Origin of the sequence: Paucibacter sp. B51 (assembly GCF_027863535.1) — a bacterium.
Classification (GTDB): Bacteria; Pseudomonadota; Gammaproteobacteria; order Burkholderiales; family Burkholderiaceae_C; genus Paucibacter_A; species Paucibacter_A aquatilis.
This window is the reverse complement of sequence record NZ_JAPIVN010000002.1, coordinates 286,376-343,416: the sequence shown is the minus strand read 5'-3', so window position 1 is coordinate 343,416 and position 57,041 is coordinate 286,376. Positions and strand designations below refer to the sequence as shown.

Here is a 57,041-nt window from a genome sequence, read left to right as displayed (position 1 = left end):
CAGCAGGGTGCGCCAGTCGCAACGCTCGGCCTGGCCGGGCTTGCGCTCGCCAAACATCATGGCGATGTTGCGGCCCTGGGCGTCGAAGAGTTCGAGCGAGCAGACCAGGCCGTCCACCGTCGGCTTGCGCACCAGCCAGGCCTGGGCGATGTGGTCTTCGCGCAGGTGCAGATTGAAGCCGGGATCCAGCACATTGAGCCAGGGCCCCATCACCGCCACGCGCTGGATGGCGCCGCTGTGGATCTGGATGGCGCCGGCATTGCCGGTGAACACCATGAGGGGCACGGCCTCCTGCGCCGCCCGGCTCAGCAGCTCCTGGGCCGCGGCCAGGGGCAGGGCTTGGGCAAACTGCGGCTCGGCCAGGCGCAGGGCTTGGGTGCGGCTGAGGCCGAAGCGGCGCAACAGGGCAAAGAAATCATGGGTGTCGCGCAGCGAGGCCCAGGCGGCATGGAAACCGGCCAGGTCGATCTCGGCATCGGGCTTCTCCGTGGGTTCGGCAGATGCGGCTTCGACCTGGATGCCGGGCGCCTGGTCTTCGTGCGCGAAGCGCTGCACCAAAGCCTGATAGGCCGCTTGATTGCTCTCCGGGCGCAAGAAGATCTTGTGGATGGCCAGGCCGCTGGCATCGAAGAACTGCAGGCTGCGCTGCTCGGCGCCATCGGCCAGGCGCTCGCTGAGCGCAAAACCATGGGCCCAGGCGCGGTAGAACAGGCGCAGATCGATGGCCCCGCCCAGCACCAGGCCAACGCCGCCTTGCGCGCTGGCGCCACGGTAGGGCCCGGTCTTCTCGTGCACGCAGGATTCGTTGCGGGTCAGCGCCATCAGCTCGCCCAGGGCCTCGCAGGCTTCGATCAGCTCGGGCCAGAGCGGCTGCAGGCGCTGGGCGCGCAGCGGGGACTCCTCGGCGGTGAAGGCACCGAGATGGGCGGCGACCAGCTCGCCTTCGCTGATCTGCAGCTTGTGGGCGATGTCGCGGTGGCGGGCAGGCTGGCCGGCGGCTGGGCTGAGGCGGGCGTGGCCAAAGGCCTGGCGCAGGCGGCTGAAGCTGGCTTGCATGGTGAAACTCTCCGGGTGTTGGGTGTGGAAAAGGGCGCGGGCTCAGAACTCTGCGGTCAGCGAGACTTGCAGCTGGCGGCCGGGCGCGGTGTAGGCGTCCAGCTCGGTGGTGGTGGCGGCCAGGCCGCGCACATCGGCCCAGCGCCAGTAGCGGCTGTTGCCCACGTTGTTCAGCTGGGCCTGCAGGCGCCAGCCGGGCTGGACACGCCAGCCCAGGCCCAGGTCCAGGACCTGGTAGCGGGGCGTGAGGAACTGGCTGGCGACGCTGCTGTCCTGGGCGCGCTTGGCGGCGGCCAGCTGCCAGTTGGCACTCCAGCTCCAGTCGCCGCGCTCCCAGCGCGCGCCCAGCTGGGCGCGGTCGGGCTGCACGGTGTCGAGCGGGCTGCGCTCCCCGTTTTGCTCGCTGTGGCCGCGGCTGCGGGCCAGGGCGGCGCTCAGCTCCAGGCCGGGCTGGGCCTGCCAGAACACACGGGCCTCGACGCCCTGGATGCGCGCCTGGTTCAGATTGATCGACTGAAAGATCAGCGGGTCTTTGGGTTTGCCGCTGCCGCGCACCACTTGCTGGCTGATGAAGTCGCGGTAGCGGTTGCGGTAGGCGCTGAGCTGCCAGCGCAGCTGCTCGGCCACGCGGCCGCGCAGGCCCAGTTCCAGGCTTTGGGCGCGTTCGGCTTTCAGGTCCGGGTTGCCGATGCTTTCATAGCCATGCACGGGGTTGGCAAAGCCGTTGTTGACCTGATCGGCCGTGGGTGCGCGAAAGCCCAGCGCCCACTGCGCATAAGGCTGGACCGTTTCGCTGGCGCGCCAGACCAGGCCCAGACGTGGTGTCAGTGCCTGGTCGCTGAGGCTGACCACGGCGCCGCTGTAGCCCGTGCTTTTGGGGCTGAGGCGGTAGCGCTCGTAGCGCAGACCCGGAATCAGGCTCAGGCTGCCGGTCTCGATCTCGCTTTGCACAAAGGCGCCGACCTGGCTGGCATCGGTGTCGGGGAAGGGCTTGCTCGGGAAGGTCTCGCCGGCCGGCGGCACGGTGCCATCGCGCAGGCCGCTGATGCGGTTGCGGCTGAGGTCGATGCCGTAGCTCAGACGCTGGCCGCTGAGCTGGGTCTGCGCCTGGCTGCTGAAGCCGATCAGTTCCTCGCGGTAGAAACCTTTGCGGATGCGGTCGGGCGACTGGTGGCGGTCTTCCACGCTGCGCTGGCGAGTCTCGCTGTGCTGCACATAGATCTGGCTGTGCAAGGATTGCAGCCATTCGCCGTTCAGGTCGTCGTAGCGGTGCTCCAGCGAGACGCGGCGGCGGTTCAGGCGGTCTTGGGCGTCGAGGTCGATCACGGCCGCGGGTGTCTTGTCGTTGACCACGGGGGCGCGGCCCGACAGCACTTCGGTCTCTTGCTTGCGTTGGCGCAGCTCCAGCGTCGCTTGCAGGCGCTGGCTGGGGCTCAGGCGCAGGGCGGTTTTGGCCAGCAGGCTTTCGCTGCGGATGTCGGCCGGGTTGGGCGCGGTGCGCAGGCTGTTGAGATCCTTGCGCTCGCCGCGGTTCTGGGTTTCGTGGCCGCGCGCCAGGCTCAGCTGCAGCAGGTGCCGCCATTCGCCTTGTTGGAATGCATAGGCGCCGCTGAGCCGCTGCGAGCGGTCCACCGTGGCCAGGCTGCTGCGCAGCAGGCCGGCCTGGGTCTTGCCGTCCTTGAGCAGGTCTTCGGGCGAGAGGCTGCTCAAGCTCAGGGCGCCGGCCAGGCCGTCGCTGCCAAACTGGGCCGAGGCCGGGCCGCGCAGCACCTCGGCCCGGCTCAGCGCATCGAGGTCCACCTGGTCGGCGCGGCCGCTGGCAAAGGCGCCGAAGCTGAAGGCCTGGGGCAGGCGGATGCCGTCCACCATCATCAGCACCTGGTTGCCCTCCAAGCCGCGGATGTTCAGGCCCTCGTTGCCGGCGCGGCCGAGCGAGCTGCCGGCGGCGCTGAAGCGGGTGGCGGCGCTGCGCACGGCCAGGTCGACCTCGTCGTCGAGCAGATCCTTGAGGTTGCGCGCCTCACGCTTGAGCAGGGCGGCGCGGTCGATCACGGTGACGGTGTTGGGCACCTTGTCGCTGGCCCGCTCGGTGCGGGTGGCGCTGATGGTGATCTCGGGCAGGGCCGTCACGGCGGCGGGCTGCGCCGCCTGGTCGGGCTTTGGCGAGCCGCTCTGGGCCAGGCCGAGCCCTGGCGTTGCCATCAGGGCCACCGCCAGGGCGATGGGTCGCATCGTGCTTGGGTAATGGTTTACTTCAGCGCCAGAAAAAAATGGGCGCGAGGAAATCGAGGCGGCAGCGTGCGTGCGCAGCATGGTCGTGAGTCCTTGTCTGGAAAAGGGACTGGCACGGGCGGGCTGGCGCGGGGCGAGGCTGGCTGGTGCGAAACAGAAATGAAAAAAGCGAACGGGTCTGAAAAAGAAGCGGCAAAAAGGAAGTCGTTCGGGTGGTCAGGCGGGCCGGTGGAGGGCGGCGTCGGCGCTACTTGGTCAGGATCAGCTTGCCCAGCGAGGTGACGCGCAGCCGGTAGATCTGGCCGGCATGTTCGATCTCGACCTCGCGGCGGTCGGCCAGCAAGGTTTCGCTGCTGAGGCGGCGCGGCGCAGCGCTCGGGCGTGCCGACGACAGGGCTGCCAGCGATGCGGACGATGCAGGCGAAACGGGCGAGGCCGCGGGCGTGGGCCGCGTGGCCGACAGCGCGCCCGGGGCTTCGGTTTCCAGCGCCAGGCTGGCAGCCAGCAGGCTGGCGGGACGGGTGGAAGAGGATGACATGGCTCTCATCTTAAATGAGAACGATTCGTAATTGCAATCTCTTTCGAGGGCCGTCCCGCTGCTCCTTTGCGTGGCATGGTCTTTTGCGGAGATGAGAATGCAAGCTGTTTCGACCGGGCAAGCACGGTCTTGCTTCAGCGCGGAGCGGCTGCACGCACAATGCTCCGTCCGCGTGCGCCTTCGGCCTGCGCGCCACTTGCATGCTTTGTTGAAAGGAAGCCACCATGAAGGGTGATGCCAAGGTCATCGAATACCTGAATGCCCAGCTCAAGAACGAGCTGACCGCCATCAACCAGTATTTCCTGCACTACCGCATGCTCAAGAACTGGGGCCTGGAGCGCCTGGCCAAGCATGAGCACGACGAGTCCATCGAGGAGATGAAGCACGCCGACAAGCTGATCGACCGCATCCTGATGCTGGAAGGCCTGCCCAATCTGCAAGACCTGGGCAAGCTCTACATCGGCGAGAACGCGGTCGAGGTGCTGCACTGCGACCTGAAGATCGAGGTCGGCTCGCACCCGCTGCTGAAGGAGGCGATCGCCTACTGCGAAAGCATCCGCGACTACGTCTCGCGCGAGGTGCTGGTCAGCATCCTCGAAGACACCGAAGAGCACATCGACCATCTGGAAACCCAGATCGGTCTGGTCGCCCAACTGGGCGAGCAGAACTGGCTGCAATCGCAGCTGTCCTGATCGCTTCAGAAGCACAGGCCGCCGTCCCGGGAGGGGCGGCGGCCTTTGTACTTTGCGCGGCAAGGCCCTCAGTTTCAGGGGGATGCTTGCGAACATGATTGAGAAGTGTTCGCATTTGCGATAGAGTGGCGACGCCATCTGGCACTTTTCTGCCCACTTCTTCATGCCTTGCCGGCTCCGTGCCGGCAGCCGCCCCGCGCCATGATCGTCTGCCTCTGCCACCGTGTTTCCGATCGCGACATCCGCCGCCAGGTGGCCGATGGCGTGCGCAATTTCGAGGTGCTGCAGGACGAAACCCGGGTGGCCGCCGCTTGCGGCAGCTGCCTGGACTGCGCCCGTGAGGTGTTTGACGAGGCCCTGGCCCAACCCGCTTGCGCCGCCCGCTGCGGCGGCGCGCCCTTGCAGATGAGCGCCGGCAGCCAGCCGCTGCGCCGCATGACGGTGCGCCCGGAGCTGCTCCTGCCCTGATGGGTTGAGTTGATGGCCGCCTGCGCGTGGCCGCTGCAGCGCTGATCCTGTTTTCCCCTGAGCCGGCTGGCGGGCGAGCGCCTGTCGCCGGCTTGTCTTGATTCCGTCGAATCACTGACAAGTGCTCGTCATACGGGCTGCCTAGCATGGCCAGCTCATGAGCCCCGCCATTCCCAACGCCTGCGAGCGCCGCCTGCCTGACGCGCCCCTCTCGCGAGCGAGGCAGGGCGCCGTCCTGTGTCTGGCCAGCTTGCTGGCGCTGTTGGCCCTGGCCCTGCGTGGCTCCGGCCGCGAGCCGCTCTGGCTGGCCCAGCTGCAGCCCACGCTGGCGCAGTTCTCGCCCACGCTCTGGTCCTTGCTGAGCGTCGCCGGCCTGGGCTGGGCGGCGCTGGGCTTCGTGTCGGTGCAAAAGCCAGCCCTGGCGGAGCGCCTGTGGCCGACTGGTTTGTTTGCCTTGCTGGTCGGCGGCGTGCTGGCCCAGGTGCTGAAGAAATCGATCAACGCGACGCGCCCACCCTCGGTGCTGGGTGCGGGCGAGCTCTGGGTCACCGGCGACCCGCTCTATTTCAACGCCATGCCCTCGGGTCACTCGGCCACGGCAGCGTCCTTGATGCTGCTGCTGTGGTTCCTGGCGCGCCCTCCGCGCTGGGGTCAGGTCTTGCTGGTCTGGGCGGCGGTGGCCGTGGGCCTGGCCCGCATCGGTGTGGGCGCGCATTGGCCCAGCGATGTGCTGGCCGGCTGGGCCCTGGGTCTGGTGATGGGCCTGCTGGCCCTGCGTGTTGTGCCCCAACCGCCGGCCTGGATGCAGGGGCCAGCCGGCGTGCGTGCCCGTGCGGCCGCGGGCCTGCTCAGCGGCTGCGTGCTGGCCCTCACGCCCTGGGGCTACCCTTTGGCCGAAAGCGGCCAATGGCTGATGGGCCTGGGTCTGATCGCGGCCGCCGCTTGGCAGCTCTGGCGCCATGGCGCGCTGGCGCGACCGGCCGCCTTGCTGCGCATGGTGCTCGGCCTCTTGCTGCTGCTGGCGCTTCTGGCTTGGGCTGCGCCGCAAGTCGATCTGCAGCAATGGCAGGCCAGCCTGGCCCGCGTGGCACCGAGCGACTGGCTGTTGGCGAGCCTGGCCCTTTTGCTGAGCTTGGGGCTGCGTGGCTGGCGGGTGCAGCTGGAGTGGCGCGCGCGGCGCACACGCAGCGAACTGCCCGCGGCATCGCTCAGTTATGGCGCCAGCCTGCGCTTGCTCTTGCTCCACACCCTGGCGCTGAACTGGGCGCCTTTGCGCAGCGGTGAGCTGGGCTACCTCTGGCTGGCTCAGCGCCAGTACGGCGCCACGGCCGCGGAAGCCCTGGCCAGCCTGGTCTGGCTGCGCTTGCAGGATCTGCTGGTCTTGGGCAGCTTGAGCCTGGCGGCGGTGCTGGCCTGGTGGTTGGGGCAGGGGGCGGGCCTGGCCTTGCTGATGAGCGCCGCGTGCTTTCTGGCTGGCTCGGCCCTGCTGCGTGGCGTGTTGGCCCGGCTGCAGCCCTCGACCGAGCTACAAGCCCTGTCCCAGGGGCGGTGGGCGCGCTTGCGCGCGGCCCTGGCCCAGGCGCCGTCCCTGGGGGCTCAGCGTCCCATTGCCTTGCTCAGCCTCGCCAACTGGTGGCTCAAGTTGGCGGCGCTGAGCGGCTTGCTGATGGCCTTGCTGGGCGGCTCGCCCTTGCAGGGCTTGTTGGCGGCGATCGGTGGCGAACTGGGCGGCATGTGGCCGATTCAAGCCACCGCGGGCCTGGGCAGTTATGAAGCCGGCGTGGCCGGCGTGGCCGCCTGGTTGGGCGTCGAGATGACGCTGCCGCTGGTCCTGGCAGCCGCGCTGGCCGTGCACGGCCTGGCCTTGCTGCTTAGCACCGTGGCCGGCCTGCTGGTGCTCTTGTTCTACGGTTTCCCGGCCCGCGCGCGGGTGGCCACTTTGCGAGTCGCATGACGATGAATCCTTCCTCCTCCCTGGTCCTCGACCCGCCCCTGGGTGCGCTGCCGTCTGCCGATGCTGACACTGCTGTCGCGGCTGCAGGCAGTCATCCGGCCCACGCGCTCGAGCCGCTGCCAGCGCACCGCCTCAGTGTGGTCGTGCCCATGTACAACGAGCGCGAGAATGCCGCGCCCTTGATCGACGCGGTGCAGGCCGCGCTGGCGGGCTATGGCTACCCTTGGGAGCTGCTGGTGGTGGACGACGGCAGCCGCGACGGCACGGCAGCCCTGCTGAGCCAGCATGCCCGCCGCGTCGGCCCGCACATCCGCGTCATCCGCCTGGCACGCAATTTCCGCCAGACCGCGGCCATGCAGGCCGGCATCGATGCGGCCCGTGGTGATGTCATCGTCACCATGGACGGTGACTTGCAGAACGACCCGCGCGACATCCCGCGTCTGGTCGAGCGCCTGCTGCGCGAAGACCTGGACCTGGTGGCCGGTTGGCGCCAGCAGCGGCAGGATGGCCTGTGGCTGCGCAAGATTCCCTCCCTGCTGGCCAACCGCCTGATCCGCAAGATCACCGGCCTGCAGTTCCAGGATCTGGGCTGTAGCCTCAAGGCCTTCCGTGCGCCGGTGCTCAAGCAGGTGCGGCTGTACGGCGAGATGCACCGTTTCATCCCCGCCTGGCTGGCCACGGTGACCGCGCCCGAGCGCATGGCCGAGGAGCCGGTGCAGCACCATGCGCGCCTGCGCGGCCAGTCCAAGTACGGCATCTCGCGCTCGCTGCGGGTGGTGGTCGATCTGCTGGCCGTCTTTTTCTTTCTGCGCTTCGGCACCCGGCCCGGGCATTTTTTCGGTGTGCTCGGCCTGGGCGTGATGATGGTGGGCATGGCCCTGCTCAGTTATCTGGGCGTGCTCAAGCTGCTGGGTGAATCGATCGGCGGCCGGCCCTTGCTGCTGCTGGGCTTCTTCTCGCTGCTGGGCGGCTTGCAGTTCCTGACCACAGGTGTGCTGGCCGAGTTGCTCATGCGGGTGTATTTCGAGGGCCGCCAGGTGCGCCCCTACCAGCGTGCCCTGCACAGCGCCGACGCCGACCCCACGCCCGAGCGCGGCTGGAGCCAGGCCGCACCATGACCGCACTCGCTCCTCAGCGCTTCAGCCTGTGGGCCTGGGGCGGATGGGCGCTGGCCATGGCGGCGCTGTTCCTGCTGCGCCTGGGCGCGGCGCCGCTCTTCGATGTGGACGAGGGCGCCTTTGCCGAGGCCTCGCGCGAGATGCTGGCCAGCGGCGACTGGTTGCACACCACGCTCAACGGCCGCGATCGTTTCGACAAACCGATCGGCGTCTACTGGCTGCAGGCCAGCAGTCTGGCCTTGTTCGGTGTCAACGAGTTCGCGGCGCGCCTGCCCTCGGCCCTGTGCGGCCTGGGCTGGGTGCTGGCCTTGGCGGGCTTTGCTCGGCCGCGCTTTGGCGACGCTACCGCCATGTTTGCCGCCACGGCCCTGGGCAGCAGCCTGGGTGTGCTCTTGATCGGCCGCGCGGCCACGGCCGATGCGTTGCTCAACCTTCTCTTGGTGCTGACTCTGCTGGATCTGTGGCGGCATCTGGAGTCCTCGGTCGGCCGGCCCTGGGCGCTGCGCCGCGCGGCCTTGTGGGCGGGCCTGGGCGTGCTGACCAAGGGGCCGGTGGCGGTCTTGATTCCCTTCGCCACCTTGCTGATCTGGCTGTGGCGCCAGCAGGGCCTGCGTGCGCTGCCGCGCGCGGTTTGGCGGACCCTGGCCGAGCCCGGTGCGCTGGCTCTGTTTTTCCTGGCCTGGGCGCCCTGGTATGCCTATGCCTTGCAACGCCACGGCTGGGCTTTCGTCGATGGCTTTCTGCTCCAACACAACTTGCAGCGCTTCAGTTCACCGCTGGAGGGCCATGGCGGCGGGCCGCTGTATTACCTGCTGATGCTGCCCCTGCTGAGCCTGCCCTGGACGCCGCTGCTGGCTGCGGCCTTGCTGCAGATCCGCCGGCATTGGCAGCAGCCCTTGCCGAGCTTTCTGATCTGCTGGGCCGGCTTTGTGCTGGTGTTCTTTTCGCTCTCGGGCACCAAGCTGCCGCACTACGTGCTGTACGGCCTGACGCCCTGGCTGCTCTTGGGCGCCATGTCCTTGAAGCCGCCCTTGAGCCGCGCCTGGCGCCTGGCACTTGCGGTTTCGGCTGCTGGCCTCGTGCTCCTGCTGGGCGGCTTGATGGCGGCGGCGGCCACGGGCCGCTTGACCGCGGGCAAGAGCGGTTTGTATGCGGAACTGATCGCCGCCGCGCCGGCCCTGCCTGGCTTTGCGCCCGCATTGCTGGCCGTCTTGATGGCGCTGTTGCTGGGCCTTTGGCTCTGGCCATGGCTGAGCCTGCCCAAGGCGGCGCTGGGCACGGCGGTGCTTGCGGGTGGTTTTTTGGTGGCCGTGGTCGTGCCCTGGTGGGGTCAGGTCTTGCAAGGGCCGGTGCGGGCGGCGGCCTTGACGGCCGCGCAGCGAGACGCGAGTCAGCCTGGCCAGGTCTGGCTCTGGCGAAGCCAGACCCCGAGCTTTGGGTTTTACCGCCAGAAGCCCAGCCCGGGCATGCCGGAGCCACGGCCCGGCGACTGGGTCTTCACCCGCGCCGATGAGTTGAAGAGCGCGCCGCCGGCTGCAGCCTACGACATCATCCGCCCCGGCCCGGGCTATGTGCTGCTGCGTTGGCGGACGGAGGCGCCATGAGCGTCTGGACCAGCCCACGCGCCCGCCATCGTGAGATGCGCGCCTTCCTCATCTGTCTGGTCGCAGCCCTGGCCTTGTTCGCCGCTTGGCCGACGCTGGACCTGAGCCTCAGCCGCAGCTTGTATGCCGGTCAGTTCGTGCACGCGGACAAGGCCTGGGTTCGGGCCATGTACGAGGCCGTGCCCTGGTTGACCCGGGCGCTGGCCTTTTACCTGCTGCTGCGCTTGCTGGCGGGCCGCTGGCGTTTGTCGCGGCCGGTCTGGCGGCGGTTGTGGGTGAGCTTGCTCCTGCTGGTGCTGGTGGTTGGCGCCCTGGTCCATGGGCCGGTCAAGCAGTTCTGGTCGCGGCCTCGGCCGGTGCAGGTGCTGGAGTTTGGCGGCAGCGAGGCCTACAGCCCGCCGCTGGCGCCGGCGGGTTTGAACCCTGAACGCAAGCGCTATTCCTTTGTCAGCGGCCATGCCGCCTCCGGCTTTGCGCTGCTGGCACCGGCCCTGTTTGCGCCGCCCGCACGGCGGCGCTGGTGGGGGCGGGCAGCGCTGGGCCTGGGGCTGCTGATCGGCCTGGGGCGCATCTTGCAAGGCGGCCATTTCCTCAGCGATGTGCTGTTCGCCGGCCTGCTGGTCTGGGGTTCGGCCCTGTTGATCCGGCAGCTGTGGTTGTTGGGCGGTCTGCGCCGCGTGCGCCCGGCACAGGCACAGGCACGGGCCTGGATTCAGAGTTGGAAGAAGAGAACGGTATGACACGAGTTTCGAAAGGTCTGGCCGCCAGTGTGGCCCTGCTGCTGTGCAGTGCTCATGGCTGGGTTCAGGCCGAAGAAAGAGCCGCGCTCAAATCCATGGCCGTTGGCGGCAGCCTGATGAGCTGGGCCTGGCTGGCTTGGCAGGGTGCGCCGATCGACTCGGCCTTGTGCGCGAAGCAGGGCCCGAGCGGCCTGCGTTTCGAGGCCGCCAAGGACCGCGAGCTGCGCGCCGCCAGCCTGGGCTGGCGCCTGGGCGAATGCACGGCCTGGCGCGCTTCTTCAAGCGCACTCAGTCTGCAGCTGGCACCGCGGCTGCAGCTGGGCGCTTGGCAGGCCGAGCGTGGCGCGGCGGAGCCGCGGCGTTTGCTCGATGCCGCCTTCATCCCGGCCCTGCGCTGGGATCTCGGTTCACCGGCCGCGGGTCTGCGCCTCGACCTGGAACTGGGCATCGGCGCCGGCCTGATCAGCCACAGCCGCATCGGTGCGCGTCAGAAAAGCACGAACTTCCAGTTCTTCGACGTCATGGGCCTGGGTCTGCGCAGCGCCGATGCGCGCTGGCGCCTGAGCCTGGACTACCGACATGTGAGCAATGCCGACATCCGCAAGCCCAACCAGGCGGTGGACTTCATCGGTCTGAGTGTGGAAGTCCCCATGCCTTGAGTTGCCGGGGCGGGCCACAATCCGGCCCACACAGGAGACTTCGCGATGCAGGCATTCGATTGGCGCAACCCTTACCCGAGCACACGCAGCCCGCTGTTCGCGCGCAATATCGTGTCCACCTCGCACCCGCTGGCTGCGCAAGCGGGCTTGCGCATCTTGGCCCTGGGCGGCAATGCCGTCGATGCGGCGATTGCCACGGCCGCCTGCATGACCCTGGTGGAACCCTGCAGCAACGGCCTGGGCTCGGACGCGTTTTGCATCCTCTGGGACGGCCAGCAGCTGCACGGCCTCAATGCCTCGGGCACGGCGCCCCAGGCCTGGACACCCGAACACTTCTTCAAGACCTATGGCACGGATGCGAAAACTCCGCCCAAGCGCGGCTGGGGCGGCGTCACCGTGCCGGGCGCTGTGGCCGGCTGGGTGGCTTTGAGCGAGCGCTTTGGCAAGCTGCCCTTTGCCGACTTGATGGCCCCGGCCATCGAGATCGCCGAGCGCGGCTATGCCGTGCCGGTGGTGGTGCAAAGCAAATGGGCCATGGCGGCGGAACTGGCTGACTTGACCAGCCAGCCCGGCTTCGCCGAAGCCTTCTTGCCGCGCGGCCGCGCGCCCCAGGTGGGCGAGCTGTTCAAATTCCCGGCAGCAGCGCGCACCCTGCGCCTGATTGCCGAGAGCAAGGGCGAGGCGTTTTATCGCGGCGAGGTGGCGGCGGCCGTCGAGGCCTTTGCGCGCAGCACCGGCGGGGCTATCACCGCGGCCGACTTTGCCGCCTACCAGCCAGAGTGGGTGACGCCGATCTCGCAAAGCTATGCCGGCCACGAGCTGCACGAGATCCCGCCCAATGGCCAGGGCATTGCCGCCCTGATCGCACTGGGCATTCTCAAGCACCGCGATCTGCGCCGCCATGCGGTCGACAGTGTGGCCGGCCAGCATCTGCAGATCGAGGCCATGAAGCTGGCCTTCGCCGATGTCTACCGTTATGTCGCCGACCCGCGCAGCATGGCTGTGAGCACGGCGGAGCTGCTGGACGAGCAATACCTGGCCCGCCGCGCCGCCTTGATCGATCCGAATCGTGCCCAGGATTTCCAGTGCGGCAACCCGGTCAAGGGTGGCACCATCTACCTGACCACGGCCGATGAGAGCGGCATGATGGTCAGCTTCATCCAGAGCAATTACATGGGCTTTGGCTCGGGCCTGGTGCTGCCCGGTTACGGCGTGTCTTTGCAGAATCGGGGCCACTGCTTCACGCTGGAAGCGGGTCATCCGAACGTCGTAGCCCCGGGCAAACGCCCCTTCCACACCATCATTCCGGCGTTTCTGACAGCCCCCACGTCGCCTGCGGCTCCTGCCCCCCGAGGGGGCGCGGCGCCGCCTTGGGGCGGCCCGGCGGCAGCGCCTGATCCACAAATTCCGAGTCGGGTCCCCGTGATGAGCTTCGGCGTGATGGGCGGCAATATGCAGCCGCAAGGCCATATGCAGACCCTGGTGCGCATGCTGGACCACGGCCAGCAGCCGCAGACCGCCTGCGACGCGCCGCGCTGGCGCTTCAACGAAGGCCTGTCGCTCAATGTCGAGCCGCACATGCCGCCGGCCACGGTGGCCGGCCTGCGCGAGCTGGGCCATCAGATTGGCGACATCCACGACAGCTACCAAGACTTCGGCGCTGGCCAGTTCATCTGGCGCTTGGGCGACCCAGCGGTGGACGGCTACGTGGCCGCCAGCGACCCGCGCCGCGACGGCGCCGCGGTGGGCTTCTGAAGCGAGGGTCAGGTCTTGCCTGCGTGTCGTCCATGCCTGGCCTGATCGAGCGCCTGTCCCTGGGCTGGCAGACCGATCTGATCTTTGCCCGCTTCGACGGGCAGGTGGTCGAGCGGCCCGATTGCCTGGTGCTGCGCATGCCCGGCAACCCGCTGTTCTACTGGGGCAATGCCATGATCCTGCCCGAGCCGCCGCGCGATGCCGAGCTGGCGCATTGGCTGCAGCGCTTCGAAGAGGAGGTGGGCCAGCACACGCGCGAGTCCAGCCATGTGGCCATCGGCTTTGATGCGGCCGCGCCGCATGAGCCGCTCCTGAGCTGGGCAGCGGCCGGCTTCGAGATCTTTGGCAGCGCCACCCTGGCCGTCACGGCCGCGGCCTGGCGCCGCCCGCTGCGGGCTTTGGCGCCCGAGTTCCACATCCGCGCGCTGGACCTGACGCAGGAGGGTGAACTGGCCGCCGTGCTCGATCTGCAGTGCGAAAGCAATGACGCGGGCTACGAGCCCTTCGGCTACCGCGTGCACCGCGAGCGCCAGATGCGCCGCTATGCCGCGATGCAGGCGGCCGGTCTGGGTTCCTGGTTCGCTGTCTTCGCAGGCGAGCAGCTGGTGGCCGATTGCGGCCTGTTCCGGGCCGCGCAACTCGGCCGGCCCGAGCTGGGCCGCTTTCAGCATGTCGGCACGCACCCGGCCTGGCGGCGCCGCGGCCTGTGCACGGCCTTGATCGATGCGGTGGTGGGGCAGGGCTTGCAGACGTGGGGGCTGGAGCGCCTGGTCATGTGTGCCGACCCGGACGATGTGTCCATCGGCATCTACGAATCGCTGGGTTTTTCGCGTGCGCTGGCCGGCGATGTACGGGCCATCTGCGCGCAGAGAAGACCGACCCGGGATCAGGCGCCGAATCAGCGTTGAGGGTTCGCGCTGCGCCCCCGAGCTGCAGGGGGCGTGACCCCACGCACTTGCCCGGCCTCATGGCCCGCTGTTAGCATGGCCGCTCTTGATACAGATCAGACCATGACCAAGCTCCTCGACCGCACCCGACGACGCACACCCCGTGCGGCGCTCGCCTGCGCGCGAGTCGCAGCCTGGCCCCAGGCTGCCGCCGACTGCCCGCATTGACGCGGCGCTGCTTCGGTTGACCCCTCTCCTCGGTGAGCCGCCGTGCCTTTGATTTGCCGGCCTGCTGCTTCGCTTCCAGCTCACCCTGTTCCGCCTTTGTCTCTTGTTTGTTTCTCGCATTTCGCCGCCAAGGCGGAATGCCCTGCTTGTGCTTCGGCTCCCGCCCTGCGCGTGGGGGCCGCACACCGGGAACCGTTTCGGAGTGTGTTTCTCATGGCTACCCGTTTTTTTGCGTCCTTGTCACGCCCCGGCCTTTGGCCGGGCTTGCTGTTCGAGCGAATGCGCCGCCTGCTGACTCTGCCGCCCGGCGATCTGCTGCGTGACGCGATCTACCGCCGGCTCTGGACTTCCATCCTGATCAGCTCCCTGGGCGGGCAGATCACGATGCTGGCCCTGCCGCTGACGGCGGCCGTGCTGCTCAATGCCAGCCCCACGCAGATGGGCTTGCTGACCTCGATGGAGATTGCGCCCTTTGTGCTGTTCTCGTTGCCAGGCGGTGTCTGGCTGGACCGCGTGCGCAAGCTGCCCGTTTACATCTTCGGTGAAGCTTTTCTGGGCCTGGCCGTGGCCACCGTGCCCCTGGCTGCCTGGATGGGTTGGCTCACCATGACTTGGCTGTATGTGGTCGGCTTTGTGCTCGGCACGGTCTACACCATCGCTGGCAGTGCCTCGCAAATTGTGCTGACCCAGGTGGTCAGCCGCGACCGCCTGGTCGAGGCCCATGCCAAGAATGCGCTGGCCTCCAGCGGCGCCGAAGTGGCCGGCCCCGGCGTGGCCGGAGTGCTGATCAAGCTCTTGGGTGCGCCCATGGCCCTGGCGGTGGATGCTGTGCTGGTGCTGTTCTCGGCCCTGATCCTGCGTGGCATCAAGGTGCAGGAGCAGCTGACGCCGAGCGGGGAGTCCGATTTCTGGCGCGACCTCAAGGCCGGCGTTCAGTTCGTGCGTGAGCGTGCGCTGCTGGTCAGCCTGGCCTGCACGGTGGGCAGCTGGCAGCTTTGCTACAACGCGGCTCAGGTGGTGCAGATCCTGTTCGCCACCCGCAGCTTAGGGCTGAGCGCGCAAGAGGTGGGCCTGAGCTATGTGGCACTGGGCGCCGGCACGGTGCTGGCCAGCGTGTTCGGTCACCGCATCAGTGCCAAGGTCGGGCCGGGCCCCTGCCTGGTGCTGGGCGTGGCCAGCTCGGGTTTCGGCTGGCTGCTCCTCGGATTGATGCCGGCCAATGCCTGGGGTGTGGCGGCTTTTGCCTTCATGCTCTTCATGTTCGGCGTCGGTGCGGTGCTGATCTTCATCAACTTCCTGTCCCTGCGTCAGGCGGTGACCCCCGCGCCCATGCTGGGACGCATGACCAGCACCATGCGCTGGTTGATCCTGATTCCGGCCGGCCCGGGTGCGCTGCTGGGCGGCTGGCTCGGTGAGCATGTGGGCCTGCGCTCCTCGCTGCTCTTCGCGGGCGTGGGCGCGCTCAGCCTGGCCTTGATCGCCTGGCGCCACCCGGTTATTCGCGATGTGCGCGAGTTGCCCAAGGCCGAGGATCTGGAAGACCAGAACCCGCAAGGCGTGGCCGGCGCCAGCGGCCTGGCGCTGGACCTGGGGCCGAACAAATGAGCGAGGCAAGACCTGACCCCGCTGTTTCTGGGTCGGCGCTGCCCGACCCCATCCTGATCGAAGTGCCCGAGACCCTCACCACCGAGCGCCTGCTGCTGGCCGCGCCGCGGCCCGGCATTGGCCCGGCCCTGAGCGTGGCCGTGGCCGAATCCATCGGCCTGCTCAGCCCCTGGATGCCCTGGGCCCAGCAGGTGCCCAGCTTCGAGGAGAGTGAGGTGGTGGCACGCCGCCAGCAGGCCGATTTCATCGCCCGTCGTGATCTTTGCTACCAGATCTACGACCGCGCGCCCGAAGGCCGCCGCCTGCTCGGCGGCACCGGACTGCACCGCATGGACTGGACCGTGCGGCGCTTCGAGATCGGCTACTGGCTGCGCGCCAGCGCCCAGGGCCAAGGCTTCATGAGCGAGGCCGTGATGGCCTTGAGCCGCATGGCTTTCGAGCAGTTGCGCGCCCGCCGCGTGGAGATTCGCATGGACGAGACCAACCTTGCCAGCCGTGCCGTGGCCGAACGCTGTGGTTTCGAGCTGGAAGGCATCTTGCGCTGCGACAGTCTGTCGCCGCAGGGGGAGCCCAGGAACACCTGCGTGTACGCACGCCTGGGCCTGTGATCGATGAGCGCTTCGGAAGTGGTCCGTTTTGACATGAGCGGCCCGCCAGACGCCGCGGCTTTTCAGCGGCTGTACGACAGCACCGGCTGGGCCGGAGGCGTGGAGCGGGAACCTGGGTTTTATGCGCGTGCCCTGGCGGGTTCCTGGGTGCAGTGTGCGGCCTATGCCGGCGAAGAGCTGGTGGGCTTCGGGCGGGTGATTTCCGATGGTGTCTTGCATGCCTTCATCACCGAGATGATTGTGCTGCCTGTCTGGCAAGGGCGCGGCCTGGGCTCTCAGTTGCTCGATCGCCTGGTGCAGCATTGCCTGCAGCAGGGCCTGCGCGACATCCAGCTCTTCTGTGCGGAGGGCAAGCAGGGCTTTTACGAGAAGGGTGGCTTCACGCCGCGGCTGCCGGGCCGACCGGGCATGCAGTACACGCGATGTGCTGAGGCCTCCGAATCGCCCATATCGCCCGAATCGCCAGCATCGCCTGAATAGCCCCGGCCCAGCGCGGCCATGCCCGCGAACCTATGCTGCGCGCTGAGCGCTTCGAGGACCCGCAGGCATGGATGACGACACGATAGCCAAGAGCTGGCACCAGCCCTCGTGGGCCCATGGCCATGAACTGCGGGCGCCAGCATCAGCCACCGAGCCCAGCCTGGCCGCAGCGCAAGCGCGCATCGCGGCGGTCGACCCGGCGGCGTATGCGCGCAGCCGCAATGCCCTGGACGGCGCGGTCACCGGCCTGTCGCCCTACCTCACCCATGGCTTGGTGAGCCTGGCCGAGGTCCTGGCCGGCGTCCAGCAGCGCCATGCGCTCGAGGTGCAGCACAAGCTGGTGTTCGAGCTGGGCTGGCGTGCCTATTTCCGCCACGTCTGGCAGCACCGGGGCGAGGCGATTTTTGCCTCGCTGCACGAAGGGCCGCTGCTCGATGCAGCCTATGCCCGCGAGCTGCCCGTCGATGTGCGCGAGGCCCGCAGCGGCGTGCCGGTGATCGACAAGGCGGTGCGCACGCTCTACGAGACCGGCCTGCTGCACAACCATGCGCGCATGTGGCTGGCCAGCTATCTGGTCCATGTGCGCAAGATCCACTGGCGCAGCGGCGCCGATTGGCTCTACGGCCATTTGCTCGACGGCGATCTGGCCAGCAACCACCTGAGCTGGCAATGGGTGGCCGGCACCGGCAGCCGCAAGCCCTATCTGTTCAATGCCGAGAATGTGGCGCGTTATGCCCCCGCAAGCTGGCACAGCCCGGGCACGGTGATCGATGCCAGCTACGAAGCCCTCGATCAGCTGGCGCGTCATGCCCAGCCGGCGCTGCAGGAGGGAACGACCGAGCGGCAAGCCCCGACCGAGGCGCCGGCCTTGCTGTCCGCGCCACCTCCGGGTTTGGCGATCCAGTTGCCTGATGCGAGCCAGGTGGCTGGCCGCGAGGTGTGGCTGGTGCATCCCTGGAGCCTGGGCGCGCTGCCGGCCGATTTACCGCCCGACACTCGGGTGATCGGCCTCTGGCTGCAGGATTTTCACCGGGCCTGGCCCTGGAGCGAGCGGCGCTGGCGCTGGGTGGCCGCACGCATGGCCGAGCTGGGCACGGTGATGTGGTGGACGGATGCCGCAGCGTTGGGGCAGGCCTTGAGCGGCGCGCGCCGGGTGCGCTGCCGCGCCGAGCCGCATCTTCAGGCCTGGCTGCCCCGCTGGGCCGAGTGCCTGCCCGAGCCGGCGCTGTTTCTTGAGGTGACGCCCTGCTGTGCGTCCTTCTCGGCCTGGTGGACCCGCAGCACGCGCGGCCTCGCCACCGCCGATGACTTGTTGTCGAGGCTGCCGTCATGAAACCCCAACCCTGCGAACAGCCCAGCGATTCGCTGACCGTGCTTTTCGACGGCGCCTGCCCTTTGTGCCGGCGCGAGATCGCGCTCTACCGCGGCCAGGCTGAGGGCCAGGCGGTCTGCTTTGCCGATGTCAGCGACCCGGCTCAGGTCTTGCCGGCGGGGCCCAAGCAGGCAGAGTTGCTGGCGCGCTTCCATGTGCAGCTGCCCGACGGGCGCTTGCTCAGCGGGGCCGAGGCTTTTCTGGCCCCGTGGGCGCGGCTGCCCGGCTGGCGCTGCCTGGCCTGGCTGGGGCGGTTGCCTGGCGTGGCGCGTTTGATGGAGTGGGCTTACCTGGGTTTCTTGCGCGTGCGGCCGGCCGTGCAGCAGGGATTTCGGCGCTGGAAACCCGACTGAGCTGCGCGCGCAGGCTCAGTGGTCTGGCGCGAAGCGATCCACCGCGTCGGTGATGATGCCGTCCACCCCGTTGGCCCGCAGCCAGGCCACGACCGATTCATCGTTGGCGGTGTAGACCAGGGCCTTCATGCCGGCCGCGTGGATGGCTTGCACGCGCGCCGCGTCCATCAGGCGGTAATTGGTGATGACGGCCACGCAGCCCAGGCTTTGCGCCTCGTCAAGCCAGCTTTCGCGCGGGCTGTCGAGCAAGAGGCCGCGCGGCACCCCGGGGGCGGTCTCGCGGGCACCTTCCAGGGCGACGGGTTCGAAAGAGCTGAACAGGGGTAAGTGCGCCTCCACACCGCCCCAAAGCCGCAGCACTTCGCGGCCCACGACCTGGCCGGTCAGGCGCTCCTGGCCCGGCGTGGGCTTGAGTTCCAGATTGAGGCCGAAGCAGTTGGCCTGGACGAAGCGGGCCACGGCCTCCAGGCTGGCCAGGGGTTCGCCCGCGTGAGCGCGGCTGTGCCAGCTGCCGGCGTCCAGGCGGCTCAGCTCCGACCAGCTCTGCGCGCTGGCCAGGCCCGAGCCGGTGCTGGTGCGGCGCAGGCTGCTGTCGTGCAGCAGGAAGGGAACGCCGTCCAGGCTCAGCTTCACATCGCACTCAAAAGCCCGGTAGCCATGGGCCGCGCCGAGGCGGAAGGCGGCCAGGGTGTTCTCGGGCGCCAGCTTGCCGGCGCCGCGGTGGGCGATCCAGAAGGGCAGGGGCCAGGGTGTATTGGACGAAGTGTTCATGGCTGCGGACTTGGTCTAGGGCGGCGCCATATTAGCCCTGGAGAGGGCGCCCCAGATGCAAGGCCAATCGGCGCCAGAGGCCGGGGCAAATGCTGCGCTGCGGTACGATCACAGCCCGAGCGCGCAAGGCCCGGCCGCGCGATCCGCCGGCGGTTGCCGGTGTGGCGCAGGGCCGGCCCTGACAGGCCTGGGCCACAAGCCCGTCGATGCCCTGGGTCCGTTCGTTCCAGCCAATTTCTCAGCCTTGTGGCTGGGCTTTTCGGGCGCCAGAGCCCGGGGGCCTGGCCGCAGCCAACCAAGGGTGTGTCGCCCGCACCTGGCCGCCATGAATGCACCGCATCCGCTGATGCTTGAAGATCCCGCTGCCCCGAACGCCGCTGCCGATGCGGCCCATGCAGCGTCTCCCCGCCTGCGCGAGATTCCCTACAACTACACCTCCTTCTCCGACCGCGAGATTGTCATCCGCCTGCTCGGCGAGCCCGCCTGGGCCCTGCTGGACAAGCTGCGCGAAGAGCGCCGCACCGGCCGCTCGGCCCGCATGCTTTACGAGGTGCTCGGTGACATCTGGGTGGTGCAGCGCAACCCCTATTTGCAAGACGATCTGCTGGACAACCCCAAGCGCCGCGGCCTCTTGATCGAAGCCTTGCAGCACCGCTTGAGCGAGGTGGAACGGCGCCGCGACCCCAGCACCGACCCCCAACGCGATGCCGATGTCGGCCAGCTGCTGAAGGCCGCGCAAGAGGCGGTGCGCCAGTTCGCCAGCCAGTTCGAGCAGGTGGCCGAGCTGCGTCGCCGCACTATCCGTCTGCTGGGCAAGACCACGGCGCGCGACAACATCAAGTTCGACGGCCTGGCCCGCGTCTCCCACGTCACCGACGCGACCGACTGGCGTGTCGAGTACCCCTTCGTGGTGCTGACCCCGGACAGCGAGGCCGAGATGGCCCAGCTGGTCAAGGGCTGTGTGGAACTGGGCCTGACCATCATTCCGCGTGGCGGCGGCACCGGCTACACCGGCGGCGCCGTGCCCCTGGTCTGGAACAGCGCGGTCATCAACACCGAAAAGCTCGAAGGCCTGCGCGGCGTCGAGATGCTGCGTTTGCCCGGCCTGGACCGGGAAGTGGCCACGATCTGGAGCGAAGCCGGTGTGGTGACGCAGCGCGTGTCCGATCTGGCCGAGCAGCATGGTTTTGTGTTTGCGGTCGATCCGACCAGCGCCGAGGCCTCCTGCGTGGGCGGCAATATCGCCATGAACGCCGGCGGCAAGAAGGCCGTGCTCTGGGGTACGGCGCTCGACAACCTGGCCAGCTGGCGCATGGTCACGCCCGAGGCCAAATGGCTGGAGGTGACCCGCCTCAACCACAATATGGGCAAGATCCATGATGTGGAGGTGGCCAGCTTCGAGCTGCGCTATTTCGACGCCAGCGGCAAGAAGCTGGAGCGTACCGAGCGCCTGGACATCCCGGGCCGCACCTTCCGCAAGGAAGGCCTGGGCAAGGATGTCACCGACAAATTCCTGGCCGGCCTGCCCGGCATCCAGAAAGAAGGCTGCGACGGACTGATCACCAGCGCCCGCTGGGTGGTGCACAAGATGCCGGCCCATGTGCGCACGGTCTGCCTGGAGTTCTTCGGCAACCCCAAGGACTGCGTGCCGGCCATCGTGGACATCAAGGACTTCATGTTTGCCGAAGCGAAGCGCCCCGGCGGCGCGGTGCTGGCGGGTCTGGAGCATCTGGACGACCGCTACCTCAAGGCCGTGGGCTACTCGACCAAGAGCAAGCGCGCCCATCTGGCCGGCGCGTCCTCCAACGGCCTGCCCAAGATGGTGCTGGTCGGGGACATCGTCGGTGAGGATGCCGATGCCGTGGCCCGCGCCACCTCCGAGGTGGTGCGCCTGGCCAATGGCCGCAACGGCGAAGGCTTTGTCGCCATCAGCGCCGACGCGCGCAAGAAGTTCTGGCTGGACCGCAAGCGCACGGCCGCCATCTCCAAGCACACCAATGCCTTCAAGGTGAACGAGGATGTGGTGATCCCGCTGCCGCGCATGGGCGAGTACACCCTGGGCATCGAGCGCATCAATATCGAGCTGTCCCTGCGCAACAAGCTGGCACTGGTCGGCGCGCTGCAGCAGCTGTTCAGCACCGCCAAGCTGCCTCTGGGCAAGAGCGACGACGCTGGCGAGATTCCCAGCGCCGAGCTGCTGGGCGACCGCGTGCAGCAGGCCCTGGCCCTGCTGGCCGAGGTGGGTGCGCAGTGGCAACGCTGGAAAGATGAGCTGGACCTGCCCCGCCCCGAGGAAGGTGGAAGCTACTTCGACCAACTGCAGGACCACAGCCTGCGTGCCTCCTGGAAGACGCAGATCTTCAAGCCCCTGCAAGCCATCTTCAGCGGCGCGGCGTTTGCGCAGATCCTGGAGGAGTGCAAGCGCATCCACCAGGAGGTGCTGCGCGGCCGGGTCTGGGTGGCCTTGCACATGCATGCCGGCGACGGCAATGTGCACACCAACATCCCCGTCAACTCCGACAACTACGAGATGCTGCAGACGGCGCATGAGGCGGTGGGCCGCATCATGAAGCTGGCGCGCAGCCTGGACGGCGTGATCTCGGGCGAGCACGGCATCGGCATCACCAAGCTGGAGTTCCTCAGCGATGCCGAGCTGGCCGATTTTGCCGACTACAAGCTGCGCGTCGACCCGGAAGGCCGCTTCAACAAGGGCAAGCTGCTGCGCCCCAAGGCCTCCACCCACGGCACCTTTGCCGACCTGACCAATGCCTACACGCCCAGCTTCGGCCTGATGGGGCATGAGTCGCTGATCATGCAGCAGAGCGATATCGGCGCCATCAGCGACAGCATCAAGGATTGCCTGCGCTGCGGCAAGTGCAAGCCGGTTTGCGCCACCCATGTGCCGCGCGCCAATCTGCTTTATTCACCGCGCAACAAGATCCTGGCCACCTCGCTGCTGGTCGAGGCTTTTCTGTACGAGGAGCAGACCCGCCGCGGCATCTCGATCAAGCATTGGGAAGAGTTCGAGGATGTGGCCGACCACTGCACGGTCTGCCACAAATGCGCCAACCCCTGCCCGGTCAAGATCGACTTCGGCGATGTGACCATGAATATGCGCAACCTCTTGCGCAAGATGGGCCAGAAGAGCTTCCGCCCCGGCAATGCCGCGGCCATGTTCATGCTCAATGCCACCAACCCCGAGACCATCAAGATGGCGCGGGCCGCCATGGTGGGCGTGGGCTTCAAGGCCCAGCGCCTGGCGCACGATGTGCTGAAGACCTTTGCCAAGAAGCAGACCGAGGCCCCGCGTGCGACGCTGGGCCCGGCGCCGATCAAGGAACAGGTCATTCACTTCATCAACAAAAAGCTGCCCGGCGGCCTGCCCAAGAAGACAGCGCGGGCGCTGCTGGACATCGAGGACAAGGACTACGTGCCCATCATCCGCAACCCGGCTGCCACCACGGCCGAGACGGAGGCTGTGTTCTATTTCCCCGGCTGCGGCTCCGAGCGCCTGTTCAGCCAGGTGGGCCTGGCCACCCAGGCCATGCTCTGGCACGCCGGCGTGCAGACCGTGCTGCCACCGGGTTATCTGTGCTGCGGTTATCCGCAGCGCGGCTCGGGCCAGTTCGACAAGGCTGAGAAGATGATCACCGACAACCGGGTGCTCTTCCACCGCGTCGCCAACACCTTGAACTACCTGGACATCAAGACCGTGGTTGTTTCTTGCGGCACCTGCTATGACCAGCTGCAGGGCTACAAGTTCGAGGAGATCTTCCCCGGCTGCCGCATCATCGACATCCACGAGTACCTGCTGGAAAAAGGCATCACGCTCGGCAGCGACAAGAGCTACCTCTACCACGACCCCTGCCACAGCCCGATGAAGCTGCAGGAGCCGATGAAGACGGTCAAGGCCTTGGTCGGCGACAGCGTGGTCGAGAGCAAGCGCTGCTGCGGCGAAAGCGGCACCCTGGGCGTGACCCGGCCGGACATCTCGACCCAGATCCGTTTCCGCAAGGAAGAAGAGCTGCGCAAGACCGAGGCCCAGCTGCGTGAGAGCGGCAAGGTCGCGGCCGCCGAGAACCTGAAGATCCTGACCAGCTGCCCGAGCTGCCTGCAAGGTTTGAGCCGCTACGGCGGCGACCTGCAGAACGGCCTGCTGGAGGCCGACTACATCGTCGTCGAAATGGCCCGCCAGATCCTCGGCGAAGACTGGATGCCGCAGTATGTGGCTCAGGCCAATAACGGCGGCATTGAGCGGGTTCTTGTTTGAAGGGGAACAGGTGAACAGGTGAATTGGTGAACAGGTGAACAGGTGAACAGGTGAACAGGTGAACAGGTGAATGGTTCACCCGGCGCGCAGCGCCGCTCACCTGTTCACGCGTTCACTCCGATTCGTTCGCGCACTCATTCCGCCGACAACTTCCGCTCCCGGATCAGCCGGTGCCAGGTCTGGGTTTCCTGCTGCACGAATCGGCCCAGGCTGGCTGCATCGCTGGGCGTCACTTCAAGGCCGAACTCCTCCAGCCTTGCTTTCACCTCAGGCATCTGCAGTGTCCGATTCAGCTCGGAACTGAGGCGTGCGGTCACTGCCTCGGGCGTGCCCCGAGGCAGGAACAGGCCTTGCCAGGCTGAGACATCCACGCCTTTGAGCCCCAACTCGTCGAAGGTAGGGACATCGGGCAGCTGCGCCACGCGCTTGCCGCTGAGCACGGCCAGGGCGCGCAGCTTTCCGCTGCGGATTTGCGGCAGGCCCGCGGCGGTGTCGAGGATGGCCATGGGCACCACGCCGGCCAGCAGGTCCTGCACCGCATTGGCCGTGCCGCGGTAAGGCACATGGACGATGAAGCTGCCGCTGCGTTCCTTGAGCATCTCCATGGCCAGGTGGTGCGGACTGCCCACGCCGGGCGAAGCGTAGCTGAACTTGCCCGGGTTCTTCTTCATATCGGACAGCCATTGGCCCACGCTGCTGAAGCCGGCCTGCGGGTTGACCACCAGCAGCAGGGGGAAGCGGGCCATCAGGCCGACCGCCTGGAAATCGCTGGCTGCGTAGGGCAGCTTTTTGTACATGGCGCTGTTGAAGACCATGGCGCCGTTGTCGCCGCTGAGCCAGGTGTAGCCGTCGGCCGACGATTTGGCGGCCGCGTCCGTGCCAATGCTGCCGCCGGCGCCGGGCCGGTTGTCGATGACGATTTGCTGGCCCAGCTGCTTGCTCAGCTGCGGCGCCAGCTGGCGGGCCAGAAAATCCGAGCCGCCGCCGGCTGGGTAGGCCACGATCCATTTGATCGGGTGGGCTGGCCAGTTGCTGGCGTTGCCGCTTTGCGCCCAAGCGCTGCTGCCATTTGTGCCCAGCAGGGTCAGGCCGGTCAAGGCGACCAGGGCGTGGGTCCAGCGGCGCCGTTGTTCTTGTGGGCCGCCATGGTTCTTCTTCCTCATCGGGCTCTCCTCAGGTGCATTGCTACAGTCGGCGCATCTTAGTCAGCCCAGGCTTGTCGATATGTCTGCCTCTCTCAGTGATTGCCCTTTGTGCCGTGATGCGCTGCTCACTGCGCCCGAGCCGGGTGTGGAGCTGCTGCTGCAGCGGCCGCGCTACCGCGTGGTGCGGGTGCAGGATGCGGATTTCCCGGCCTTCTACCGCGTGATCTGGCAAGCCCATGTGGCCGAGTTCAGCGATCTGGCCGCGGCGGATCGTCTGGTCTGCATGGAGGCGGTCACGGCGGTCGAACAGGCTTTGCGCCGCCAGCTGCAGCCCACCAAGGTCAATCTGGCCACCCTGGGCAATGTGGTGCCGCATCTGCATTGGCATGTGATCGCGCGCTTCGATTGGGACACGTATTTCCCCGCGCCCATCTGGGCGACCGCTCAGCGCGGCGCCGATGCCGAGCGCCTGGCGGCCTTGCGCCAGGCGCTGCCGGCTCTGGATGCCGCGGTGCTGCAGGCCTTGGAGTCAGTGCCCGGTTGATGATGCGAACGCCCCGCCGTGCCTCGTTCCATCGCGCCACCCCTGCAAATGTCGCCTGAAATCAGCCGTTCTGCCTAGCCCCTGAATGCCCCCATGGGTTAGGTTCATGCCCGGCCTAAACTCGGTAAAAACTCACAAAAACAACGGGTGGGCGGGCGAGACAAGAACGGTTGGGTCTGCCATGGCAGTGAATGTGGATGTGCCCGGCGCGCCGGATGGGCGTGGCGCGCTGGACGAGGGGTCTTTGACGCAGGCCGAGGCCTTGGTGGCCGCCGAGGCTTTTGATGCCGCGCTGCAGCACACACGGGCGATGCTGGAGCGCTTGCGTGGCCGCGAAGCCGAGCCAGCGGTGGCCGAGTTGGCCCGCCGCATCTACCAGCTGCGCGGCGATTGCCTGACACGGCTGGACCGCTTCCCCGAGTTGCTGGCCGATTGCGCGGCCCGCATGGACCTGCTCTCGGTCGACCAGGCCTCGGCGCAGCGCGCCGAGCTGATGATCAAGATGTCGTTTGCGCATGCCAATCTGGCCATGCCCGAGCAGGCCTTGCGCTCGGCCCATGTGGCCTTGCAGGACGCCCTGAACCTGGGCCAGCGCCTGCTGTCGGCCCAGGCTCTGGAGCGTCTGGCCATGGCTTACCTGTCCATGGGTGACGGAGTGGCCGCCGAGCGGTTCATGTTCGAGGCGCTGGAGCACAGCGATGCCAGCAGCCCGCCGCAAGAGCGCCTGCGCCGGGTCTCCAACACCGTGCATCTGCTGTGCACGCTGCACGATGCTTACCTCGATATGGGCCTGGCCTATCTGGGGGAATCGGTGCTGGCCCGGGCTCAGGGCTTGCCGGCCAAGGCCGAGGCGCTGCTTCCCACCGTGCCGGGGCGCTACCTGGCCTGCATGTGGCAGGCCAACCAGGCGCGCTGGCTGCGGCGCAGCGGCCAGCTGGAGCCCGCAAGGCGCTGTTTCGAGGCCTGTCTGAGCCAGGCGCAGACCGAGGGCTGGCATGCGGTCAGCCGCCCGGTGCAGCTGGAGCTGGCGCTGATGGCCGAGCAGGAGGGTGATCTGAACACCGCGCTGGGTCTGCTGCGCGCGCTGTTCGAGCCTGAGAGCCTGCGTGTGCGCGATGTGGTGGCGTTGCCCGCCCATCGCGTGCTTGAGCGGATCTGCAGGATCTTGGGCCATGGGGCCGAAGCCGAGCAAGCGGCCGAGCGCCGGCGTGCTCGACAGGCGGCGCGTCATCAGGCGGTGTTGGAGGCGGCCGCGCACAACCACCACCACGGTCAACTCATCCTGTCCACCCTGGCGGCGGCCGAGCGCCAGCGGGTCGATGCCGAAATTCAGCGCCTGCGCAGCCAGCATGCGGCTGGTGCTGTGCTCCGTATGCCGGACCAGGAAGACTGGTTCCGGCTGGACTTGCCCTGACCCTGGTTTGAACCCGGATCGAGTTCGCCCGGGAGCCCGCGCTCAGGCTGCCGCTTGCGCCAGGGCCGCAGCCGGTTGGCTCAGGCCCAGCTGGCCGAACAAGTCCTTGGGGTCGGCCATCTGCGGGATCAGGCTCACGTCCTGGCCCAGGCCCAGCTCGCGGGCCAGGTCGCGCAGCAGGCGCAGCATGGAATAGTCCTCCAGCGCAAAGCCCACCGAGTCGAAGAAGGTGATCTCCTGCTCGCTGGCGCGGCCCGTGCTCAAGCCCTTGAGCACGCGCCAGAACTCGGTCACCGGGAAATCGGCCGGCATCTGCTGCACATCGCCTTCGATGCGCGATTGCGGTTCGAATTCGACGAAGACCGAGGCCATCTCCAGGACGCCGCGGTGCATCTCGGTCTTGCCGGGGCAGTCGCCACCGACGCCGTTGATGTGCATGCCGGGCTCGATCATCTCGGGCGTCAGGATGGTGGCATTGGTCTTGTCGGCCGTCACGGTGGTGACGATGTCGGCGCCGCGCACGGCCTCGGCCGTGCTCTTGCAGGCGATCAGGCGCAAGCCGGGCAGGGCGCTCAGATGGCGCTGCAGCTTGGCGGTGGCAGCCGGGTCGATGTCGAACAGGCGGATTTCATTGATGCCCAGCAGGTGGTGGAAGGCCAGGGCCTGGAACTCGCTCTGCGCGCCATTGCCGATCAAGGCCATGCTGCGGGCGTTTTTGCGGGCCAGCTGCTTGGCGGCCATCACCGAGGTGGCGGCGGTGCGGATGGCGGTGCTCAGGGTCAGCTCGCTGAGCAGCTCGGGCCGGCCGGTGGCCACATCGGCCAGCAGGCCCACGGCCATGACCGTGGGCAGGCCGGCGCGGGTGTTCTTGGGATGGCCGTTGACGTACTTGAAGCTGTAGAGGCTGGCGTCGGCAATCGGCATCAGCTCGATCACGCCATCGGGCGAGTGGCTGGCCACGCGGGCGCATTTGTCAAATTCGTTCCAGCGCAGGTAATCGGCTTCGAGATAGCCCACCATGCGCTTGAACAACTCGGCCATGCCGAGGGTTTGGGCCATTCGGGCGACGTCTTGTGTGTTCAGCAAAGTGGTCATGGGAGGTCTCCGTTGTTCTGTTGAGATGGATTCTTCCCAAGCTCGCTGCTAGCGAGAAGAGCAAGAACTGCTCAAAAAGTGATGGGTTTCTGCCATTTCGATAGACATAATTGGCGAAATGGCAGTTTTGGTGGGCGTGAACGAGTGAACAAATGATCGGGTGAACAAAACACCCGACGTCCTCACCGCCCCTTCACCCATTCACCCGTTCACTTCTTCTCGCCCATGGACACCCTGGATCAACAACTGCTGGCGCTGCTGCGCCTCGACGCCCGCGCCACCGTGGCCACCCTGGCCGCCAAGCTCAAGGTCTCGCGCGGCACCGTGACCAACCGCATCGCCAAGCTGGAGGATGCCGGCGTCATCGTCGGCTACACGGTGCGCTTGCGGCCCGATGTCACGCCCAACGAGATTTGCGCCTGGATGAGCATCGCCGTGGAGGGCAACAAAACCCGCGAGGTGATCAGCATCCTGCTGGGCGAGCCCGGCGTGGCTGGCCTCTTCGACACCAATGGCCGCTGGGATCTGCTGGCCGAGCTGCGCGCCGCCACCCTGGCCGAGCTGGCCGATGTGCTGGAGCGGGTGCGCCTGATCAAGGGCATCGGCGCCACCGAAACAAGCATTCATTTGCAGACCTACAAAGCGGCCTGAATCCCGGGCGGCCATGTACATTCACAGCTGGCCCCGGGCTGTGGAGTTCGGCACTTGGGGCTCTGGGCGACACCTGGCGCCCGGCATCGGCTTGCAGCGTACAGCCTCACGATGAGCGAAGACTTGTTGCCCACAGATCCCGCGCCGAGTTCCGACGTCAACCGCCAGCTCGAGCTGGCCTTGCGCGAGCGCGACATCATTCTGGGCAGCGCCGGCCTGGGCATCGTCTACGTGCGGCAGCGCGTCATCCTGCGCTGCAATGGCCGCTACGCCGAGATCTTTGGCTATGCCGATGCCAGCGAGCCGCTGGGCCGCAGCAGCGTGGAGCTCTACCCCGATGAGCCGGCCTTCAAGCAGCTGGGCGCCGAGGCCTACCCGGTGATGGCCTCGGGCCAGCGCTACAAGACCGAGCGCCTGATGCGGCGCCGCAATGGCGAGCTGTTCTGGGCCAGCATGACGGGCCGATTGATTGCGCCCGACGACCCGGCCCAGGGCTCGATCTGGATCGTCGACGACATCACCGAGCAGCGCCAGGCCCAGGATGCCCTGGCCGCGGTGACGGCCGAGCTGCAGCTGATCCTGGAACATTCCATGGTCGGCATCGTCTTTTTGCGCGACCGCCGTGTGACGCGTTGCAATCGCAGCTTCGAGCTCTTGTTCGGCTACGAACCGGGCGAGCTCAACGGCAGCTCCTCGCGCCAGTGGTACCTCAGCGATACCGATTGGGAGGCTGCCGGCCAGCGCTGCTACGAGCCTTTCAAGCAGGGCCGTGCGTTCGAAGGCGAGATGCTGCTGCGCAAGAAGGACGGCACGCCGGTGCACTGCGAGGTGCGCAGCAAGGCCATTGACGTCAGCGACCTCTCGCGCGGCTCGATCTGGATCACCATGGACATCAGCGCGCGCAAGAACGCCGAGGGTGCCCTGGTGCAGGCCAAGGATGAGCTCGAACACCTGATCAAGAAACGCACGCGTCAGCTGCAGCAGACCGTGCTGGCCATGGAGCAAAAGGTGCTGGAGCAACAGCGCGCCGAGGCCCACATCCAGCGCCTGGCTCATTTCGACGCGCTGACCGGCCTGCCCAACCGCGTGCTGCTGGCCGAGCGCTGCCACCAGGCCATCGAGATCGCACGCCGCCATGGCGAGAGCCTGGCCCTGGTTTTTCTTGATCTCGACCATTTCAAGAACGTCAACGACTCGCTCGGCCACCGCTTCGGCGATGAGCTGCTCAAGACCCTGGCGCGCCGCCTCAAGACCGCCGTGCGCGAGCAGGACACGGTCTCGCGCCTGGGCGGCGATGAGTTCATCCTGGTCCTGCCCGGCACCGACAACACCGGCGCCGGCCATGTGGCCGAGAAGGTCATGGAGCTGGCCGCCCAGCCCTTCCAGATCGAGCAGCACGAGCTCAATGTCACGCCCTCGATCGGCATCGCCATGTACCCCTCGGATGGCAGCGATTTCGACGCCCTGTGCCGCAGCGCCGACATCGCCATGTACCGCGCCAAGCAGGACGGCCGCAACAGCTTCCGCTTCTTCACCAGCCTGATGCAGGCCGAGGCCCGGCGTGGCCTGCAGCTGGAGAATTCATTGCGCCGCGCGCTCGAGCGCGACCAGCTCAGCCTGGTCTACCAGCCGCAGGTGTCCCTGGTCAGCGGCCAGGTGATCGGAGCCGAGGCCTTGCTGCGCTGGCGCCACCCGGAGCTGGGCGAGGTCTCGCCGGCCGAGTTCATCCCGGTGGCTGAATCGACCGGCCTGATCGTGCCGATTGGCGAGTGGGTGATGCGCACGGCTGTGCAGCAGCTCAAGGCCTGGATGGCGCAGGGCATGGCGCCGCTGGTGATGTCGGTGAATCTGTCTTCGGTGCAGTTCCGTCACAACGACCTGCCGGGTCAGATCAGCCGCATCCTCGATGAAGTCGCCCTGCCGGCCGAGCTGCTGGAGCTGGAGCTGACCGAGGGCGTGGCCATGCGCGACCCGCAGGGCGCCATCGCGGTGATGAACGATTTGCACCGCCGCGGCATCCGCCTGTCCATCGACGATTTCGGCACCGGCTACTCCTCGCTCAGCTATCTGAAGAAGTTCCGGGTCTACAAGCTCAAGGTCGACCAGAGCTTTGTGCGCGACCTGGGCGACGACCCGGAGGACCGCGCCATCGTCAGCGCCATCATCAGCATGGCCCACAGCCTGGGCCTGCAGACCATTGCCGAGGGGGTCGAGACCCTGGAGCAAATGCAATTCCTGCGCAGCCAGGGCTGCAAGGAGGTGCAGGGTTATCTGTTCAGCCGGCCGCTGCGTGCCGAGGAGTTCCCGGTCTTTGTGGCTGCCGGCACCCGCGTGCTCGATGAGCACGCGGAGCTGTGGCATTACGCGATCTGAGCTGGCGCCACTTCAGGGCCGCGCTTCCAGCTGATGCTTGGCCGGCCCGGCCAGCAGCGGCGTGGGCCGGGCGCGCATGAAGTCGGCATGGCCGGCGCCGTAGTAGGGCGAGAGCGGGTGGCCGCTCTGGCCGCCCGGCATGGACAGCAGGCCCTGGGCCTCATGGCCGGGCGCCACCACCAGGCGCTGCGACTGGCCGTGGCGCTGCTGCATGACCTGGGGCAGATTGCCGTCGCCGTCCATGCCCTCGACCGGCATGTCCAGCCAGCGGCTCAGGGCCGGAATCGCGCGTGAGAGCACATGCTGGATGCGCGCCGGATTGGCCTCGCCCCAGGTCGCCTCGGCCAGCGGGCGGCGTTGCTTGCCGCTGCCCTGGCTCATCTCGGCCATCGCCGCGTCGATCTGGCTCAGCTCGAAGGCCTCCCAGCTGCTGAAGCCCGGCGGCAGCAGATGGACCGGGCGCAGCTCCAGGGCCTGCACCGCGCTGTACTCGAAGTTCTTTTTCCAGCCGATGCGGGTCTTCTCGTCGCCTTGCAGCTCGTCGCCCAAATCCTTGCCCAGCGCGGCGCGGCTCCAGGCGTCCCAGAGGGCGTCCAGGCAGCGCAGGCGCACGCTGCGCGCCAGGCGGTAGCCGGCCTGGTCGGCGGCGGCCTGACCGTTCCATTGCTGGAGCAGGCGCAGGGCCTCGGCCTGGGCGGCGGTGGGCGCGGGGCTGGCGGCCAGCCGGGCCTCGGCGCGGCGCGCCCAGCTCTTGATGAAGCGGGCCTCATGGTCCAGCTGGATGGCGGCCAGGCTGGCTTCGTCATGGCGGGGCTTCTCGCTCAGGCGATCCCGCACCTGCTGCGCACGGGCGCCGAGGTCAAAGCCGCCATCGCCGATCAGCTCGCCCCAGGCGCCGGAGGCCTGGCGGTTGTTGGCCGTCCAGAGCTGGCCTTGGCTGGGGTTCTTGATCACCGGGTAGTCGGCCGGCGCCAGCCAGCCCCGGGCTGGGCTGTCCAGGCTCTGGAATCTGGCATAACGTTCACCCAGGCCGGAGCCGCTCCAGAGGCGGCCGGCCACGGTCCAGGCGATCTGGCCCTGGCGGTCGGCCACCAGCAGGTTCTGGTGCGGCAGGCCGGCGCGCTGGGCCAGAGCGAGCACCTCGTCCGCGCTGCGCGCCTGCAGGAACTGATCGAGACCCAGGTTGTAGGCCTCGCCCTGGTGCGCCGCCCAGCGCAGGGCATAACGCTGGCCTTGCAGGGTCTTGGCGATGGGGGCGCCGTCCACCTCCTGCACGCGGAAGGCGCGCGCGGGCTCGCCCTTGACCTCGATGCGCTCGTTGAACACACGCAGGCGCTCGGCCGGAATCTCGGCCGGCAGCGCAATCCAGTCGAACCACTGGCCGTAGGCATTGGTGAAGCCCCAGGCCACCTGGCCGTTGCTGCCCACGATCAGGCTGGGCACGCCGGGCAGGCTGAGGCCGGCGGCGCGCAGCGCGCCCTCGCCACGGCCCAGCTGCAGCTGGGTGCGGTACCAGATGCTGGGCACCGAGAGGCTCAGGTGCATGTCATCGGCCAGTATGGCGCGGCCGTCGGCCGTGCGGCTGCCGGCCACGGCCCAGTTGTTGCTGCCGACCGGGGCTTCATCGAGCGATGTCGCACGGGCCAGCGCTTCAGGCTTGTGGGCCGATTTCTGCAGATTGAGCAGCTCGGGGCCGGGCAGGGGCAGGGGCGGCAGCTGGCTGCCGTCGAGGGCGGCATCCCAGCGGCCACCGCGCGGGTGGAGCCAGTCGAACAGGGTGTCGCCGGCTTTCTCGCGCAGCAGGGCGCGCTCAAAGCCGCCCTGGATGCCCCCGCTTTGCAGCATGGTGAACATCTCGCCAATCACCAGCAGGGAGTCGACCGGCGTCCAGTCTTGCGGCTCGGCGCGCAGCAGCAGGTACTGCCAGGGCCGCACGCGCAGGGCCGCCAGGCCGGCGTTGACGCCGCTGGCATAGGCTTGCAGCAGGGCGCGATCGGCCTCGCTCATGCCGGCCAGGCGCTCACTCAGGCGGGCGCGCAGGCGGTGTAGGCGGCGCTCCTGGTCGCGCTCCACGGCCTTGGGGCCGAACAGGGCAGCCAGCTCGCCGGCGGCCGAGCGGCGGCTCAGGTCCATCTCGAAAAAGCGCTCCTGGGCATGAACAAAACCCAGGCCGCGGGCCAGGTCCAGGCGGTTCTCGCCCTGCAGCACGGCCGTGCCCAGGCTGTCACGCGCCACGCTCAGCGGCGCGCTCAAACCGGGCAGCCGGATGCGGCCATCCAGCTGCGGCAGGCTGGCGCGCAGCAGGGCCCAGAGCGTCATGGCCAGCAGCCCGGCGATCAGCAGCAGGCCGAGCAGGCTGCGGCGCAGCCAGCGGCGCCAGCGCGGCGCAGCGAGACGGGAAGGCAGGGGCGAGGTGGCAGACAAGCTCATGGTGAAAGGACAGCGTCGGTACAGCAAGAGGAGAGACGAAACGGTCCGAGCGAGAAAACACCGGGCCGGGGCGCGATTGTGGCCGCGCCGGGTGAGGCCGGCCTTCGGGGTTTTGCAGGGTGTCGGGGCACACGGGCGGCGCTAGCGGGCGCCCTCCTAGAATCCGCGCCATGTCTGCGATCTCCTCCAAGTTTTCCTTCTTGTTCCCCAGGCTGCGCGCTGCGGCGCCAGTTCGTCTCGGTGCCGCCCTGCTGGTCCTGACGCTGGCCGCCTGCTCGCATGTGCCCTTGATCGGCTCGGGCCCGGCCGCGGCGCCCAGCAGCCCCAGCACGCCGGCGCCGGCCGATCCGGTGGCGCCCGTGGTGGTGCCGGTCGTGAAGGCGCCCCCCGTGCCGCCCAAGATCGGCCTGGCCCTGGGCGGCGGCGCGGCGCGTGGCTTTGCCCACATCGGCGTGATCCAGGTGCTGGAGGAGAACGGCATCAAGGTCGATCTGGTGGCCGGCACCTCGGCCGGCAGCCTGGTGGCGGCGCTGTACGCCTCGGGCATGAGCGGGCGCGAGCTGGCCACGCTGGCCGAGACCATGGACGAAGGCGCCATCACCGACTGGGCCTTCCCGACCCGCGGCCTGATCCGCGGCGAGGCCCTGGCCAAGTATGTGCGAGAGAAAACCGGCGGCAAGAACATCGAGCAGATGCGCATCCCGCTGGGCGTGGTGGCCACCGATTTGTCGGACGGCTCCGGCTCGCTGTTCCGCCGCGGCGACACCGGCGTGGCGGTGCGGGCCTCCAGCTCGGTGCCGGCGGTGTTCCAGCCGGTGCGCATTGGCAACCGAGACTATGTCGACGGCGGCCTGGTCGCCCCGGTGCCGGTGCGCTATGCGCGCCAGATGGGGGCCGAGCTGGTGATTGCGGTGGACATCTCCTCGCCGCCGGAAGAAAAACCCGGCACTGGCGCCATCCCCATGCTGATGCAGACTTTTTCCATCATGGGCCGCAGCATCAACAACTTCGAGCTGCGCGAGGCCGATGTGCTGGTGCGGCCCAAGCTCGATGGCGTGGGCAGCGCGGATTTTGGCGCCCGGCGCCGCTCCATCCAGGCCGGCCGCGAGGCGGCGCAGGCCGCCTTGTCGCAGTTGCGTGCGCGCATCGCTGAAAAGACCCGTTAGGACTCAAGACAGCCCCAGGCCGGGGCGGGGCGCTCAGTCTCGGCTAGGCTAGGGGCCTCGCCTCCCGGCATCTGGTGCATCGCCCGTGACCCAACCCGATTCCGCCACGCCCTTGTTCCCGCTGCAGTCGGTGCTTTTTCCCGAGGGCTATTTGCAGCTGCAGATCTTTGAGCCGCGCTATCTGGACATGGTGCAGCGCTGCTGGCGCGAGGGCCGGCCCTTCGGCGTGCTCAGCCTGATCGAAGGCGGCGAGGTGCGCCGCCGCGACCCGGCGCGTGGCGAGGCCTTTGTGCAGGAGCGGTTTCAGAGCGTGGGCACCCTGGCCCGCATCGAGCATTGCGAAACGCTGCAAGCCGGCTTGATGCGCATTCGCTGCCGTGGCGGCCAGCGCTTTCGCCTGCTGTCCAGCGAATGCCTGCCCGGCGGCCTGTGGGTGGGGCAGATCGAGCCCATGGCCGAGGATGCGGCCGTGCCCGTGCCCACCGACCTGAAGGTCACTTCCACCCTCTTGCAAAGCCTGCTGCACAGCCTGGAGCAAGGGGCTGCCGCGGTGGATGTGCCGGTGCAGCCCCCTTACCGCTGGGACGACAGCGGCTGGCTGGCCAACCGCTGGTGCGAGCTGCTGCCCCTGCCCCCCGAAGAGCGCCAGCGCCTGATGCAACTCGACAACCCCTTGCTGCGCCTGGAACTGGTGGCCGATCAGCTCGATCAGCCGGGGGTGTTGGCGGGGCGGGCTTGAGCTTTCGCCCCTCACTTGCCTTGCTGTGTTCGGAGCGGCTTTTGGGGTGCAACGTGAGGCCCTGCAGCCCGCGCCGCCGCCGGGCTCATGGTTCCGGGGTCGGCCCTGCCGGGCCGACTTCCCTGCGCTGCTCGCGCCTCGGGGCTGGCGCATAACTCACTCCGCTCCCTGCGTTCGCTTCGTTCAGACAGAAGCGCCAAGTCAGAACTTGAAGCGCACGAGTACGTGCGCGCCCCGAGGCGCTGTGCTGCTCGGCCCGGCACAAATCGCCCGGCAGCGGCACGGGCTGCAGAGCGCTTGCATTCGCGGTCTATGTGCCCCTCGTCGGTGGAGAACGCCATCTTCGGAGGCGGCTCGGCCCGCCGACGGGCGATTTGTGCGCGGCCGAGGGCGCAGCGAAGCGGCTCAGGCGCGCGGTCACGCGCGCTTCAAGCGCTGACTCGGCGCCACTGTCTGACCACAGTGAGCGCAGCGAACGGAGGGAGTTTGGCGCCGCTGAGCCGCGGAGTGAGCAGCGAGGGGAGTCGGCTCGCAGAGCCGACCCGCGAACCATGAGCCCGGCGGAGGGCCAAGCCACCGCAGCGAGCCAGATCAAGACGGCGTAGGTTCACCGTGTGCGGTTACATGAACAGCTTCACAGATGAAAAAAAGCCCAGCGGATGCTGGGCTTGAAGGGCACGTTTGGGGACCGGCGAGGCCGGCCTCAGCGGTGCCGAGGAGACAACTGATGCGGGAAGGCTCAGGCGGCAGCGCGCTTGGAAGCGCGGGTGGCCGTTTGGGTGGCCTTGACGGCGCTGTTGGTGGCGGCTTCGAAGTTGGCTTCGGCCACTTCGGTGGCTTGCTTGGCTGCCTTTTGCACGGTCTCGAAGGCGTTGTTGGCGGCAGCGACGGCGCTCTTCACCAGGGCGACGGCGTTTTCGGTGCCGGCCGGTGCGTTCTTGGCAGCGTTTTCGACCACGGCCGAGAACTTGGCCTGGATGTCGGCCAGCTGGGCTTCAGCGACCTTGGCCACTTCGGCATTGGTGCTGGAGGCGATGTCGTACAGATGGCGGCTGTAGGAAGCGGCCTTCTCGGCGCTGGGCTGCAGCAGGGCGCTTTGCAGGGCCAGCAGCTCTTGAGCGTCCTTCACCGACAGGGCGGCGTGGGTCGACTCAGCGACTTCGCTCAGGGCGGTCTTGGCTACTTGCAGGTTCAGTTCGACCAGCTTTTCCACGCCTTCGAAAGCCTTGTTGGTCAAGCCAAACAGGGTTTCGACATTGGCTTTGTGGGCGGCGATGATTTGTTCGGTAGTCAGCATGGAGCACTCCTGATGGGGGGTGACCCCCGTTGATTCGATGGATGAAATCGTTCGACAGCGATAAATGTTGCACTGCAACAAAACGAAGTATAGGGATGCCGGGCGGCTTTGCAAGACATTTTTGCTGCGGCGCAGCAAATTAGGGGGATCCGCCGGAAATCCTGCCTTCTTCCGCAGCTTGGCGCCGCGCGGTGACGCCCCCATGACAGGCACGGAATGCCACCGCCCGCTATGGTGTGCACCCATGCAGGCCTTTCATTCCGACGCCCATTCCCTGGCCTTGCCGCCGGGTCACAGCTTTCCCGCCAGCAAGTACCGCCTGTTGCGCGAGCTTTTCGAGGCCGAGCCCGGTCTGCTGCGTATGGAGCCGGCGCCGGCTGCCAGCGAGGCGGAACTCTGCCTCGTCCACACGCCGGAGTATGTGAACGCGGTATTGCAGGGCCAGTTGAGCGCGGCCCAGCAGCGCGAGATCGGCTTCCCCTGGTCGCCCTCGATGGCGGCGCGCTCGCTTCATTCGGTGGGCGCCAGCATTGCTGCAGCCCGCGCCGCCTTGGCCGAGGGTGTGGCCGCGAACATGGCCGGCGGCACCCACCATGCCTTTGCCGACCGGGGCTCGGGCTACTGCGTCTTCAACGATGTCGCGGTGGCCGCGCGCCTGATGCAGCAGGAGTGGAGCGCGCAGGCGGGGCCGGGCGATTCGTGGCTTCGCGTGCTCGTGATCGATCTCGATGTCCACCAGGGAAATGGCACGGCCGCCATTTTCGAGGGCGACGACAGCGTGTTCACCTTCTCCATGCACGGCGCCAAGAACTTCCCGGCCCGCAAGGAGCGCAGCGATCTCGATGTGGAACTGCCCGATGGCTGCACTGACGAGCCCTATCTGCAGGCGCTGGACCAGGCGCTCGAAGAGATCTGGGCTCGCCATGCCGCCGCAGGCGCCATGCCCGGCCTGGCCTTCTATCTGGCCGGCGCCGACCCGCACGAGGGCGACCGCCTCGGCCGCCTCAAGCTCAGCAGCGCCGGCCTGCTGGAACGCGACCGGCGCGTGCTCTCCGCCCTTTGCGAGCGTGGCATCCCTGTGGCCCTCAGCATGGCCGGCGGCTACGGCCATGACATCGCCACCACGGTGGCAGTGCAGGCCAACACGCTCAACGAAGCGGTCAGGGCCTGGGCGGCGTGGCGGCTGCGGTGAAAGCCGGGGCCGGTCGTCTTGAATCTTTGTGGTTGAATTTCCCCCAACCGTCGGCTGTTTCGGCCACGCCTCTTCTTTGTTTTTTGTCCACCCGGACGCTGCGCGCGCCATATGACCTCACCCAATCTGTTCCAGCAACCCACGCCCGCCGACACGGCCGCCGTGGACACCGCCATCGTGACCCGGCGCTCCATGCGCGCCTTCTTGCCCACCGAGGTGCCGGAGAGTCAGATCGAGGAGATCCTGAACGTGGCGTCCCGGGCGCCGTCGGGCACCAACACCCAGCCCTGGCAGGTCCATGTGCTGACCGGCGCGGCGCGTCAGCGCCTGGTGGACCGCATCCAGGCGGCCTACCTCGACCCGGCCGAGTTGGCGAAGCACACGGAGGAATACGCCTACTACCCGACCGAATGGGTCTCGCCTTACATCGACCGCCGCCGCAAGGTGGGCTGGGATCTGTATGGCCTGCTGAACATCGCCAAGACCGACAAGGCCCGCATGCAGGCGCAACATGCGCGCAACTTCCAGTTCTTCGATGCGCCGGTCGGCCTGATCTTCACCATCGACCGCGTCATGCAGCAGGGCAGCTGGCTGGACTACGGCATGTTCCTGGAGAACGTGATGATCGCGGCGCGCGGCCGCGGCCTGCACACCTGCCCGCAGGCCGCATTCACCCAGTTTCACCGCCTGATCGCCGAAGAGCTGCAGCTGGCGCCCAGCCAGATGGTGGTCTGTGGCATGGCGCTCGGTCACGCCGACCCCGCCGCGGTGGAGAACAGCCTGCTGACCGAGCGTGCAGCGGTGGCCGAATTCACGCGCTTCTACCGTGATTGAGCGCGGCGGGCGCGTGAAGAGGGGCCAGGTCTTGCGCACCTGGGGCAGCCGGGTCACGGCGCTGCTGTTGGCGGGCGCGGCCGGCCCAGCCCTGGCGGCCGACCTGGACGGCAGCCGTTTCGGCGCACTCTGGGGCCTGCCGTTTGCGGGCTTGCTGCTGTCCATCGCCCTGATGCCCTTGCTGGCGCCGGCGATCTGGCACCGCCATTTCGGCAAGATCAGCGCCGGCTGGGCCTTGGTTTTGCTGCTGCCGCTGCTGGCGCGTGAGGGCGCCGGCACGACGGGCAGCGTGTTGCTGCACACCGCCGTGGCCGAGTACCTGCCGTTTGTGATCCTGCTGACGGCGCTGTTCACCACCGCGGGTGGCATCTTCATCCGCGGCAATCTGCATGGCAGCCCGGGGCTCAATGTCGGCCTGCTGGCGGTGGGCGCGGCCCTGGCCAGCGTGATGGGCACGACGGGGGCGTCCATGCTGATGGTGCGGCCGCTGATCCGCGCTAACGACAACCGCCGCCACAACGTCCATGTGCTGGTGTTCTTCATCTTCATCGTCAGCAATGCCGGTGGCGCGCTGACGCCGCTGGGCGACCCACCGCTGTTCCTGGGTTTTCTGCAAGGCGTGAGCTTCTTCTGGACCCTGCAGCATCTGGCGCCGCAGACCCTGTTCATGGTGGGCAGCCTGCTGGCCATCTTCTACGGGCTGGACCGCCATTTCTACCGCCGCGAAGGCGTGCTGCCGCGTGACCCCACGCCGGACGACCACCGCTTCGGCATCGAGGGCGGCCTGAACTTCGCCTTGCTCGGCGTGGTGGTGGGCCTGGTGCTGATGAGCGGGCTGTGGAAGCCGGCGCACCCGGGTTGGCAGCTCGGCGGCGTGAGCCTGAGCCTGCCGGCCCTGCTGCGCGATGGCGCCCTGATCCTGGTGACCCTGGCCTCGGTCGTGCTGACGCCCCGTGATGTGCGTGCGCGCAACCAGTTTTCTTGGGCGCCCATGCTGGAGGTGGCCAAGCTCTTTGCCGCCATCTTCGTGACCATGGCGCCGGTGCTGGCCATGCTCAAGGCGGGCGAGCAGGGTGCGTTTGCCGCCGTCACCCGCGCCGTCACCGCGCCCGATGGCCAGCCCATGCCTTGGGCCTACTTCTGGTTCAGCGGCTTGCTCTCGTCCTTCCTGGACAACGCGCCCACTTATCTGGTGTTCTTCAACCTGGCCGGGGGTGATGCGGCGCAGCTGATGACGACGCTGGCGCCCACGCTGGTGGCCATCTCGGCCGGCTCGGTGTTCATGGGCGCCAACAGCTACATCGGCAATGCGCCCAACTTCATGGTCAAAGCCATCGCTGAAGAGCGCGGCATCGCCATGCCCAGCTTCTTTGGCTATATGGTCTGGTCGGGCGCGGTGTTGATCCCCTTGTTTGTCGTGATGAGCTTGATCTGGTTCTGAGGAGTGTTGTTCTTCATGTCGAACCTTGCCGCCCCCAAACCGCGCGTGCTCTTGGCCCGCCGCATCTTTCCGGACATCGCCGCGCGCATGGCTGTGGCCTTTGACCTCGACTACGCCGATGACGATCAGCCCCTGAGCCCGGAAGCCTTGCGCCAGCGCCTGCAAGGCAAGCTGGGGCTGTTCGCCTCCGGCACCGAGCAGATCACGGCCGAGCTGCTGGACGCCTGCCCCGAGCTGCGCGTCATCAGCCTGATGACCGTGGGCCACAACAATGTGGACCTGGCCGCTTGCAGCGCGCGCGGCGTGCGCGTCAGCAATGCGCCCGATGTGCTGACCGAAACCACGGCTGACTTCGGCTTCGCCTTGATGATGTCCGCGGCCCGGCGCATCAGCGAAAGCGAGCATTACCTGCGCCGTGGCGATTGGAAGCAATGGCGGGTGGACCTGTTCGCTGGCGCCGACATCCACGGTGCCACCCTCGCCATCCTGGGCATGGGCCGGATTGGCCAGGCCATCGCACGGCGCGGCGCCTTGGGCTTTGGCATGAAGGTGATCTATCACAACCGCAGCCGGCTCGCGCCCGAGCAGGAGGCACCCATCGGCGCCCGCTGGGTCAGCAAGGAGGCGCTGTTGCGCGAGGCCGATCACCTCGTCATCGTCGTGCCCTACACGCCGGCGTCCCACCACCTGGTGGCCGAGCAAGACCTGGCCCTGATGAAGCCCAGCGCCACCCTGACCAATATCGCCCGCGGCGGCGTGGTGGACGATGTGGCCCTGGCCCGCGCCCTGCAGCAAGGTCGACTGGCCGCAGCCGGCCTCGATGTCTTCGAGGGCGAGCCCCAGGTGCACCCCGACCTGCTTGCCTGCGTCAATGTCGTGCTCACGCCGCATATCGCCAGCGCTTCGGTGCCGACGCGGCGGGCGATGTGCGAGCTGGCCGAGGCCAATTTGCGGGCCGCATTCAGTGGGCAGCCGATGCCCACTTTGCTCAACCCTTGAGCCGACTGTCGCTCCGCGCACAGCGCGCGGAGCGTGCGTCCGGTTTGAGCTGAAGAAAAGGCAGAATCCTCCGCCTGTCGCATCCGCTGAGATGCGCTGATAAAAAAGAAAACCAGGAGGGTCACATGCTTTGGAACAAGGGCAAAACAAGCGATCGATGCGCCCGGCGCGCACCCGCTGAGCGGCGGGACGCCGCGGCTTGGCCGACATGGTCTGCAGCCGCGATGCTGCTCTTCAGTCTGGGTGGCGCGGCCCAGGCCGAAACTGCCGAATCCAGCGTAAGCGCGACGAGCCCGGTGCCGCGCACCGTGGCGGTGATCTCGGCCATTGGTGATCGCATCACCATCGTGCGTCAGCGTGAGCAGACCGGCACCCATCTGGCGCCCTACACCCGCAAGGAAGTGCGGCTGGACCCGGTGACGCTGAATCGCCTGGTGTTGGACGGCATCGATGAGGGCTTCAAGCAGAGCGAACCGCAAACCCGCCGTGTGCTGCTGGACTGGCTGCCGCCGGAAGAGGCCATGGCCTACGTCGATGAGAAGCGTTATGTCCAGCGCGAGGAGCGCCTGGAGACACTGCTGATCGAGCACCTGCGCGACGTGCCGGAGCGCAGCCAGTGGGACGAGATCGTGGCGGTCTTGCCCAAATGGCATATGTCCAGTGTCAAGGGCATGGGCGAGCGCCTGGCCGGCATTGGTATCTATATTCAACCGCTTGCCCGCGAGCGTTACACCGGCCTGGAGTCCTCGGGCAATGGCGATCTGAGCCTGCAGGCTGAAGGCCAAGCCGATGGTGACTACCAGACCATCGACCCCAAGACTGGCGAGAAGGGCACCAGCTCGGTGTTTGTAGCCGTCTACATGTACTTCCAGACAGTGACGCTGGATGCGCGCACCCTGGCGGTCAAGAAGCGCGAAGTGCGTCGCGACAGCGTCCGCTACCACGACCCGAACTCGACCGCGATCAACATCGGCCGCATGTTCGATTCGGGCTTTCTCTCCCAAGCCCTGAGTAATGTTGTGCAGCGCTCGTCAGAGCGCGCCGTGACCGGCGACGTCATCGTCAGCCCGGCCCGCAAGCTCGAAGCCCCGGCTGAAACGCCAAAGCCCTGAACGGTGGCGCCTGGTCCCGGCGCCCGCCCCGTTTACTGCCCCTCGGGCGGCTGCCAGAGTTCGATGCGGTTGCCGTCGGGGTCCATGACCCAGCCGAACTTGCCGTATTCGGATTCATCCACCTTGTCGTCGACCTGGCAGCCCTCGGCCCGCAGCAGGGCCAGCAGGGCATGCAGATCGGCCACGCGGTAGTTCACCATGAAGGGGGCGGGGCTGGGGTCGAAGTAGCTGCTGGCGGCATCAAAAATGCTCCAGACCGTGCTGCCCTGGCCCTCGGGGTTGTGTTCGCCGCGCCAGCGAAAGGCCGTACCGCCCCAGGCCTCGACGGGGATACCCAGGTGGCGCCGGTACCAGTCGCGCAGCCGTTCGGGCTGGCTGGATTTGATGAAGATGCCGCCGATGCCGGTGACCCGGCTGGGGCTGCTGTCGGGCGTGTCGCTGCTCATCTGGGCTTGCCTCGCTGGAAATAGGGCTGTCGTGATTCGGCCTCAGTTTTTGGCTTTGGCCTTGGCCTTGACGGTTCGCACCGCAGCCTTGGGTTTCTTGGCTTTGTTGCTGTCGGGCTTGGGGGCTGCCTTGGCGGCGGCCTTGGTTTGCGTCTTCTTGGGCTTGCTGGCCTTCTCCGCCTTTTCGGCTTTCTCGGCTTTTTCGACCTTGGCCTTGCTGCTCTTGGCTTTATTGCTCTTGCTCTTGCCCGCTGCGGCCAGCCCCGCCATCGCCGGCATGGCTGGCATCTCGCGGCTGCCCGCTTCAGCCTCGCTCAGAATCGCAAGCGCCTTGGCGTAGAAGGCCTTGCGGTCTTCGAGGCCGCGGTTGCCGCCGTTGACGGTGTAGCTGATGAACTCCACCGGCGAGAGGTCGAGTACCGCGCCTTTGTATTTTTTCTTCAGCCGGTCGCTGACCGGGTGGTTGGCGGCGTCGTTGAGGTTGCGGGTCAGCCAGTACTCGCAGGCGCTCCAAACCGCCATCTCGGGCTCTTCCAGCAGCTCCGGCTTGTTGATGAACAGATCGCGCGAGCCTTTCTTGATGCCCAGCTGCAGGTAGTTGGCCCGCCCCGTGGTCTGGAAAATGCCGCGGCCACGGAAGCGCACCCCGTCACCCGCCTGCGTATTGCCCAGATCGGCCCGGCCCTCGTAGGCGCTGCCCGAGGCGTACTCGCGCAAGGTCTTGAAATGGTCGGTCTCATGGCAGGCCTGGGCCAGGAAATGCGCGTACTCCTGGGCCGTGTCGATCTGGTACTGCGGGCACAGCTGGTTCATCCACTCGGCCAGGGCCGGCATCAGGGCCGTCTTGCGTCCAGCGATCTGGGCCAGGTGTTCTGCGGTGATGGCAAGTGTCATGGCGGTGGGGCTCCGGGTGATGGGCTGGCGTTCAGCTGCAGCGCCGGCGTCAGTCGGCCTCGCAGTGCCGGGCTCATCATCGGGGGCGAAGCAGCTTCGACCAACCCCTAGCTCATCGCGCTGCAATGGGTATGAGTCGGCCATGCTGCAGTGCTATACCCTGCCTCGCGGCCTATTCGATTTCTCTCGAAGCACTCAGCGAAGCGCGTCGGCTCGCGCTGGTTCGAAGCCATCGGCTCAGAAAGAAGCGTGCCTTCGGATGGCTCGCCATTGCCCGACTGCTGGAGGGACAAAGTCGGCCACAGTCTCCGCTAGCGCATAACAAGCCTAGCCATGCTTTGGCCCGGATTCGAGAGCGCCGAATCGATTCAGAGCGATCAGCGTCAGGCCAAGGCCGACAAGAACCATAGCGAGGCCGAGTGCCCAGTGAAATGCAAAGAAGATCCCAGATGGAAAGAAGAGGGTGAGCCAGAACCATTGGCGCATGCCCGCCTGATGAAAGTACTGTGCACAAGCCTCTCATCTCAGAGGGTGAACGATGGATGAATTCGATTGAGCCCAAGCGGAGTGCCCGTGGCTAGTTCCACAGCTTGGACTGGGTCTGGCTTTGAGAGTTATGAGGCCGAGCCTCGTGTGAGGGCTGAGGCTTGACACTAGATGCACTCACAAGGGGCGACGCCCTCTTGTGACTGTCAGTTCGATGGAGGGGTTTGACCTCATGGTGGAGGCACTCGCCAACTTAACTACTTGGCTTCTTTGTACTCGCCAAGCCCGCGACTTGCGGGAACAACCTCCAAGGTGTTGGAGGTGATTGTTGGGAAGACCGCGACGAGCTTGTGAGGCGTATTCACCACCAGTTGATGCTTCGACTCGAAGTTGACCATGTCCTGGTGCACTAGAGTAATTTCGTAGGTGCCAAACGGAAGCAGGGTAGCAAGGAACTCCCCAACGTGCACTTGTCCGAGCCCCTTACCGTTCACCGCGATGTTGATGCGCCCTGTTCCTGCCATTTTCCAAAGGTCACGGTCCAGCCCATGTACGTTGCGCAAGTCGGAGTCATTGCGGTAGATCTTTGGGTTCTCGTTCAGGAACACGACCTTGCCAAGGTTGGCTTCGGTTGAAGGAGCCATCGGTGAACCTGCCGCTAGAGGCAGCTCTTTGGCTATGGGTGCAAGGCTGCAGCCAGTGATCGAAATCGAGAGCGCTATTGCTGAAAGGATCGCCAGTATTTGACTCATTCGTGTTCTCCTCGTGTGAGTTGTCGTTGAAAATTCTCCGACGAGCATATCGTCATGTGAGGTCGAACGTTCGCGGTAAGCGGACCATCCAGCGTAGCTGACGCAGGTCCGCTTGACCAAAAGGTTAAAGCGCAGGGGGCAAAACATGACCGACTCCCTTCGTGCCACCTTCCCACACCGTGAATTTGGCGCCTGCGAGGAAGTGCTGCTTAGCTTCTGGGACGAGCAACTGGACCGTCGCTCGAAAGCATTCACCCGGCGCAGGGGCATCATCAAACTGCATTCGCGCAGACCAATGCTCGTCTTTGATGCCGAGGACAGTTCGCCATTCGCCCGACACCAAAGGGCCGACGCGCCCTCCATCCTCCGCAGATAGCAGGTGTATCTCGGCGAGGAAAGTTTCGGGCATGCGCTTTGACGCTAATTTTGGACGACAAAATTACGACCGAACCTCGGCGTCATCAACGGCTCGAAGCATCGATTGCTTGAGGCAAGCGCTTGATTGGGCATTGTTTCCTTCTCTTGGGGATCGGGTAAAGGGCTACCAAAAGAACGACAAAAGCATCACAGGGTTGCATCTGATTTGGCGCTCCGATTTCCCCAAACTCCCTTGCTCATGCCTTGGCCGATTCCGGCAACCCAAACACCCGATCAAACGCCCACGTGAAGACAATCGCGTAGACGAAGAAAAACGCCAGGATGGCCAGGTCGGCGATCAGGGCTTCGAGCAGGCTGATATCCAGCCACCAGGCCATCAGCGGCACCAGGAACAGCACCAGCCCGCCTTCAAAGCCGATGCCGTGCAACAGCCGTCGGCCCAAGGAGCGGCCCTTGACCGCTTGGCGCGCCTCCCAGCGTTCGAACAGGGCGTTGAACACATAGTTCCAGGCCAGGGCGATGCTGGACATGGCCAGGGCGAGCAGGGCCGAGGACTGCAGCGAGGTGGCAAACATCCAGGCCACGGCCGGGCCGACCATGGCCACGGCAATGGCTTCGTAGAGAATAGCTTGAAGGACGCGGCGTTCGCGGGGGCTCATAGGCCGGGAGTGTCGCAGGGCGGCGAGGCTGGCACGGCTTTCGTGTCCGTGGTGCCGGCCTGCCGCCGCCCCAGCACCCAGATGCTGACCAGCAGCAAAGCGCCGCCCAGCCATTGGCTGGCCCTCAAGCTCTGGTTCAGGAGCAAGGCTGAGAGCAGCACGGCGGTCAGCGGCTCCATCAAGGTGGCCACGGTCAGGGTGCTGGGGCTCAGGCGTGCCGCGCCCCAGCTGAAGGCCAGCAAGGCCAGGGCGGCGGTCACCAGGCCCAGGTACAAAAACCAGGCTTGCGGCGGAATCGAGTCGGGCCAGTGAAACGGGTGGATCAGCGCGAACAGGCTGGTGCTCACTGCCGCGATGACGGTGAGGCAGGCGCTCGATGGGCCCGGCCCCATGCTCACTGAGAGGCGCGAGCTCACCAGCGTGAAGCCGGTGTAGAGCAGCGCCGATGCCACCGAGAAGGCGACACCGATCCACAGGTTTTGTGTGTGCCCGACATCGATGCCGGCGCCATGGCCGAGCACCAACATCACTGTGCCGGCCAGGGCGGCACACAGGGCGGCAAACAGGCCCAAGCCCGGCGCCTCGGTGCCCCGGGCCAGGCCGATCAGCGTCACCAGCACGGGCGGCAGGCACAGCGCAATCAAGGTGGGCACGGCCGGGCCGATGCGCTCTATCCCTAAGAACCAGCACAGCACATAACCGGCCATGGCGGCGCCGGCCGCCACCATGGTCAGCCACAGGCTTTTCAACACGGCCCAGTCGATCTGCCGGCCGTACACGGCCAGCAAGACCAGGGCGCCGACGCTGAAGCGCCAGAAGGAAATGTTCTCGGGCGAAAAGCCGTGCCGGCTGACCAGCACATCGACCACCAAGGCGCCGGTGCCCCAGAGCATGCCGGCCGAGCAGGCCGCCAGCAGACCCAAGAGGGCCTGGCCTTGGCGGGGCTGCTGTGTGCTTGGATTCATCAAGAGGTGTGCCTTGTGGTGTTGCTGCGGTTTGCGCAGGGTTCAGGTGTCAGCGCCGCCCCTGGGGCTCGCGGTTTTGCGAGGCGGGCCTTCGCGCCACAGCCCGCCTTCGCTGAAACACTCCCAGCCCCATTTCAGCCAGCGCAGCAGGGAGGCGGCCAGCCACAGGGCCCAGAGCAGCATGGCCAGGCGGTACAGCCACAGCGGCGCGCTGACTACCCAGGCTTGGGCCGTGCCGGCGCCAGCGCTGAAGCGGTCGGCATACCAGCTGAGCAGACTGGCATGCGAGTCGTGGCCGGTGATCATCAGATCCGGCAGACCCAGCAGGCCGACCTGCAGCGCCTGCAGCAGCACCGCCACAAACCCTAGGGCCCAGAAGCCCAGCAGCAGCTGCAGGCCGATGAAGGGGCCACGCGCCAGGCCGGGGCCATGGCGCTTGCGCAGCAAGAGCAGCAGAAAGCCCGCCACCACCCAGGCCAGGCCGGCCAGGCTCACCGGCGCCAGACCCAGGCCCAGCAGCAGCCAGGCCGAGAGCTGGAGCGGCAGCCCCGGCACGCGGCTCAAGCCCAGAGCCAGAATCGCCACCGCCAGCAGCGCGCCCCAGAACAGCACGGCCGGGCCCAGCAGCGGCCCGCCCAGGGCCAGCACGATGCGGTCGCCCGGCACATGGATCTGCAGGCTGTCGTTCACGCCGGCCGCGCCCAGCTGCACGCTGGGGCTGCGGAACCACCAGCCCATGCCGCCATCGTCGGCGCGCCAGCGCAGCTCCAGCCGGTGCTCGCCCGGGGTGATGGGCAGCTGCAGGGCGCCGTTCTTGGCTTGCAGGGGCAGCTCGGCGCCGTCCAGGCTCAGGCCTTGCAGGGCTGCGCCGGCGGGCAGCTGCAGGGTCTGCTGGCCGCCCAGGCTGGAGCGCAGGGTGGCGCTGAGCTTGAAGTCGCTGCTGCGCGCGCCGGGCGTCACCTCGGTCAGCACCTGGTCCCAGGTCAGGGTGGGGCCGGCCACGCCGGCCGGTCTGCTCAAATTCAGCGTCAGCTGCTCGCCGGGCCAGGGCCGCCACAGCGGCTGCCAGCGCCCGCCTTGCTGGTGCACCACCGGGGCCAGGCCCTGGTGTTCGACATGCCAGAGCGTCGAAGCGTCCAGCGTCCATTGCTCGATCTGCTGGGTGGCCGGGTGGCTCTTCAGCGTCAGTTTCGCTTGTGGGCGCAGCTCGCTGTCGAACTCCAGCACCTCGGCCGCGCCCAGCTGCACGCTGGCCAGGCCATCGTTGATCTGCACGCTGTTGTCTTGCACCGCCTCGCCGGGCAGCAGCTGCCATTGCACGCGCAGCGGCGCGCGGCTGGGCGCGATGCGCTCGATGCGGGTGTGCACGGTCCAGCGCAGGCCCAGCTCCAGCTGGCGCTGGATGCGCACAAAGGCGGGCAGGGCATCGCGCGGGTTGTTCTGTGCATCGGCTCCCGCTGCCTCTTTGTCATCGCTTGCGCTCTGCTCGCGCAGCAGGCTCAGCGCGGCGCCGGGCAGGCCCTGGGCATTGAGGCCTTGCAAGCGCCAGCCGCGCAGCTGGCTCTTCAGCTCTCGCACCGGCAGGGGCAGACTGATGTCCAGCTCCTGCATCGGCGCGGCGCCGAGATCGGCCTCCATGCTGATCTGGCTGATGCCGGCTTTCAGTGCGATCCAGATCTGGCCCTGGGCATCGCGGCGCAGCGGCGCGGGCTGGCCGTCCAGCAGCACCTGGCTCGGTTGCCAGGCGCCGGCCTGGCCGGGCAGGGGCAGGGCCACGTCGGCCTGAGCATGGGCTTCCAGGCGCAAGAGCACGCGCGAGCCTTCGGCCTGCAAGTTCAGGCGCGCCAGCTCGGCGCAGCGCGGCAGGCAATCCGGGGCGGGGCGCAGGCGCTGGCGCATCTCGGCCAGCAAGGCATCGGACGGCGGCTGCAGGCCGGTGGGCTTCTGGGCTTTCTCCGAAGGCGCGGGCTTGGCCGGCTCATTCTCGGCATGGGCCGGATCGGCAGGCAGGCTCAAGCCGAGCGCGAAGGTCAGGGCCAGTGCGGCGCTGGTGCCAGCGCCGGTTCCTGCCCGCCGCGGCCACCAGGGCTGACCCGTGCGGCCGCTGGCCAGGGCCAGCAGGGCCGCCAGCATCAAGAGCAGGCTGGCCACGCGCAGCAGCGCTGTGCCGGCCGGCGGCAGCAGGTAGAGCTGCAGCGCCTGATCGGCCTGCACCGGGCCTTGCCAGACCAGGGCATGCTCTTGCCAATGCCAGCTGGGCAGGCCGGGGCCGGTCTGCACGCGGGCGCTGGGGTCGGCCTGGTCCAAACGGCGCGGCTCCTTTTGAGGCACGGGCGCAGCATCGCTGACCGCTTCCTTGAGGCGGCTGTAGCTGGAGCCGGCAGGCGCGGGCTCGGCCATCTCGGGCGGCGGGATGAAGGGCGGGGCTGCCGCAGGCACTGCTGTTTCAGCCTGGGGCAGGCCATGCGTCATGGCCGGCTGATCCAAGGCCGGATACATGGCATAACGCAGCTGGTCCACGCCAAAAGGCAGCAGCAACAAGGCGATGGCCACCATGCAGGCCTGTTCGGCGCGGCGCAGCAGCAGGGCCAGGCGGCTGAACTTCTCGGCCATGGCGCCCAGGTTGAGATTGATGGCCATCAGGCCCAGCCAGAACAACCAGAGGAACTGCGGCGCATCGCGCAGATGCCAGCTGCACACCAGGGCGGCGCCCAGCAGCAGGCCGCGCGGCCAGCCCAGCAGGCGGCCGGCGGCCAGGGCGCTGAGCAGCACGAAGAAAAAGTCCCAGAGTGACCAGGCGCCCAGCCAGGAGCCGTCCACCCGGTCGGGCCCGCTGACGTGCAGCAGGCGCCAGCCGGGCGGCAGGTGCAGGCCCGTGCGGGCCGATTGGAAATCACCGCTCCAGCCGCTGGCCGGCAGGGTCGCATCGCGGGCCCAGCGGCTCTCGGCGGTGATGTTGGTCGTGCCTTGGCGCACCTCGATGCCGTCGGGGGCGTTCGCCTGAGCCGGCGCCGAGGCAGCAGCGCTCGGCCCCCGCCGCGTGATCAGCTGATCCTGTCCATCGAGCGCGGCCCGGCCCAGGGCGCCCGGCGCGGCCAGCTCCAGGCGGGTGGAGCGGCTCAGCTCCCCCTCGATGCGGTCTTGCGCGGTGTAGCCCTGGCCGTCGAAATCAAGCCAGAGCTGGCGCGTGAGGCGCAGCTGATCGGGCGCCGGCTCGGGGTTGCCGCGCCGGCTCTGCTTGATTTGCAAAGTGGCGCCGGGCGCCATGCGGTAGGCCGGAAAGCTCTGCCAGCTCTCGGGCATGACGGTCTGCTTGGGGTCCACGGCGGGCACGCCCTCGATGCTGACCACGCGCAGTTCGTTGTGCGCCGAAAAGGCCCAGACCTCCTCGCCCAGCGGGCTTTCGCCGGGCTTGGGCGCGGCGGCGGGCAGCTGCAGCGCCTGCGGGGGCGCCATGCCGCGGGCCAGCAGCTCCACGGTCCAGCGGCCCGGGCGGGCCTGCACCAGCAGGGCACCGTCTTCGCGCAGCCGGGCCGGCAGGGCGCTGCTCAGCGCCTCGGCCACCAGGCCCGGCAGCAGCGCTTGCGGCAGCACCAGCTCGCGGGCGCGGCCCGAGACGGCCAGCTCGATATGGGTGTTGATGCGCATGGGCACCTGGTCGTCGATCAGGCGCGCGGTGCGCACACTCAAGGCTTCGCTGCTGGCGCTGTCCTCGCGGCTGGCCTTCAGCCAGAGCCGTCCCTGGGCATCGGGTGTGCGCTTTTGTGCCTGGCCCTCGAGCCAGAAATTGAGCAAGCCCAGATTGGGCGGCAGCAGCAGGCCTTGCGGCATCTGCGCCCAGGGGATCTGGCCCTCGATGACGTGGCGGCCCGGCTCCAGACGCACGCTGGGCCGGCCCTGGGCCAGCACCACGGCCAGGGGCTTGCCGGCGCTTTTCACGTCCTGCGGCCAGAGGCTGGGCTTGCTGTTGCCGGAGCCCGCGCCCGGCGCATCGTCGGCCGCTTCGCCGGGCAGGGGCAGCAGCTGGGCCGTGCCATAGACCTGCACCTCCAGCCGGAAGCTGGCACCACCGGGCCCGGCGCGCAGCTCCAGCCGCGCCGGCCAGAGGCAGTTGCGCAGCTCGGCCTCACCGGGGCGGCCGGGCTGCAGCGGGCAGAGCTGGCTCTCCTGGCCTTGCAGGGCCCAGGGCAGCCAGTCGCGCAAGGCCGGGGGCAGCTCTTGCGGGCTCAGGGCGCCGGCTGCGGCGGCCCAGGCGCTGCTGCCGAGCAAGAGCAGGCCCAGCAGGCGCTGCTTTATGCGGCCTTGGACTTGCAAGGTTTGGGATTCAAGGCTCATGCCAGCACTCCTGGGCTCCATCAGAGCGCGCAGCTTAACTGCCGGATCACACGGCACACCACGGCGGAGAACCCCAGGCGCATGTGCGGCCACCGCCCGTAGCGCGAGCCGCTGCCGCCATGGCTGAGACAATGCGAGGCATGAGTCTTGTCGAGTTGCTCTTGCTGTCTTTGTTGGTCTTGATGCTGCTGGCGCTGTTCCTGCTCTGGCGTCAGGGGCCAGCCAGCCAGGTGGGCGAGCAAGACCCGACCCTGCTGCGCCTGCAGCAGCAGTTCAGCCAGGGCAATGAGCGCCTGGAGCGCGAGCTTCGTGACGAGCTCAGCCGCAGCAGCGCCGCCACGCGCCAGGAGTTGCAGCAAAGCCTGGGCCGCTTCCAGCAGGCGCTGAGCCAGGGCTTGCAGCAAAGCAACCAGTCCCTGGGCCTGCAGGCGATTGCGGCCCGCGAAGCGCAGGACGCCGCCGGCCAGCGCCTGGCCGAGCAGCTCGGCCAGCAGCTGCGCGCCCTGGCCCAGACCGTCGACCAGCGCCTGGGCCTGATCCAGCAGGACAACGAGAAAAAGCTCGAGCAGATGCGCGCCACCGTGGACGAAAAACTGCACGCCACGCTGGAGCAGCGCCTGGGCGAGAGCTTCAAGCAGGTGGCCGAGCGCCTGGAGCAGGTGCACCAGGGCCTGGGCGAGATGCAGGGCCTGGCGCGCGATGTCGGCTCGCTGAGCCGGGTGCTGGGCAATGTCAAGACGCGCGGCATCTTTGGCGAGGTGCAGCTGGCCGGCCTGCTGGAGCAGGTGTTCACGCCCGAGCAGTACGCGGCGAACGTGGCCACGCTGCCGGGCAGCGCCGAGCGGGTGGAGTTTGCGATCCGCCTGCCGGGCCAGCGCCAGGGCGGCCAGCCGCTCTGGTTGCCCATCGACGCCAAGTTCCCGCGCGAGGACTACGAGCGCCTGCTCGATGCCCAGGACCGCGCCGACGCGCCCGCCGCCGAGACCGCCGCCAAGGCCATCGAGCAGCGCCTTCGCACCGAGGCGCGCAGCATCCGCGAGAAATACATCGCCCCGCCGCACACCACCGATTTCGGCATCCTGTTCCTGCCCACCGAAGGCCTGTACGCCGAGGCCTTGCGCCGGCCCGGCCTGATGGAGGCGCTGCAGCGCGAGCACAAGGTCATGCTGGCCGGCCCGACCACGCTGCTGGCCACACTGAACAGCCTGCAAATGGGCTTCCGCACCCTGGCGCTGGAGAAACGCTCGGCCGAGGTCTGGGAGGTGCTGGGCGCTGTCAAGACCGAATTCGGCAAGTTTGGCGAGGTGCTGGCCAAGACCAAGAAAAAGCTGGAAGAAGCCAGCCACACCATCGATGCGGCCGAGACCCGCACGCGGGTGATGACACGCAAGCTCAAGAGCGTGGAAGCACTGCCGGACGATGCCGCCCAGCAGCTGCTGCGCCTGAGCCAGCCGGGGGACGAGGAGCCGCTCCATGGCGGCGGGGACGGTGCCGACGAGGCGCCGCGCGGAGGAGGAGAACGACCGCCTTCAGCTGTTTGAAGGCGCCATTCTTCGAAAGCATGTTCCTTTGACCCACGAACCTGACCTCATTGATCCAGACACCCCGGCCCATCGCGCCAGCGCAGCCGCCCTGCGCCGCGCCTTTCCTTGGCTGATCGCCACCCTGATCACCCTGCATGCCTGCATGGCCAGCACCCGTGTGGCGGCCAGCCTCTGGGTGCTGGATCAAGGCTATGGCGAGTGGACCGTGGGTCTCTTGCTCAGCCTCTTTGCCGTGGCGCCCATGGCCCTGGCCTTGTGGGCCGGGCGCCAGGCTGACCGCTATGGCTTCCACCGCCCGGTGGGCATCGGCGTCAGCATGGCCTTGTTCGGCGCCTGTGTGGCCCTGGCCTGGCAGGGCGTCTGGACGATTGCCTTCAGCTGCCTGCTCAGCGGCGGTGCGCTCAGCGTGGCGGCCGTGGCCATCCAGCGCGAGGCCGGGCTGATGGCCGACGACCCCTCGCAGCTCAAGCGTGTGTTCAGCTGGGTGGCTTTGGGGCCGGCGCTGTCCAATGCGCTGGCGCCGGTAGTGGCGGGGCTGTTGATCGACCATGTCAGCTTCCGCGCGGCTTTCGCCCTGGCGGCCTTGCTGCCCCTGCTGTGCTGGCTCATGGCCCGGCGTGTGCCGCGCCACCCGCCGAAGCCCCAGAGCGCGGCCCAACGTGCCCGCCCGGCTTGGGACCTGCTGCGCCAGCCGGCCCTGCGTCAGCTGCTGTTGCTCAATGTGGTGCTGGCTGCGTGCTGGGATGCGCACAGCTTTGTCGTGCCGGTGGTCGGCCATGCGCGTGGCCTGAGTGCCTCCAGCATTGGCGTGGTGCTGGGCAGCTTTGCGGTGGCGGCCACGGTGGTGCGTCTGGCCATCGTGCGCTTCTCTCAGCATCTCGATGAGCTCAAGGCCTTGCGCAGCGCCATGCTGCTGGCAACCGTGGTGCTGGCCGGTTACTACTGGCTGCCGGGCACGGCCGGCCTGATGGTGGGCTCGGCCCTGCTGGGCCTGGCCCTGGGCTCGGTGCAGCCCATGGTGTTGTCCATGCTGCACCAGGTCACGCCACATGAGCGTCACGGCCAGGCCCTGGGCCTGCGCATGCTGGCCACCAATGGCGCGACCGTGGCCATGCCGGTGGGCTTCGGCCTGCTGGCGGCGGCCAGCGTGGCGGCCGCGCCCATGTGGCTGATGGCCAGTGTGCTGCTGCTGGCGCAGCTGCCGGCCCGCGCCTTGAGCCGCCAACTGGCGCGCGAGCCCCTGGCCTCGACCGAAGAGCGCGTGCAAGGCTAGCCGCGAACCTATACTGGTTCAAACGGCTGCCTCCATGCAAGCGTGGCCGGGGAGAGGTGCAGACGTCATGGCGAATCCTGGCTCCTCAGGCCGCCGCCGCTTGGCGTGCGCCCTGGTCTTGCTGCCGGTCGGCGTGCCGGCGCTGTGGCCCCGCCATGTGCATGCCCAGCTGCCGGCGAAGGGCGGCGGCATCGAGTTCCGCATCGCCTTCGAAGACAAGGACAGCCCCGACCACACCGGCAGCCTGACCGTGCCGGCCGAGAACCCCGGCATCATCGTCGAGATGGTGCAGATGCTGCCGGCCCGCCTGGGCGGCGAGATCCGCGTGCAGCTGCTGCGCCGGCCCTGGGCCCGCTGCTTGGCCGAGCTGGAAACCGGCCAGGTGGATGCCATCTTCTCAAGCAGCTTCAAGCCCGAGCGTTTGAAGATCGGCCTGTATCCCATGAAGAACGGCCAGCTCGACCGGGCGCTGCGCATCGACACCAAGAGCTACAAGCTCTACACGCGGGCTGACGCCGGCCTGAGCTGGGACGGCCAGCGCTTCACCGGCCCCGAGCGGCCGCTGGAGCTGGTGGCCATGCGCGGCTACGCCATCATCGATGAGCTCCGCAAGCTGCCCGGCGTGAGCGTGTCCGAGGTGGACCGAGCCGAGGTCGCGTTCCGCATGCTGCTGGCAGGGCGCGCTCATGGCTTTGCCCAGCTCAGCGAAGCGGCTGAGCATGTGCTGCGCAACACGCCCGAATTCGACCGCGCCATCGTCAAGCTGGAGCCACCGCTGATGAGCAAGGACTACTTCCTGCAGATCAGCCATGCCTTCCACCAGCGCCACCCCAAGCTCAGCGCCCGCATCTGGCGGGCCCTGGGCGAGATCCGCCAGGGCGAGCAGGAGCGGCTGGTGGCCAAATACCTGAAGCTGAGTGCGGATTGAGCGCCCCCTTCACACACACTCTTTCTTTCTCTCGGTTGCAGGGGCTTGATCGTCTGGGCTTCGGCCGGCCGCTCGTGAGCGACTGGGTTCTGGTGCAGGGAGGCTGACTGCTGGGGAGCCCGCTGCAGACGGACTTGAGGAATCTACGAAAGGGCAGGGCCGTGGATATGGGCCTGGAGCTGAACGCGAACAAGCGGCTTTTGTTTCGGCGCGTCGCCAGACTCGGCGGCGGTCGCTTCGGGGCTGCCGGCCACCAAGGCCAGGGCCAGGATGGGCGCCCAAACGGGCGCCAGTAACACCTGCTTACCGCTGAAATAGTTTGTCATGTGAACTGCTGAAACGTCTTGCCTGCTCGGCGATGGACGCGAGTCTAGGCAGGGGTTTTGCAGCTTTCAGCTCCCCCAAAGTGAGGGTTCCGACGAACGGTCGGCCGGCTCGGTTCAGCGGCCGTCTTGCGGGCCGTAGAGCATCAGGCCGGCCAGGGCGCAGGCCATGGGTTCGCGTTGATCGGCCGGCAGCTGGCGCTGCTGCCAGATGCGGCCCGGGTGCAGCACCTCGACGGCGGCGATGGCGCTGCCGCGCAGGCTGTCGACGCGGTAGCCCAGGGCCGGGGACTTGAGGCTTTGCTCGACCGGCATGCCGCTCTGGGTGCGGCGCTCGGCGATCTGGCTCATGCGGTACTCGGCGCCGCCGACGTAGAGCCGGCCCTCCAGCGGCTTCCACTCGTCCTTGAGCTCCAGGCGCACGGTCTGTTCGTCATGGCGGCAGCTGCAGTCCAGCGTGGCCTTGTTGTTCTCGAGTTGCACGCCGATCTTCAGGCCTTGCTCCTTGGCGCGGTATTCGCAGCTGCCGTCCCAGTCGCGCTGACCCTTGAAGCGGTAGCTGAAGCCTTGCTTCTGGGTCTTGCTGCTGAAGAGGCCCAGCGAGCTGCTGTCGCTGCTGGTCCAGCCGCGCTTGACATGGCTGACCTGGTAGGGGCCGACCTGGAAGTCTTCGGCCGCAAACAGGCCTGTGCCTTTGGCGCGGGCGCCGACATCGAGCACCTCAGCCGTTTGGTCCAGATCGCCGGGTGCGGCCATGCGTGTGGGCGTGGTGACGCAGGCACTCAAGCCCACCAAGGTCGCCAGCAAGGCCGTCAGCGAGGCGGGTCGCCCCAGGGCCGGGGCGGGGCGGTGGGGCAGGGTTGGGGAAAAGGGTGCGTTGGCGCTCATGGTGTCGAGGTGCGGTTGGTATTGCCAGATGGGCTCGGACGGGGCGCAGTGTCGCCTGCGGATCCGCTTTGTGAACTCCTGTGATGGCCAGGCTCAGGTAAGTATCGTTTTCTGAACTTTTGTGGAGCTTGCCGCGCCGTGGCGGGCGGAGGCGGCCGATGCATCCTTCAGAATGCCGCCACGGGCCGCCTGTCGTGGCTCGCGGTTTTGCGCGCCGCTCGCATGCTCGCGTTTCGCTTGCGAATATGTTTGGCGGCCTGGTTTTTTCTGTGCCGGCTGGATCCGGCAGATTGGTCTTTCCTCATGCACATGCCCACTCGTTTCCGTGTTTCGGCCCTGTTGCTGGCCTGCAGCCTGGTGTGGCTGCCGGTTCAGCTGGCTTCGGCTCAGGCTGCGGCCCCGGCGGCCAAGCCCAGCAAGGCCGGCAGCGGTGGCAAGATTGCCAAGCCCGTGCCAGCCCCTGCGGCCCGGGCGGCGGCGCCCGCCGCGGTGCTGAAGGCCGAGTTTGTGCGCGAGCTCGGCGGCATCGAAGAGTACCGCCTGCCCAATGGCCTGCAGATCCTGCTCTTTCCCGATGAAGCGCAGAGCACGACCACGGTCAACATCACCTACCGCGTCGGCAGCCGCCACGAAAGCCAGGGCGAGTTCGGCATGGCCCATCTGCTGGAGCACCTGGTCTTCAAGGGCACGCCCACGCACCGAGACATTCCCGGCGCCTTTGCCGAGCGCGGCGTTCGCTTCAACGGCACCACCACCAGCGACCGCACCAATTACTTCGCCTCTTTCAACGCCAACGAAGACACCCTGGCCTATGTGTTGGGCCTGGAGGCCGACCGCATGGTCAACAGCTTCATCGCCAAGTCTGACCTGGACAAGGAGATGAGCGTGGTGCGCAATGAGTTCGAGCGCGGCGAAACCGAGCCGATGCAGGTGCTGTTCAAGCGCGTGCAATCGGTGGCCTACGACTGGCACCCGTATGGCAACTCCACCATCGGCCCCAAGAGCGACATCGAGAACGTGCCGATCGAGCGTCTGCAGGCTTTTTACAAGCGCTTCTACCGGCCCGACAACGCCACGGTGCTGGTGGCCGGGCGCTTTGACAAGGCGGCCGTGCTGCAGCGCATTGCCGCGCAGTTCGGCCCGCTGGTCAGGCCGGCGCAAGCCCTGCCCGTGCTGTACACCGAAGAGCCGGCTCAGGACGGCGAGCGCACGGTCACCGTGCGCCGCGTCGGTGGCCAGCCCACGGTGCTGGCTTACTACCATGTGCCTGCCATCTCGCATGCCGATTCGGCGCCGCTGCTGGTGCTCAGCCTGCTGATGTCCATGCCGCCCAGCGGCCAGCTCTACA

At 67.6% G+C, this 57,041-nt stretch carries 46 protein-coding genes (2 of these 46 running past the window's edge); 30 read left to right on the top strand and 16 right to left on the bottom strand.

Going from position 1 to position 57,041, the window contains the following annotated elements:
• The 3 genes from OOB33_RS22390 to hemP form a co-directional block, all read right to left on the bottom strand.
• Nucleotides 1–1,056, bottom strand: the 5' portion of a protein-coding gene (locus OOB33_RS22390) for a hemin-degrading factor (RefSeq protein WP_271010284.1). The gene continues 48 nt to the left of window position 1, outside the view; only the first 1,056 of its 1,104 coding nucleotides appear in the window; its start codon is at nt 1,054–1,056; the stop codon falls past the left edge of the window.
• Between the two features lie 42 nt (nt 1,057–1,098).
• On the bottom strand, nt 1,099–3,288 hold the full coding sequence (locus OOB33_RS22385) for a TonB-dependent hemoglobin/transferrin/lactoferrin family receptor (protein WP_271010283.1): 2,190 nt from the start codon (nt 3,286–3,288) through the stop codon (nt 1,099–1,101).
• A gap of 247 nt (nt 3,289–3,535) precedes the next feature.
• Complete coding sequence (gene hemP / locus OOB33_RS22380) at nt 3,536–3,826, bottom strand: hemin uptake protein HemP (protein ID WP_271010282.1); 291 nt, start codon at nt 3,824–3,826, stop codon at nt 3,536–3,538.
• 224 nt (nt 3,827–4,050) lie between these two features.
• On the opposite strand from hemP, the gene bfr reads away from it, so the two are divergent.
• The 14 genes from bfr (at nt 4,051) to OOB33_RS22310 (ending at nt 18,349) form a co-directional block, all read left to right on the top strand.
• A complete protein-coding gene (bfr, locus tag OOB33_RS22375) occupies nt 4,051–4,518 on the top strand; it encodes a bacterioferritin (RefSeq protein WP_171826844.1) in 468 nt (155 codons plus the stop codon).
• A 201-nt stretch (nt 4,519–4,719) separates the two neighbouring features.
• Entirely contained in the window at nt 4,720–4,986 is a 267-nt protein-coding gene (locus OOB33_RS22370; protein WP_271010281.1) for a (2Fe-2S)-binding protein, read from the top strand.
• A gap of 157 nt (nt 4,987–5,143) precedes the next feature.
• Complete coding sequence (locus OOB33_RS22365) at nt 5,144–6,940, top strand: phosphatase PAP2 family protein (RefSeq protein ID WP_271010280.1); 1,797 nt, start codon at nt 5,144–5,146, stop codon at nt 6,938–6,940.
• Nucleotides 6,941–6,942: 2 nt separating this feature from the next.
• Nucleotides 6,943–8,058 (top strand): glycosyltransferase family 2 protein, encoded by a 1,116-nt coding sequence (locus OOB33_RS22360; RefSeq protein WP_271010279.1) that lies wholly within the window; start codon nt 6,943–6,945, stop codon nt 8,056–8,058.
• Complete coding sequence (locus OOB33_RS22355; RefSeq protein ID WP_271010278.1) at nt 8,055–9,662, top strand: ArnT family glycosyltransferase; 1,608 nt, start codon at nt 8,055–8,057, stop codon at nt 9,660–9,662. The genes OOB33_RS22360 and OOB33_RS22355 overlap by 4 nt, the downstream gene beginning before the upstream one ends.
• Nucleotides 9,659–10,402, top strand: a complete 744-nt coding sequence (locus OOB33_RS22350; RefSeq protein ID WP_271010277.1) for a phosphatase PAP2 family protein — start codon at nt 9,659–9,661, stop codon at nt 10,400–10,402. Before OOB33_RS22355 ends, OOB33_RS22350 begins: the two co-directional genes overlap by 4 nt.
• The gene (locus OOB33_RS22345) at nt 10,399–11,061 is read left to right on the top strand and encodes an acyloxyacyl hydrolase (protein WP_271010276.1); all 663 of its coding nucleotides are present in this window, start codon (nt 10,399–10,401) and stop codon (nt 11,059–11,061) included. The genes OOB33_RS22350 and OOB33_RS22345 overlap by 4 nt, the downstream gene beginning before the upstream one ends.
• A 45-nt stretch (nt 11,062–11,106) precedes the next feature.
• Nucleotides 11,107–12,816 carry a gamma-glutamyltransferase family protein gene (locus OOB33_RS22340; protein WP_271010275.1) on the top strand — a complete coding sequence of 570 codons (1,710 nt, stop codon included), beginning with the start codon at nt 11,107–11,109 and terminating at the stop codon, nt 12,814–12,816.
• A 32-nt stretch (nt 12,817–12,848) separates the two neighbouring features.
• Nucleotides 12,849–13,724 carry a GNAT family N-acetyltransferase gene (locus OOB33_RS22335; RefSeq protein ID WP_271010522.1) on the top strand — a complete coding sequence of 292 codons (876 nt, stop codon included), beginning with the start codon at nt 12,849–12,851 and terminating at the stop codon, nt 13,722–13,724.
• A gap of 420 nt (nt 13,725–14,144) precedes the next feature.
• The gene (locus tag OOB33_RS22330) at nt 14,145–15,536 is read left to right on the top strand and encodes an MFS transporter (protein ID WP_271010274.1); all 1,392 of its coding nucleotides are present in this window, start codon (nt 14,145–14,147) and stop codon (nt 15,534–15,536) included.
• Entirely contained in the window at nt 15,533–16,144 is a 612-nt protein-coding gene (locus tag OOB33_RS22325; protein ID WP_271010273.1) for a GNAT family N-acetyltransferase, read from the top strand. The genes OOB33_RS22330 and OOB33_RS22325 overlap by 4 nt, the downstream gene beginning before the upstream one ends.
• A 3-nt stretch (nt 16,145–16,147) precedes the next feature.
• Complete coding sequence (locus OOB33_RS22320; protein ID WP_271010272.1) at nt 16,148–16,624, top strand: GNAT family N-acetyltransferase; 477 nt, start codon at nt 16,148–16,150, stop codon at nt 16,622–16,624.
• A gap of 67 nt (nt 16,625–16,691) precedes the next feature.
• On the top strand, nt 16,692–17,957 hold the full coding sequence (locus OOB33_RS22315) for an FAD-binding domain-containing protein (protein WP_271010271.1): 1,266 nt from the start codon (nt 16,692–16,694) through the stop codon (nt 17,955–17,957).
• Complete coding sequence (locus OOB33_RS22310; protein WP_271010270.1) at nt 17,954–18,349, top strand: thiol-disulfide oxidoreductase DCC family protein; 396 nt, start codon at nt 17,954–17,956, stop codon at nt 18,347–18,349. Before OOB33_RS22315 ends, OOB33_RS22310 begins: the two co-directional genes overlap by 4 nt.
• Nucleotides 18,350–18,364: 15 nt before the next feature.
• On the opposite strand, the gene ugpQ is transcribed toward OOB33_RS22310, so the two are convergent.
• Nucleotides 18,365–19,120, bottom strand: coding sequence for a glycerophosphodiester phosphodiesterase (ugpQ, locus tag OOB33_RS22305; RefSeq protein ID WP_271010269.1), 756 nt, complete (start codon nt 19,118–19,120; stop codon nt 18,365–18,367).
• A gap of 346 nt (nt 19,121–19,466) precedes the next feature.
• Between ugpQ and OOB33_RS22300 the strand changes: the two genes are divergently transcribed.
• Nucleotides 19,467–23,390, top strand: coding sequence for an FAD/FMN-binding oxidoreductase (locus tag OOB33_RS22300; RefSeq protein ID WP_271010521.1), 3,924 nt, complete (start codon nt 19,467–19,469; stop codon nt 23,388–23,390).
• A 134-nt stretch (nt 23,391–23,524) separates the two neighbouring features.
• Here the strand turns inward: OOB33_RS22300 and OOB33_RS22295 are convergent, their stop codons facing one another.
• Nucleotides 23,525–24,553, bottom strand: coding sequence for a Bug family tripartite tricarboxylate transporter substrate binding protein (locus tag OOB33_RS22295; RefSeq protein WP_271010268.1), 1,029 nt, complete (start codon nt 24,551–24,553; stop codon nt 23,525–23,527).
• A gap of 61 nt (nt 24,554–24,614) precedes the next feature.
• Between OOB33_RS22295 and OOB33_RS22290 the strand changes: the two genes are divergently transcribed.
• Both OOB33_RS22290 and OOB33_RS22285 read left to right on the top strand, forming a co-directional pair.
• On the top strand, nt 24,615–25,079 hold the full coding sequence (locus tag OOB33_RS22290) for an HIT family protein (protein WP_271010267.1): 465 nt from the start codon (nt 24,615–24,617) through the stop codon (nt 25,077–25,079).
• Nucleotides 25,080–25,260: 181 nt separating this feature from the next.
• On the top strand, nt 25,261–26,493 hold the full coding sequence (locus tag OOB33_RS22285) for a hypothetical protein (protein WP_271010266.1): 1,233 nt from the start codon (nt 25,261–25,263) through the stop codon (nt 26,491–26,493).
• 42 nt (nt 26,494–26,535) lie between these two features.
• On the opposite strand, the gene OOB33_RS22280 is transcribed toward OOB33_RS22285, so the two are convergent.
• The gene (locus tag OOB33_RS22280) at nt 26,536–27,588 is read right to left on the bottom strand and encodes an ornithine cyclodeaminase (RefSeq protein WP_102766332.1); all 1,053 of its coding nucleotides are present in this window, start codon (nt 27,586–27,588) and stop codon (nt 26,536–26,538) included.
• 225 nt (nt 27,589–27,813) lie between these two features.
• Here OOB33_RS22280 and OOB33_RS22275 point away from each other — a divergent pair, with 225 nt between their 5' ends.
• Both OOB33_RS22275 and OOB33_RS22270 read left to right on the top strand, forming a co-directional pair.
• Entirely contained in the window at nt 27,814–28,239 is a 426-nt protein-coding gene (locus OOB33_RS22275; protein WP_102766333.1) for an Lrp/AsnC family transcriptional regulator, read from the top strand.
• Nucleotides 28,240–28,350: 111 nt separating this feature from the next.
• Complete coding sequence (locus OOB33_RS22270) at nt 28,351–30,612, top strand: sensor domain-containing protein (protein WP_271010265.1); 2,262 nt, start codon at nt 28,351–28,353, stop codon at nt 30,610–30,612.
• Between the two features lie 12 nt (nt 30,613–30,624).
• On the opposite strand, the gene OOB33_RS22265 is transcribed toward OOB33_RS22270, so the two are convergent.
• A complete protein-coding gene (locus tag OOB33_RS22265) occupies nt 30,625–33,042 on the bottom strand; it encodes a penicillin acylase family protein (protein WP_271010264.1) in 2,418 nt (805 codons plus the stop codon).
• Between the two features lie 170 nt (nt 33,043–33,212).
• Here OOB33_RS22265 and OOB33_RS22260 point away from each other — a divergent pair, with 170 nt between their 5' ends.
• Nucleotides 33,213–34,208, top strand: coding sequence for a patatin-like phospholipase family protein (locus tag OOB33_RS22260; protein WP_333780348.1), 996 nt, complete (start codon nt 33,213–33,215; stop codon nt 34,206–34,208).
• A gap of 85 nt (nt 34,209–34,293) precedes the next feature.
• Nucleotides 34,294–34,947: an LON peptidase substrate-binding domain-containing protein gene (locus tag OOB33_RS22255; RefSeq protein WP_102766337.1), complete on the top strand. Its 654-nt coding sequence runs from the start codon at nt 34,294–34,296 to the stop codon at nt 34,945–34,947.
• Nucleotides 34,948–35,686: 739 nt separating this feature from the next.
• On the opposite strand, the gene OOB33_RS22250 is transcribed toward OOB33_RS22255, so the two are convergent.
• Entirely contained in the window at nt 35,687–36,244 is a 558-nt protein-coding gene (locus OOB33_RS22250) for a phasin family protein (protein ID WP_102766338.1), read from the bottom strand.
• Nucleotides 36,245–36,488: 244 nt separating this feature from the next.
• On the opposite strand from OOB33_RS22250, the gene OOB33_RS22245 reads away from it, so the two are divergent.
• From OOB33_RS22245 to OOB33_RS22225, 5 genes are all read left to right on the top strand, one after another.
• The gene (locus OOB33_RS22245) at nt 36,489–37,436 is read left to right on the top strand and encodes a histone deacetylase family protein (protein WP_271010263.1); all 948 of its coding nucleotides are present in this window, start codon (nt 36,489–36,491) and stop codon (nt 37,434–37,436) included.
• Nucleotides 37,437–37,547: 111 nt separating this feature from the next.
• Nucleotides 37,548–38,270 (top strand): nitroreductase, encoded by a 723-nt coding sequence (locus OOB33_RS22240; protein ID WP_102766340.1) that lies wholly within the window; start codon nt 37,548–37,550, stop codon nt 38,268–38,270.
• Between the two features lie 13 nt (nt 38,271–38,283).
• Entirely contained in the window at nt 38,284–39,711 is a 1,428-nt protein-coding gene (locus OOB33_RS22235; protein ID WP_442953058.1) for a sodium:proton antiporter, read from the top strand.
• Between the two features lie 15 nt (nt 39,712–39,726).
• Nucleotides 39,727–40,710: a 2-hydroxyacid dehydrogenase gene (locus OOB33_RS22230; protein WP_271010262.1), complete on the top strand. Its 984-nt coding sequence runs from the start codon at nt 39,727–39,729 to the stop codon at nt 40,708–40,710.
• A 224-nt stretch (nt 40,711–40,934) separates the two neighbouring features.
• The gene (locus OOB33_RS22225) at nt 40,935–41,822 is read left to right on the top strand and encodes a hypothetical protein (protein WP_271010261.1); all 888 of its coding nucleotides are present in this window, start codon (nt 40,935–40,937) and stop codon (nt 41,820–41,822) included.
• Nucleotides 41,823–41,854: 32 nt separating this feature from the next.
• Here the strand turns inward: OOB33_RS22225 and OOB33_RS22220 are convergent, their stop codons facing one another.
• The 6 genes from OOB33_RS22220 to OOB33_RS22195 all read right to left on the bottom strand — a co-directional run bounded on the left by OOB33_RS22220 (nt 41,855) and on the right by OOB33_RS22195 (nt 50,737).
• Nucleotides 41,855–42,268 carry a VOC family protein gene (locus OOB33_RS22220; RefSeq protein ID WP_271010260.1) on the bottom strand — a complete coding sequence of 138 codons (414 nt, stop codon included), beginning with the start codon at nt 42,266–42,268 and terminating at the stop codon, nt 41,855–41,857.
• 42 nt (nt 42,269–42,310) lie between these two features.
• A complete protein-coding gene (locus OOB33_RS22215; protein ID WP_271010259.1) occupies nt 42,311–43,162 on the bottom strand; it encodes a glycoside hydrolase family 19 protein in 852 nt (283 codons plus the stop codon).
• 743 nt (nt 43,163–43,905) lie between these two features.
• The gene (locus OOB33_RS22210; protein ID WP_102766344.1) at nt 43,906–44,400 is read right to left on the bottom strand and encodes a hypothetical protein; all 495 of its coding nucleotides are present in this window, start codon (nt 44,398–44,400) and stop codon (nt 43,906–43,908) included.
• Between the two features lie 614 nt (nt 44,401–45,014).
• Nucleotides 45,015–45,437, bottom strand: coding sequence for a PACE efflux transporter (locus OOB33_RS22205; RefSeq protein WP_271010258.1), 423 nt, complete (start codon nt 45,435–45,437; stop codon nt 45,015–45,017).
• On the bottom strand, nt 45,434–46,402 hold the full coding sequence (locus tag OOB33_RS22200) for a DMT family transporter (RefSeq protein WP_271010257.1): 969 nt from the start codon (nt 46,400–46,402) through the stop codon (nt 45,434–45,436). Before OOB33_RS22200 ends, OOB33_RS22205 begins: the two co-directional genes overlap by 4 nt.
• Nucleotides 46,403–46,444: 42 nt before the next feature.
• Nucleotides 46,445–50,737, bottom strand: coding sequence for a hypothetical protein (locus tag OOB33_RS22195; RefSeq protein WP_271010256.1), 4,293 nt, complete (start codon nt 50,735–50,737; stop codon nt 46,445–46,447).
• Between the two features lie 140 nt (nt 50,738–50,877).
• Here OOB33_RS22195 and OOB33_RS22190 point away from each other — a divergent pair, with 140 nt between their 5' ends.
• The 3 genes from OOB33_RS22190 to OOB33_RS22180 all read left to right on the top strand — a co-directional run bounded on the left by OOB33_RS22190 (nt 50,878) and on the right by OOB33_RS22180 (nt 54,482).
• Nucleotides 50,878–52,278 (top strand): DNA recombination protein RmuC, encoded by a 1,401-nt coding sequence (locus OOB33_RS22190; RefSeq protein WP_271010255.1) that lies wholly within the window; start codon nt 50,878–50,880, stop codon nt 52,276–52,278.
• 28 nt (nt 52,279–52,306) lie between these two features.
• Nucleotides 52,307–53,554 carry an MFS transporter gene (locus tag OOB33_RS22185; RefSeq protein WP_271010254.1) on the top strand — a complete coding sequence of 416 codons (1,248 nt, stop codon included), beginning with the start codon at nt 52,307–52,309 and terminating at the stop codon, nt 53,552–53,554.
• Between the two features lie 67 nt (nt 53,555–53,621).
• Entirely contained in the window at nt 53,622–54,482 is an 861-nt protein-coding gene (locus OOB33_RS22180; RefSeq protein ID WP_271010253.1) for a substrate-binding periplasmic protein, read from the top strand.
• A 143-nt stretch (nt 54,483–54,625) separates the two neighbouring features.
• Here OOB33_RS22180 and OOB33_RS22175 read toward each other — a convergent pair whose 3' ends face one another.
• Both OOB33_RS22175 and OOB33_RS22170 read right to left on the bottom strand, forming a co-directional pair.
• The gene (locus OOB33_RS22175; protein ID WP_102766352.1) at nt 54,626–54,808 is read right to left on the bottom strand and encodes a hypothetical protein; all 183 of its coding nucleotides are present in this window, start codon (nt 54,806–54,808) and stop codon (nt 54,626–54,628) included.
• A gap of 114 nt (nt 54,809–54,922) precedes the next feature.
• Nucleotides 54,923–55,693, bottom strand: coding sequence for a hypothetical protein (locus OOB33_RS22170; protein ID WP_271010252.1), 771 nt, complete (start codon nt 55,691–55,693; stop codon nt 54,923–54,925).
• A gap of 303 nt (nt 55,694–55,996) precedes the next feature.
• On the opposite strand from OOB33_RS22170, the gene OOB33_RS22165 reads away from it, so the two are divergent.
• On the top strand, nt 55,997–57,041 hold the 5' portion of the coding sequence (locus OOB33_RS22165; protein WP_271010251.1) for a M16 family metallopeptidase. Its footprint extends 1,793 nt past the window's final position; only the first 1,045 of its 2,838 coding nucleotides appear in the window; it begins with the start codon at nt 55,997–55,999; its stop codon lies beyond the right edge, outside the window.

Coding starts and splice junctions, on each gene's coding strand:
- OOB33_RS22385 (WP_271010283.1), bottom strand. CDS start 3,288: ATGCGACCCATCGCCCTGGCGGTGGCCCTGATGGCAACGCCAGGGCTC.
- hemP (WP_271010282.1), bottom strand. CDS start 3,826: ATGTCATCCTCTTCCACCCGTCCCGCCAGCCTGCTGGCTGCCAGCCTG.
- bfr (WP_171826844.1), top strand. CDS start 4,051: ATGAAGGGTGATGCCAAGGTCATCGAATACCTGAATGCCCAGCTCAAG.
- OOB33_RS22370 (WP_271010281.1), top strand. CDS start 4,720: ATGATCGTCTGCCTCTGCCACCGTGTTTCCGATCGCGACATCCGCCGC.
- OOB33_RS22365 (WP_271010280.1), top strand. CDS start 5,144: ATGAGCCCCGCCATTCCCAACGCCTGCGAGCGCCGCCTGCCTGACGCG.
- OOB33_RS22360 (WP_271010279.1), top strand. CDS start 6,943: ATGAATCCTTCCTCCTCCCTGGTCCTCGACCCGCCCCTGGGTGCGCTG.
- OOB33_RS22355 (WP_271010278.1), top strand. CDS start 8,055: ATGACCGCACTCGCTCCTCAGCGCTTCAGCCTGTGGGCCTGGGGCGGA.
- OOB33_RS22350 (WP_271010277.1), top strand. CDS start 9,659: ATGAGCGTCTGGACCAGCCCACGCGCCCGCCATCGTGAGATGCGCGCC.
- OOB33_RS22345 (WP_271010276.1), top strand. CDS start 10,399: ATGACACGAGTTTCGAAAGGTCTGGCCGCCAGTGTGGCCCTGCTGCTG.
- OOB33_RS22340 (WP_271010275.1), top strand. CDS start 11,107: ATGCAGGCATTCGATTGGCGCAACCCTTACCCGAGCACACGCAGCCCG.
- OOB33_RS22335 (WP_271010522.1), top strand. CDS start 12,849: ATGCCTGGCCTGATCGAGCGCCTGTCCCTGGGCTGGCAGACCGATCTG.
- OOB33_RS22330 (WP_271010274.1), top strand. CDS start 14,145: ATGGCTACCCGTTTTTTTGCGTCCTTGTCACGCCCCGGCCTTTGGCCG.
- OOB33_RS22325 (WP_271010273.1), top strand. CDS start 15,533: ATGAGCGAGGCAAGACCTGACCCCGCTGTTTCTGGGTCGGCGCTGCCC.
- OOB33_RS22320 (WP_271010272.1), top strand. CDS start 16,148: ATGAGCGCTTCGGAAGTGGTCCGTTTTGACATGAGCGGCCCGCCAGAC.
- OOB33_RS22315 (WP_271010271.1), top strand. CDS start 16,692: ATGGATGACGACACGATAGCCAAGAGCTGGCACCAGCCCTCGTGGGCC.
- OOB33_RS22310 (WP_271010270.1), top strand. CDS start 17,954: ATGAAACCCCAACCCTGCGAACAGCCCAGCGATTCGCTGACCGTGCTT.
- ugpQ (WP_271010269.1), bottom strand. CDS start 19,120: ATGAACACTTCGTCCAATACACCCTGGCCCCTGCCCTTCTGGATCGCC.
- OOB33_RS22300 (WP_271010521.1), top strand. CDS start 19,467: ATGCTTGAAGATCCCGCTGCCCCGAACGCCGCTGCCGATGCGGCCCAT.
- OOB33_RS22295 (WP_271010268.1), bottom strand. CDS start 24,553: ATGAGGAAGAAGAACCATGGCGGCCCACAAGAACAACGGCGCCGCTGG.
- OOB33_RS22290 (WP_271010267.1), top strand. CDS start 24,615: ATGTCTGCCTCTCTCAGTGATTGCCCTTTGTGCCGTGATGCGCTGCTC.
- OOB33_RS22285 (WP_271010266.1), top strand. CDS start 25,261: ATGGCAGTGAATGTGGATGTGCCCGGCGCGCCGGATGGGCGTGGCGCG.
- OOB33_RS22280 (WP_102766332.1), bottom strand. CDS start 27,588: ATGACCACTTTGCTGAACACACAAGACGTCGCCCGAATGGCCCAAACC.
- OOB33_RS22275 (WP_102766333.1), top strand. CDS start 27,814: ATGGACACCCTGGATCAACAACTGCTGGCGCTGCTGCGCCTCGACGCC.
- OOB33_RS22270 (WP_271010265.1), top strand. CDS start 28,351: ATGAGCGAAGACTTGTTGCCCACAGATCCCGCGCCGAGTTCCGACGTC.
- OOB33_RS22265 (WP_271010264.1), bottom strand. CDS start 33,042: ATGAGCTTGTCTGCCACCTCGCCCCTGCCTTCCCGTCTCGCTGCGCCG.
- OOB33_RS22260 (WP_333780348.1), top strand. CDS start 33,213: ATGTCTGCGATCTCCTCCAAGTTTTCCTTCTTGTTCCCCAGGCTGCGC.
- OOB33_RS22250 (WP_102766338.1), bottom strand. CDS start 36,244: ATGCTGACTACCGAACAAATCATCGCCGCCCACAAAGCCAATGTCGAA.
- OOB33_RS22245 (WP_271010263.1), top strand. CDS start 36,489: ATGCAGGCCTTTCATTCCGACGCCCATTCCCTGGCCTTGCCGCCGGGT.
- OOB33_RS22240 (WP_102766340.1), top strand. CDS start 37,548: ATGACCTCACCCAATCTGTTCCAGCAACCCACGCCCGCCGACACGGCC.
- OOB33_RS22230 (WP_271010262.1), top strand. CDS start 39,727: ATGTCGAACCTTGCCGCCCCCAAACCGCGCGTGCTCTTGGCCCGCCGC.
- OOB33_RS22225 (WP_271010261.1), top strand. CDS start 40,935: ATGCTGCTCTTCAGTCTGGGTGGCGCGGCCCAGGCCGAAACTGCCGAA.
- OOB33_RS22220 (WP_271010260.1), bottom strand. CDS start 42,268: ATGAGCAGCGACACGCCCGACAGCAGCCCCAGCCGGGTCACCGGCATC.
- OOB33_RS22215 (WP_271010259.1), bottom strand. CDS start 43,162: ATGACACTTGCCATCACCGCAGAACACCTGGCCCAGATCGCTGGACGC.
- OOB33_RS22210 (WP_102766344.1), bottom strand. CDS start 44,400: ATGAGTCAAATACTGGCGATCCTTTCAGCAATAGCGCTCTCGATTTCG.
- OOB33_RS22205 (WP_271010258.1), bottom strand. CDS start 45,437: ATGAGCCCCCGCGAACGCCGCGTCCTTCAAGCTATTCTCTACGAAGCC.
- OOB33_RS22200 (WP_271010257.1), bottom strand. CDS start 46,402: ATGAATCCAAGCACACAGCAGCCCCGCCAAGGCCAGGCCCTCTTGGGT.
- OOB33_RS22195 (WP_271010256.1), bottom strand. CDS start 50,737: ATGAGCCTTGAATCCCAAACCTTGCAAGTCCAAGGCCGCATAAAGCAG.
- OOB33_RS22190 (WP_271010255.1), top strand. CDS start 50,878: ATGAGTCTTGTCGAGTTGCTCTTGCTGTCTTTGTTGGTCTTGATGCTG.
- OOB33_RS22180 (WP_271010253.1), top strand. CDS start 53,622: ATGGCGAATCCTGGCTCCTCAGGCCGCCGCCGCTTGGCGTGCGCCCTG.
- OOB33_RS22175 (WP_102766352.1), bottom strand. CDS start 54,808: ATGACAAACTATTTCAGCGGTAAGCAGGTGTTACTGGCGCCCGTTTGG.
- OOB33_RS22170 (WP_271010252.1), bottom strand. CDS start 55,693: ATGAGCGCCAACGCACCCTTTTCCCCAACCCTGCCCCACCGCCCCGCC.